Genomic DNA, 57,671 nt, shown 5'->3' with positions numbered 1-57,671 from the left:
GCTGGCGGCGCAAATCGGCCTGTGCCTTGGTCAGGGCCGCCTTGTCGAGGGCTTTGGCCGGCTGGCCCGGTTCGACGTGCTGGTAGACCAGCTTCCAGAGCCGTTTCAAAAAGCGGAAGGCGCCTTCGACGCCGCTGTCGGACCATTCGAGCGACTGTTCGGGCGGCGCCGCGAACATGATGAACAGGCGAACCGTGTCGGCGCCGTATTGGTCGATCAGCGCCTGCGGATCGACCGTATTGCCTTTCGATTTGGACATCTTGCTGCCGTCTTTCAGCACCATGCCCTGGGTCAACAGGTTTTTGAACGGTTCGTCGGGGGCCAGCAGGCCTTCGTCGCGCAGCAGCTTGTTATAGAAGCGCGCGTAGAGCAGGTGCAGGATCGCGTGTTCGATCCCGCCGATGTAATGGTCGACCGGTAGCCAGTAGTTCGCGCGGGCATCGAGCATCGTCTCCGCATCCTTGCAGGTGAATTTTGCGAAGTACCAGGACGACTCCATGAACGTATCGAACGTGTCGGTCTCGCGCCTGGCCGGCTTGCCGCAGCTTGGGCAGGTCGTCTTGGAGAAAGTCGGATGCGCGACCAACGGCGATTGCGAACCGTCCAGCACCACGTCGCGCGGCAGTTCGACCGGCAGGTCTTTTTCGGGCACCGGCACGGTGCCGCAATCGCCGCAATAGATCACCGGAATCGGCGCGCCCCAGTAACGCTGGCGCGAAACGCCCCAGTCGCGGAGGCGGAAGCGCATCTGCTTGTCGCCGAGGGCTTTTGCTTTCAGATCGGCGGCGATCGCCTCGACCGCCTGTTTGTGCGTCAGTCCGTCGTATTTGCCGCTGTTGACCAGCCGCATCGAGTCTTCCTTCGACTCATACCAATCCTGCCAGCCGGCCGTAGAGAACGGCTTATCGTCTTTGCCGGGTGCCGTGTTCTCCAGCACCTGGATGATTGGCAGATTGTATTTCTGGGCGAAATGGAAATCGCGCTCGTCGTGCGCCGGCACCGCCATGACGGCGCCTTCGCCGTAGCTCATCAACACATAGTTGCCGACCCAGACCGGCACCTGGGCGCCGGTCAGAGGATGCGAGACCTTGATTCCGGTCGGCATGCCCTTCTTTTCCATCGTCGCCAAATCGGCCTCGGCGGTACCGGTCTGTTCGCATTCGTGGATGAAGGCGGCCAGTTCGGGATTTGTTTGCGCAGCGTGCGCAGCTAAAGGATGTTCGGGGGCGACGGCGCAGAAGGTGACGCCCATGATCGTGTCGGCGCGGGTCGTATAAACCCACAACAGATCCTGCTTGCCGTTCAGCTCGTAAGGGAAGGCGAAACGGACGCCGTAGCTCTTGCCGATCCAGTTCGCCTGCATCGTTTTGACCTGCTCCGGCCAGCCGTCGAGTGTCTCGAGCGCGGCCAGGAGTTCATCCGCATAATCGGTGATCTTCAGAAACCACTGCGCGATTTCCTTGCGCTCGACCTGGATATCGCAGCGCCAGCAGCAGCCGTCGATGACCTGCTCGTTTGCGAGCACGGTCATGTCGTTCGGACACCAGTTGACCGGCGCAGTCTTCTTGTAGACCAGGCCTTTTTCGAGCAGCTTCAGGAAGAACCATTGCTCCCAGCGGTAGTAGGACGGATCGCAGGTCGCAATCTCGCGGTTCCAGTCGTAGCCGAAGCCGAGCCGCTGCAGCTGGCCCTTCATGTAGGCGATGTTCTCGTAGGTCCAGTCGGCAGGATGCACGCCGTGCTGCATCGCGGCGTTCTCGGCCGGTAGGCCGAACGCGTCCCAGCCCATCGGCTGCAGCACGTTTTTGCCGAGCATGCGCTGGTAGCGGCTGATCACGTCGCCGATGGTATAGTTGCGGACATGCCCCATGTGTAATTTACCGCTGGGATAGGGGAACATCGACAGGCAATAATACTTTTCTCCCTGGGAGGTTTCGGAAGCGCCGAATACGCCTTTTTCTTCCCAGATTTGCTGCACTTCTTGCTCTATAACCAACGGCTTGTAATTTTCTTGCATCCTTCTCGTCTTTTGTCGGCCAAAAGCGTTAGAATACCACAGTTGCTCGAATCAAAGAGTGTCATTTTCAGGAGATGTAACGATGAATAAAAACAAATGGGTCGCTGCGTACAACGACATTGTCAAGCACCTTTACGAAACGATGGACGACGCCCTGCACACGCTCGGCGAGGCGCTCGAGATCTCGACCGAAAAAGCCGGTAAAACCAGCGATTTGAGTAAGGAAGAGCTGGACAAGGTATCGGGGTACGTGAAGCGCGACATCGAAAGCGCGGCCCGCGATTTGAGTGCCGAGCAGGATGATAAGGAACTGGGCGAATGGTTCAAATTCGACATCGAGCTGATCGAGAATTTTGCGCTCGACGCGTTCTTGAGCGTCGCGGACAAAACCCGCATCCAGCTGGCCGAAATCGAAGAACGCGCCAAGGTGCACAAATACCAGAGCGGGGAAATCACGATTCCTGGCACTTTTATATGCGACGAGTGCGGCAAGGAAATCGCGTTCAAAACGACCAGCGAAATCCCGGTTTGCCCGGTTTGCCATGCGACCACATTCGTGCGCATGTAGGCAACAAAAGCCCCGCCTAATGTATTATAATAATGCTTTCAGCCAGCGGATTTCGAGGTACGAGTAAAATAATGCGCAGAGTCATTTTCAATCAAAAGGGCGGGGTCGGCAAATCCACGATTACCTGCAATCTGGCCGCGATCAGCGCTGTCGAAGGCAAGCGGACTCTGGTAATCGATCTGGACGTCCAGGGCAACTCCACGCAATACCTGATGGGTCAAAAGGTTTCCGAAAGCGGAAAGACGCTCGCGCAGTTTTTCAAGGACACGCTGAGCCTGTCGCTGTTCGGAGGGAGCACGGGTTCCGGGCTGGAAAATTTTATTCATGAGACTCCGTTTCCGAATCTGTATGTAGTTCCGTCGCATCCTGAACTGGAGTCTCTGCAAAGCAAACTCGAGTCGCGTTTCAAGATCTTCAAGCTGAAGGAGGCGCTGGACAGTCTGCAAGGCTTCGACCAGGTTTACATGGATACGCCGCCGGTGCTGAATTTTTTCAGTCAGTCGGCGCTGATCGCAGCAGACAAATGCCTGATACCGTTCGACTGCGATACTTTTTCGCGCGATTCGTTGCTGACTTTGATGAATACGATCCGCGAAGTGAAGGCCGACCACAATCAAAACCTCGAGATCGAGGGAATCGTGGTCAATCAGTTCCAGAAACAGGCGAACCTGCCGCGCCAATTGGTCGATCAGTTGGTTGCCGAAGGCCTGCCGGTGCTTGCTGCAATGATTTCGCCTTCGGTCAAGGTGCGGGAATCGCACAGTCAGGCGCAGCCGCTGGTACATTACGTGCCGGGCCATAAACTGACCGAAGAGTTCAAGGCGTTACACTCCGAGATTCACGGCCAATCGTAATGCCGGGGTCATCGGCTGCAGGCGGTCTTATAGCCCGCCTGCGCCGCCGTACAGCAATCCGTAGAGTCCGCCCGTTCTTACGTTGGCGTCGGCGTTCCGGATCCACCCGTTCCGCTCGAATTCGCCGACGATCGTCTTCAGAACCGGCGCCGCTTCCTGAAGATTCATGCCGGACTTGATGCGCGGATCGTAGAGCATTTTCAACAGCAGATAATCCAGCCCCGACAGCAAGGTATTGACCGATTTGTCGTTGAAGATCGAAGGGAAGACCTTGTCCGAATCGTTCGGCAATCCCAAAACCTGGGTAATTTCTTCGACGATGCAGTCGACCAGCTTGGCGTGGGCGTTGGCGCGGTCGACCGGAATGAGTACGACCCCCCGGACAATAGAGCCGTCTTTTGCCGGGGTGAAATGCCCGAGACAGACGCTGTCGCGGAACAATGCTTCCCTTTGCGGTTTGGAACGGATGCCGAAATCCTGCAGCAGTTCGTTCCGCAGCTGCATCTCGGTCGAAAAAATGACCAGCAGATTGGCCGATGCCGGCGTTTTGGCCGGCTCCATCGCCAGGCCGGTAATTTTGGCGAGCTGCTCGATATGCATTCGGGCCAATCTCTCGTGCAGAGCCTGATCGCCGACCCGGTGCACAAAATAATAGCCGACCGGCCTCGTCCACTTGCGGACGCCCATCGGTTGTGCCGAATATTCGTTGAACATCGCGATTTCGATAAAGCTTTTCAGCAGATACCCCGGCGATTGCCAGGAATCGAGCGGGGCAGTCGGCGCTGCTGTGGCGGCCTTAGGGCCGAGCAGGCATAAACTCAGCAGCAACGAGGTGATAATCCGGTAAATTTTATTCTGCATCTGTTGTCCTGGAAGGTGTTGCCGTTAAGGGCTTCCGGCACCAGTCAAGAAATCATCACGCCGCACGGGGTAAATATCCGGTAAAATACCGGCGCCCCGAAGCCGGCCCGAAATATTCCGCCAATCCTATGAAAAACTTTACTGCCGCGCGCCATACGCCTTGGCTGTTGCCCGTATTATCCGGCATTCTGATCGGTACCAGCTACATTCCGTTTCCTCCCTGGGCCGCTTTATTTTGTTTCGTGCCGTTATGGCGCTTCTGGAGCCGCCAGACCTCCCTCAAGCCGGTGCTTCTTGGCGGCCTGTTAACCGCCTTTGTCTTCACGCTGATCGGTTTCAACTGGGTCGCCTATCTATTGCACGAGTTCGCGCATTTGCCCTGGCCTTTGGCGGTTGCCGGAATGCTATTGTATGCCTTGCTTGCGCATTTGTTCGTGCCGTTGGCGGGAGGCCTCTGGTTTTGGGGCAGAAGCCGTTTCGATTGGGGCGAACGGCTTTCGCTCGCGCTGATGGCGATGATCACAATACTGTGCGAAGCCTACTCGCTGACGCTGTTCGACTGGAATTTCGGGTATTCGTGGTACGGTGCGGGCGTACCGGTTTTTCAGTGGGCCGAGATCATCGGTTTCAAGGGGCTCAGCGCGCTGACGCTGCTCGCGAATCTGCCTTTGTATTGGGCCTGGGTTGACCGTCATGCCATTCGGGGCAAAATCCTGCTGGCCTCGGTCGGCGCGGTGTTCGTCCTGCTCAATTTCGGCGGACTGTGGTTGAAAAATCGCCTGCCTGAACCCGACGCGTCGATCAACGCACTGCTGGTTCAGGCCAGTATCGAAAACTCGGAAAAGCTGGCCGCCGAGCTCGGCAAGGGCTTCCGGGAGGAAATTTTCAGGCGCTACATACGGCTGACCGATCAGGCGCTAGAAAAGTATCAGGATCAAAAAATCGATGTCGCTTTGTGGCCGGAAACCGCATTTCCGGCGATTCTCGGTCCGGAATTCATTACGCAGGAATATCCTTCCGTGCTGCGCGAATACCTGCGCGAGAGGCAATTGCCGCTGATTACCGGTGCTTACGGTTATGACCTGGAGCAGCGGCTGCCGACCAACTCGTTGTTCGTACTGGACAAGGACGGCGAACTCCAGGCCGCGCATTACAGCAAGACGATCCTGCTCGCATTCGGCGAATACGTGCCGGGTGAACGGCTCTTTCCCCAAATTCGACAGTGGCTGCCCGAAACCGGTCAGTTCGCCCGCGGCAAGGGGCCGAACGAGCTGTTGACCTGGAACGGCTTCAAGATCGGTGCGCAAATCTGTTACGAAAGCCTGTTTCCCGAGTTTTCGCGCGAGCTGGCCGGACGGGGAGCCGAATTTATCGTGAATGCAACGAATGATTCCTGGTATGGGAGTTGGCAGGAGCCGTACCAGCATATGTACATGACGCTGGCGCGCGGCGTCGAATTCCGGATTCCGGTGCTCCGGGTCACCAATACCGGCATTTCGACCGTTGCGCTGGCGTCGGGCGAAATTCTGGAGCGTTCTCCGCTCTATCGGCCCTGGAGCGGCTTGTATGAGGTCCGCTACCGGAAAAATCCCGAGCCGACTTTTTACCAAGGGTGGTTCCATCTGGTGCCGGCGCTGCTCTGGTCGGGGCTCTTGATATTGCTGATATTCGGCCGGTATCTTCGGTCTCGGCAGCATAGCTAAACCGGCAGGGCGGATTGGATGCGCGGAAGGATTTGTTGAAGCGGAAAGGACGCGGGGATTGCGCATCCGGCCCACCTTGCGAAACGCGTAGCAGCAAATCCTCGAATTTTAGATGATATCGAAGGACTGGTAGCTGAATTCCGGTTCGAGATCGGTCACTTCGATCGTGTCCACGCGGGCGGTGACGGGGCCTTTGTTGCACCATTTGATGAATTTCTCGATCATTAACGGATCGGCTTCCGCATAAATCTCGACCCGGCCGTCCGGCAGGTTCTGTACCGTGCCGGTAATCGCCAGATGTTTGGCTTTGTTCTGAGTAAAAAGTCTGAAATAAACGCCCTGAACGCGGCCGGACACCACGATTTTCACTCTGCGCATGTTTTTTGTATCCTCCAGCAGTAATGGATTTTCGGATTGCGGGCGAAATCTTCCGGGACGGTCGCCGCGCTGATGTCTTGAATATGCAGATCGGGCAGCGCTTCATGATCCATTTTGAAACGCCGGAAATTGGTCGAAAAATATAATACGCCCTTTGCATCCAGAAGTGTTGCGGCCTGAGCAATCAACTGCACATGATCTTTCTGGATGTCGAACACGGTTTCCATGCGTTTGGAATTGGAAAAAGTCGGCGGATCGAGAAAAATCAGATCGTATTGGCGGCAATAGGGCTGCGCGGCTTCTTGGGCCAGCCATTCCAAGCAGTCGGCCTGAATAAATTCATGCGCGCCTTCGAGCCCATTTAGCGCCATGTTCCGTTTCGCCCAAGTGACATAGGTGTTCGACATGTCGACCGTGGTCGTTGCGATCGCGCCGCTTTTCGCTGCGTGCACGGTTGCGCTGCCGGTATAGGCGAACAGGTTCAAGAAGCGTTTGCCCTTGGCCTCCTTTTGAATTCGGAGACGGATCGGCCGGTGATCGAGGAACAGCCCGGTATCCAGATAGTCTTCGAAATTGACCCAAAACTTGCAGCCGCCTTCCTCGACGATATGAAACCGGCCGGCTTCGCCGTGTTTTTCGTACTGGTCGGTATTTTTCTGTTTACGGCGGATTTTCAGGAATACGTTTTCCCGCTGCACACCGAGCACTTTCGGAATTTCGGCCAGTACGCCGGCGAGCCGGCGGTCGGCCTTGAACGGATCGACGCTTTTCGGCGGTTCGTATTCCTGCACGTTGACCCAGGTTTCTTCGCCCTGGTAAAGATCGACCGCGACCGCAAATTCGGGCAGGTCCGCATCATAGACACGGTAGCAGGTGACCTGATTCTGCTTTGCCCATTTTGCGAGCTTTTTCAAATTCTTCTGCAGGCGGTTCGCGAACATTTCGGCGCCGGCCGTATCGTCGGTCTGCTGTTGACTGCCCTCGACGGCTCGGCTGATACGTTCCTCAGCCGTTTTTGCCTTCGGAATGAAAAACGTCTCGGGTTCGATGTTCATCCGCAGCAGCTTGCATTCCAAGGCACCGTTGTACAGGGTGACCGGCTTTTGCGAGCGGATACCGAGACGGAAGCCCAGTTCCGGATCGCTGATGATCAAAGCCGCCTTCCAGCCAGTGAAACGGGCTTTTAAAGTCTCGCCGAAGCGCTGATACAGATCGGCGGTTTCCTGCGTATCGCCGAGGCGTTCGCCGTAAGGCGGATTGCAGATCACCAGTCCGGGCTGCCAGCCCGCAGCCGGTCCGGCATCGCCGATATCGCGGCGTTCGACGTGGATTTTGTGCTGCAGGCCGGCATTCGCGATATGGGTCAGTGCTGCATTCACCGAAGCGCGGTCGCGGTCGAAGCCGACGATCGCCGGAAGTTTGTCGATACCCGCCAGTTTACGCTGCCTGGCTTCCTCGCGAAGTGCCTGCCAGCATTCGGGATCATGCTTTTTCCAGCCGAGAAAACCGTAATAGTCACGAAGCAAGCCCGGCGCAAAATCGCCCGCGATCATCGCGGCTTCGATCAGCAAGGTCCCGGAGCCGCACATTGGATCGACCAGCGTACCGCCGGCTTTTGCAATCTCCGGCCAGCCGCTTTTCAACAGCATCGCGGCCGCCAGGTTTTCCTTGATCGGCGCCTGAATCGTGATATCGCGGTAGCCGCGGCGATGAAGGCTCTCGCCGGACAGGTCGAGGCTCAGCTGGGCGCTCTGGCCTTGCAGATGGACATTGATCCGGATGTCCGGCCGGTCGGTCGCGATATTCGGCCGCTTGTGGAATTTCGCGCGCATCTGGTCGACGATCGCATCCTTGACCTTCAGGGCTCCGAAGTGCGAATGGGTAATCACCTCGGAGTTTTTCACGCTGAACGAGACCGCAAAGCTGTTTTCCGGCCGCATGTGCTCGAACCAATTGATTTTTTTGACGCCGTAATAAAGGTCGTCCTGGCTTTTGACCTCGAAAGTGCCGAGCAGCAGCAGAATGCGGTTGGCGGTTCTGGACCATAGACAGGCGCGGTAAGCGGTCGCGAGATCGCCTTCGAAAGCGACGCCGGCCAGTGCCGGTTTGATATTGGCTGCGCCTAACTGTTTCAGTTCTTCGCAGAGAACGGCTTCCATCGCCTTCGGCGTCGTGGCGAAAAACGGGTAGTGCGGCATGTTGAATAGGGCAGGGTAAGAAGAAAGGCGAAAACGCCTATTTTATCCGGATTTGGCCGGGTCAGCCTAGCGAAACCCGGTCTGGGGGGAGAATGCAGAGATACGGCTTTGTTCAATAAAGCCGTATCCCAAGTCCATGCTGCTTACGGAATTATTGGATTTTGATCAGCTCGACGTCGAAGATCAGCGCTTCGTTCGGGCCGATCGGGCCGGCGCCGCGTTCGCCGTAAGCCAATTCGGAGGGGATATAAAGGCGGAATTTGTCGCCTTCCTTCATCAATTGGACGCCTTCGGTCCAGCCTGCGATTACGCCATTCAAAGGAAAGGTGATCGGCTCGCCGCGGCTGTAGGAACTGTCAAACTCTTTGCCGTCGATGGTTGTGCCCTTGTAATGCACGGTTACGTTATCGGTTGCGGAAGGTGAAACTGTGCCGGTGCCCTTTGTTAAAACTTCATACTGTAAACCGCTTTTGGTGGTTATGATATTGGGTTTTTTGCCGTTCTGAGCCAGAAAAGCGGCGCTTTCCGCTTTTTTCTCTTCCGGATTTGTTGCATTTGCCAAGGATACAATCGTTAAACCAACAAGCACCAATGTCACAAGTGAAATGATTTGAGTTTGAAGTTTACCCACGGTATCTCCTTATTAATTATTATCGGAAGTAATAGTGTAACAAAAAAAGATACTGATAGGTCGAGTGTGGGTTTCTCCTGCGGCAATTTGTCTCACCTCGGCCGAGGCTGTGTAAAAACATAAAAAACGAAAAGCCGATGGAATTTTATCCGCCAGATGACAAATAAAATTACAGTCACTGTGGAACCAATTATTGAGAATTAACTTATCTCAAGCTGAGCAGTGGGATAATTTTTATCTTCGACGGGTTCAACTATGAGTTTTTACACAGTCTGGGCCAACTCCAGACGATTATTTTGCCTTTTGGCGCCTCTGGTAAAATAAGCTTATTTTCAACCTCGTTATTTTTTCCATGTCGTTTCCCCTTATAGCAACCGTCGGCCTGCTTCTGTGCAGTAATATTTTCATGACCTTCGCCTGGTATGCGCACTTGAAGCATCTCGGCAACAAACCCTGGATTGTCGCAGCGCTGCTCAGTTGGGGCGTTGCGCTGTTCGAATATTTATTGCAGGTTCCCGCCAATCGGATCGGGTATAGGCAGTTTTCGGTGGGCCAGTTGAAAATCATTCAGGAAGTCGTGACCTTATCTATCTTTGTGCCCTTTTCGTTGCTTTACATGAAAGAGCCGCTCAAACTGGATTATCTATGGGCCGGGCTGTGCCTGGTCGGTGCGGTGTATTTCATGTTCCGGGGAAATATGACCTGAAAGCAAACTTTTGGTTTGACGGCGGATGATTTCGAGAAGATGCGGCGGGCCTCGTGAAGCAAAAAAATAAGTCGCCGTACGTTTGATTCTCTGGGGATCAGTCCGGCATTTTCGCCGTCCGGACCGGATTTTACGCGGTCCGGACGACAACCGGTTCATTCGACCAGAAAATCGCGCATCATGCCCATATCTTCGTGTTCGAGATTGTGGCAGTGGTACATGAACAAGCCCTTGAAATCCTGAAACGGCTTAATGATCCGGACTGTTTCGCCCGGCATTACCAGGACAGTATCCTTTAAGCCGCTTTCGATGAAGCCGTGGCGCACGGTTTCATAGTCATCCTTGTTGCCCGCGGCAAGGCTCCGGCTGACGATCTGGAACGACTGTCCGTGTAAATGGATCGGATGCGCCATGCTCATCATCATGCCCATGCCGCCGCCCATCCCCATCATTCCGCCCTGCTCAGCACCGCCGTGCATGCCTTCCATTCGACCCATGCCCCCGCGATGCCCCATGCCCATCATACCGCCTTCCTCGTCTCCGCCATGCATGCCCATACCGCCCATCATGCCCATGCCGTGGCCGTGCCGGGCGCCCATGCCACCCATCATGCCGCCGCCTTCCTGTGAGGCGCCATGCCCGCCGCCTTCGCCATGCGCATGAAAGATTTCCATTAATTGCACCGTGTTCAGCGGGATTCTTTCGTTCGGCTGCACGTCGTCAAATGCATAAGGGCGGCTATTCAGAAGCATCGCCATATGGCCTTCGGAGATGGCGATCGGTACCGGTTTGCCGGCGTTGGCGGTATCGTCGATACTATACCGGCGGATGTTCGACAGTTGCTTCGGCAGTGTCGGGCTATTGCTGACTTTGCGTTTGATCCGTACGGTAAAAATCGGGTAATCGCTGCCGACGGGAAGTGCCAATTCGTGCATCATCCCGCCCATCATGCCCATCTGATGGCCGCCATCGCCGCCCATCCGGTCCTGCATCCGCTCCATCATTTTCGGCAATACCCCGGAAAAAGGAAGGCTGCGCATCACCAACTGCGAGCCGACCGGACGTCCGCTGAAATCGGCCCAGACATCCAGGCGTTCGCCGGGCGCAAGCATTACGTAAGGCTTGCTCTCCGGTGTTTCCAGCAACCCTCCGTCGACGCCGAGAACAGTCAGGGGAGTACCGTCGTCCCAGCCGAGCTTGTAAATCCGCGCGGTCGATCCGTTCAAAAACCGCAGGCGATACGCGCGGCTGTCCACATCGACCGTATAGTCGGGTAAGCCGTTGACCAGAATTCGGTCGCCGTAGTAACCCATCATCCGGTCGTGCATCCCATGCATCCCGCTGACATAGACCAGTTGATTCTGGTCGTCGAAGCGGCGATCCTGGATTACGATCGGAATTTCGTATTCGCCGGACGGCAGTTCCAGCGCGGCTTCTTCCCCGTCATGCACGAACAGCGCCCCGGCCAGTCCGTGATAGACCTGTTTGGCGGTGATTTCATGCGGGTGCGGATGGTAGATGTTCATGGAAGCCCGATTCAGTACTTCGAATTCGTAAACGAACGTTTCGCCGGGATCGATCGTGTAACGCGGATGGCCATCCATTTCGGCCGGCACATGCAGACCGTGCCAGTGCGTGATGGAAGGTTCGGCCAATTTATTGTGCAGATGAATCCGGACCTTCTGGCCTTTCTGCAGATGGATAAGGGGGCCCAGATAGGAGTTCGGAATGTCGACCAGGGTTCCTGCGGGGCCTTTGATCAAATTGCCGGTATATTGCTGAACCAAGGTGGATTTGCCCGGCAGAATCGGCAACGAAGCGGAACGGCAGTAAAGTTCGAATTCGACGTCCGGTTTGAAATTCGCCGAAGCTTTGAGTGGCGGAATTTTCGGCATGGCCTGCATGCCTTCCATTGCGCGAAGCATCCGCGGCATACCGGCAAAGGCCAGCAGACCCAGGCTCGAGTGCGCCAAGAAACGACGGCGGCTGTAATGAGTGCTCTTCGGCATAATTCCTCCTCAGGACTTGCTTTATAAGGCCCCGATCAAGATCAGGGAGATAATATCGAGTTTATATTAGGGTTTGGTAATATTCAAGCATAAAATCTATGCCGGACGACCTGCGCCCATTATACGTCCATGCTGCGGGAATTCGATCGGAAAAGGCAATGCACTCGTTCCTGTATGAGCGAGAAAAGTTTATTGAACGGATCATGCCTATAAATGTTCTTTTGGAGTGTGTTCTGGAGGCTTCTATTGTTCACCCTGCATAAAAATGCTATTTTTTAAAATTCTATTCGTTACCCATTTCAAATATGTTGATCGGATTACCTAAAGAGATAAAAAACAACGAATACAGAGTAGGTTTGACGCCCGGCTCGGTTAGCGCCTTAATCCGTCAAGGCCATCAGGTCAAGGTTCAAAGCGGAGCCGGTATCGGCAGCTCGTTTACCGATACCGAATATCTGTCCGTCGGTGCGGAAATTGTGATGAATGCGGAAGAGGCGTGGAAAGCGGATCTGGTCGTCAAAGTCAAGGAGCCGATCGAGGAAGAATACCGCTATTTGAAGCCGGACGTGATTCTTTTCACTTACCTTCATTTAGCCTCCAGCAAAGTCCTGACCGAGGCGCTTCTGCAAAGCGGTATCACCAGCATTGCTTATGAAACTGTACAAACGCCCGACGGCAGGCTGCCTTTGTTGATGCCGATGAGTGAGGTGGCGGGCCGTATGGCGGCCCAAGCGGGGGCGACCTATCTGCAAAAAAATCACGGCGGCCGCGGCATCCTGATATCGGGTATTCCGGGCGTTCCGCCGGCTAACGTCGTTATCCTCGGCGCCGGTATCGCCGGTTCCAACGCGGCCCGTGTCGCGGTGGGTTTCGGGGCCCTCACCACCGTACTCGATGTCAATTACGAAAGACTGAAAGCATTGGATGATCTCTATCGCGGCCAATTGCAGACCCGTATCAGCAATAACTATACGATCGAAGAAGCGGTTTACGAGGCCGACTTGGTGATCGGTGCGGTACTGATACCGGGTGCGAAAGCACCGTGGCTGATTCGGGCCGATATGCTGAAAAAAATGCGCAAAGGCGCGGTGATTGTCGACGTTTCGATCGATCAAGGAGGCTGCGTCGAAACCGCGCGTCCGACTACTCACAGCGACCCGACCTATGAAGTCGACGGCATCGTTCATTATTGTGTTGCCAATATGCCCGGCGCCGTCCCGCGCACCAGTACCCTGGCGCTGAACAACGCCACCTTGCCTTACGTGCTGCGTCTCGCGAACGAAGGCCTCGATGCGCTTCGCCACGATCATCCTTTGCAATTGGGCCTGACGACCCATCAAGGCCGCTTAACAAATGCAGCCGTAGCCCAATCTTTGGATTTTGGCTATACCAACGCATCAGCTTGTCTCATGACGAGTCATAGGGCTTCCATTTAGGGTCAATTACTAATATAATACTCAGATAATTCGCTTCGAGATCATTACTGCATTTCGATAAAGTGAAAAATATTTGCAAAAAGTTAAAAATAGTTATAAAATTTTAAGTCTTTGTTGGGTCGTTAGCTCAGTCGGTAGAGCATCGCACTTTTAATGCGGTTGTCATTGGTTCGAATCCAATACGACCCACCAACTATACCCATTTAAATCAACCAGTTAGCTTGCCACGGCGACTGGTTTTTTTATGCCTGCCATTTTCATTTCCGATTTTTTGACGATTAGGCTGCTCGGATCAGCGTAAGCTCAGGTTGCTGCCTATCGCTGCAAAGCAGTTCCACACACTCAATCAGTCGAGCTATTTCCGCCTTACTGTAATGCGAAGTGATATGCCCCGCATGATGCCCTAACAAGTCTTGACGGTCTTCAAAACTCACCCCGGCAGCGCGTAAGCGCATGCCAAACGTGTGCCTTAAATCATGTACCCGTACCTCAGCCAGATTAGCTGCTTCACGGGCTTTTCGCCAAGCCCTGTTGTTCATCCTTTCCAAGCGATTGCCTTTCCGGTGAAAGACAAAGTCCGATTGGCCCCGATAACGCTCCACAATCGATCGCGCTACTGTATTCAGTGGCACGATACGTTCATGACCGTTTTTTGCCCGCTCTTCCGTGACGATGAACACTGTCTCCTGACTGCCGGTAATCTTGGCTTCATGCTCCCATTTCAAACCACATATTTCCTGATCTCTCAGACCGGTCTGTAGTGCAAATAGAGTCATATCCGCCAAGTATTGCGGCATTCCTCGAATCAGCCTTTCTTGCTCCGCAACTGAGATGGGTCGAGGCTTACGTTTTGCCCCTTGCACGGTCGGCAACAGTGGCGCCGTATCGAGCCAAGGCCTGCCTTGCTCGTCACGCCACATAGCCACGCAAAGCTTCATCACTCTGCGAATGACCGCCATGTCCCGATTCAAGGTTCCGGCGGAAATCTCATCCGCTTTTCTGTCTCGAATGTATTGGTCCAGAGATGCCGAATGTATTTTCTGTAATGCAAGATCACCGATGTAAGGCATAACCGCCTTCAGCGTATCAATATCACGATCCAGAGACCGTTTGTGTCCATATTCTTCAATGAAGCGAGCGGCCGCCTCATCGAAGGTTCGCTCTCGACTTTCCCCGTACACTACTACTTTTCGGATCTCTTGGATTCGCTTGGCTAAATAGCGTTCAGCGGCTTCGAGCTCCGTTTCGCCAGTGCTTTCGCGAAGCTTGACACCCGCGACGGTTTTGTCGATGTGCCAGATGTTGCCTTTTTTTCGAAGGCCGGGGGTTGATTTTGCCATTTTGTTTCCTCTAGTGGTTTGCCCGGCTTTCCGTTCGCGGCTTTGAATGTATCAGCCCAGGCGTCCAAGTCAAGTCGATCGTACAAAACAGATCGGCCCAACCGAATTTCTGTCAGGTAGGGTCGAACCAATTTATTAAAGATCGGTTCGCTCATTCCCACATAAGAGGGGGCGTCCCGTTGCTTGATAAGTTTTGGTAAAATCATAAAAACATCATGGTTGGTGTAATGATGAAAGAATTTTATAAACTCTTTGGGTTTCTTTTCTCGACGAGGTTTTCCACAGGCCTTGGTAACTATTGTAAGTTATTGTTTATGAATAATATTATTCTGCGGTGTAACAGCGCTACAGTTTGGTCATCAAGAACACGCTGTCGTTGCATGGAGTTCATACAAGAATGATCAATCTGCCGAACTATCTTGCCTGCTTTAAGAAATTTGTGTGTTATCTGGGATTGGAGTACTCAGAGACGCAACGGGAAACGGGCAAATTCAGGAAGGGAGCGCTCAGAGACTTCATCAAACTAGGAGAAAGTTATACCGATGACTATCTTCCCCAAATCCTCTCGCTGTTCGCTGGAGAAGACCCAGAAAAGCGGAATGCAATCAAAGTATGCCTCATAATTTCCGAAAATCTTGCTAGGTTTATAACCAGCAAAAATTATTACACGATAGCCAGTAATAAAAGAGCAATCTGGGCATTGCTTATCTTTTATTACATTCCACATCTGGCCTGTCTATTAAGCAATTACATGAAGGATTTTGAGATATCAGAATATCTGATTAAACATGATTTCATGTTGCCACACTTAGAGGAAGGTAAATTTATATCGCCTACTGCGAAACTGCGAGAGTACCTAATTCCCATTAAAGACTCTATCAAGGGCATACGCGATAATGAAACAAATGTTTTGGCCGTTTATCTTTATAAACTTGATCCCGAGGTAACGCCAAGTTATAAAACCAAACAAAAAATCATCAATCAGTTAAAGACCCTGCCGGAATTGAAAGAGGAAGTAGATGAAATTGAAACAATTTTTCATGTCGCTATAGTAGTCTCACGAATTTGCCATGATTTAGAAGAACTGTTCGGGAATAAAGTATGCATGTTAAGCTTGGTGGATTATTTCAAGAAATGCCTAGCAACAAGTAACCGACTGATCCAAGGCGATGAAAGCTATAGCTTATTTAAAGATTTTATAGGGCCTTACGTTGACTTTTATCGGAATGAATTTGTATTGACTGCGACAGAATTGAACAATTTATTTCCAGTTAAATTGAATGAGGCCGAATATGATGCTGTTAGTTATGAGGATCGGTTAGAAATCAGAGATGACTACAGGGATCAAATATGCATTGCATTTGAGTCCTTTCTTTACACGACAACCAGTGCGACACAGGATCAGTTAGATGAGATTGATACAGAAAATTTCACTAAAGGAATTCTTCGTTTCAGCAGACTTACAGAAGCAGAATCAATTGACGATGTTCACGAGGAGATTGTCGAAAGATTAACAGAACTTGAATATATTTTTTCGTCACCCGAAAAACCGCTACAGGAAAGCAGAATTATTGAAATATTGAGTAGCATAAAGCGCCATAAATATCATTCAATCTATGAACATGAATTCCTCTATTACTCAAGCTTGAGCGCTCTAGCAAAGAATGATTTTTTAGAAGCGTTGGAAAAGTTAAATTTGGCTAGTCAAAGATGTAAACTAGTTACAGCAGGTGAAACCCAGGACAAAATAGCGAAGCTATTGATAATTTTGAGACTGATAATGGATGATAGCCTAAGTTATGATCATTTGAACGCGGAAATAAGAATGATCATTGAGAGTGAAGACCAAAATTTGGAACTTACACCATATCCTGAACAATATCATGGCGCTGATAATATTGAAAAAAACCTGCGGCGATACACTTCTAAAGAAAATTATTTAGCCAAGATCATGGATGAAATAACCTGCTTCAATACTAAAGGCTATTGTAAGTATGAAGGGGTTAACCCTATAAAATATAATCCTTTTGAAAAAGTTGATGACTTAATATATGACATATACGATTGCTATACAAAAATGGACCAGACTAAGGATTCAAAAAGCCTTAGGATGCAGCGAGTAATTAACAAGTTAATGAGGTCAAGCAAGCCAGACTATTCAATCAACAAAAACCTTGTCACCTTACATCAATACAAAGCCGCTGAGGTTTTCGATGAAATAACGTTCTCATCCATCGCCTTCTTCTGCGCAATGTCAAACATTAATGCTCCAAATATAATAAAACTTGCATACGATCGAGAAACCCTCACTTTAATTTCAAAAGCTATCAATACCCCAGGACGATCCCGTTCTTAAAAAATCTCAATCACATATACCGTATTCGAGCGCAGCCTTCGGGTTTCGCTTTGACAATGAGCTTTCGCTAAAGCTTCCTCTCTTTTTTCGTCCTGATCATGGATGCGGCCAATCTTTGGCTGATCCGTATCTCCATCTTCTCTTTTTCCTCTCTTTTTCTTTACCAGACGGACTTATTTGTCTTTTTTCATAGGAGATTCTGCATGGGTATTCAATGTCCGGTATGCCATTCCCAGCGGGTGGTGGCCCGCGAGATCGGTAAAAAGGCCGGCAGCCTCATCGGGTTGACCGGTGGCGCGGCAGGCGGTGCGGTCAGCACCCTGGAAGGCGCCGAAGTCGGCGCGACGGTCGGGGTGGCTGTGGCCGGTCCCCCCGGCATGATGCTGGGCAGTTTAGCCGGCGCTATGATTGGGGCATTGATCGGCAGCATTGCCGGTGCCCAGCTCGGTACCCTGGTCGATGACAAGATCCTCGACAATTACCGCTGCCTCGCCTGCGGGGTGACCTTTAACCAGCCTCACCCCTGAGCCCTGCCTCTCTGTGGTGCTCGGTTTTGCCGCCTTTGGGGCTTTCATCCCCTATTGCGCGGATCGACCGTTTATTCCTCTTCCCATCCTGACCCCAGCCCGGTACTGCCTTGGCAGACCGGGCTTTTTTGTTTGTGTCTGCCCCCTTCCTTGGGGTGCAAGTAGCTTGCGCCTACGGACCGAGGGCTCCGGGTTGGGCTGATCTTACTTTCTCATGCGTTTTTAGGAGTTCCTGATGACTGATTCGACCTTAGGGCGCCTGGCTGCGCCTTTTTCATGTGTTATCTCCCTAGCCGCCGTCCCGCTCACCTGGCAGGCCGGCTTGCGTATGGGAGGATTTGTATGACGCTTCACTGTCCGCTCTGCGGGGCTTATCCCCGTCATGTACTGAACCGTGCCCTCAAGGAGGACGGGAGGTCAGGGGCCGCCTCCGGAACGGCGATTGCGGCACTCGTTATGCCGCGCGTACGGCCTCGGTTCGATCCCCGGCTGCCAACGCGGGTCGAAGGCCGGTGGCCGGCAAGCCGCGTTGAGGCTCCCCTTCAAAGCGTAGGAAGCGGTAACGTATTGGCTCAAAAGGAAGGTAGCAGGCGAGCTATACCAAACCTAGCTCCTCAAAGAAGCCTTGGAAAAATAGGCTTGACGCCCACTCGCCCAGGCCTGCGGGCGTCGAATAGGGGTCAGGCTAAACCCGGCCGACTTCGCCTTGGGCATGCGATTGCGGGCAAAAACCCGACAGGCTACCGCCATGGCCGCCAACGCGCCGTCAATAACCTCTTGCTTGCTGAAGGATTGATGCGTCTGGCCAACCGTCAGACGCATTGGGGGATGAGCACTTGTTACCTCTATATACGCCATGTCCAAGGCTTTCGCTGGAGTTACCCGCGGGTTTGTCGGATCTACCAAGCCTTGGCGCTCCACTTGCGCCGAATCTAGCTGCCACCCCACCGGGCACCTGAAGCGCCGCCCAAGGCAGTTCACCCGGTGGGGCTGGTAAGTGAAGCAAGCAGTTGAGAGAGGGACAGGCACTCGAACAAAACCGGTGTCACAAGGGCAGCGCTAGCCGGCTTAGACTCCGAGTGTCAGGAAGAAACCGTAGCGTGTACAGGAGCTGGGCTAGTTTAAGAAAGGTTTGAAAGGCTGGTTGATTACGGACCAAGGCGCCAAACTAGGGGCACAGCAGGGAGAGGATTTACCGTCCGGCATCAGAACCCAGTCATGTAGATCGCTTGATCATCGAGAAACTCAAACGGCTTTGGCGTTGATCGACATCCGTGGAGTTATAACTGAATCTGGTGTTTGAGGTATTGAAAAATAGCGGTGTATCTGGTTGATTCGTTGTTGCCAGACAATGAAACCAACCGAGAGAGATACACCGCTATGAATAAGAATAACGTTATAGAGTTATCAGGTCGGGATCAGTTTACCGATGCATTGACTGAATTGTTAAGAACCGGTGCCCGGCATCTGATCGAGCAGGCCGTTGAAGCTGAATTGGCTGAGTTTATGAAGCAGTACGCCGATCAGTTTCTGGACAATGGACGGGCTACCGTCGTTCGTCATGGCTACCAACCGGAGCGCGAGATCCAGACCGGCATTGAGCCGGTTGCGGTCAAGATACCGAAGGTACGGGCCAAAAACGGGGAAGCGGTAACCTTCCGTTCGGCTTTGGTCCCGCCTTATGTGCGCAAGACGCGTTCTTTGGAAGCGGCATTGCCCTGGCTTTATTTGAAAGGGATTTCGACGGGAGAAATGGCCAGTGCTCTGGAAGTTCTGGTGGGTGCGGAAGCGAAAGGGTTATCACCCAGCACGGTCGCAAGGCTGAAACAACAGTGGGGCGATGAATACCGACGCTGGCGGAATACTCAACTGGACAAGGAGGCATGGGTTTATATTTGGGCGGACGGGGTCTACAGCGGCCTGAGATCGGAGGATGCCAAACTCTGCGCCCTAGTCATTATCGGTGTCAATGCACGTGGCGAGAAACATTTTCTGGCGATAGAAGACGGAGTGCTGGAGTCGACCCCGAGCTGGCGGGAAGTGCTGTTGATGCTCAAAGCCCGGGGCATGAACACGCCTAAGTTAGCGATCGGTGACGGGGCGATGGGCTTTCGGGCGGCCTTGGAGGAAATTTATCCCGAGACCCGACATCAGCGTTGCTGGCTGCATAAAACCCTGAACGTGCTCAATGCGGTGCCTCAATCGATTCAGCCCAAGGTCAAACACGCCTTGCACGAAATCTGGCAGGCCGAGACCCAGGAGCAGGCACACCGTGCCTTCGATCTGACCTTGCAAACCGGCATTATCAGTGCAGCGATTGTGCTGAACGAAATGCGACGACTGACCGAAGTAACCGTTCACGCCCCCGAAGCCGGAGGCAAGCAAGCCAAAGCCGGGAATGGCAAGCGGAAGGAGACACGCTCCGCCATCGTAACCGTTCACGCCCTTGCCAAGCCGCTGTCGACTGTTAGAAAATGAGGCCATGTCAAAGCTTGTCCTAGACCTTACACAATCAGCCCCGAAAGTGCAGAGCCTCGAAGAAGCGCAGCAGCTCATTGAGAGGCTGTGGCAGTTGTTGGCCGACTTATCGCAACGGCAGGCAGAGTTGGAAGAGCGGCTGTCCACCTCGTCTGAAAACTCCTCCCAGCCGCCGTCGCAAGACAGCCCCAAACAACGCGCGGAGCGTCCCGCGAAAAAGCCGACCGGGCGGGCAAAAGGGGCACAAGCCGGTCATGAAAAACACGAGCGGGCTTTGTTGGCTGAGTCGGAGGTGGATCGCATCGAGCGTTATTATCCGCTCAGCCATTGCGCCTGTGGTGGAGAGATTGTGATGGACGGTTACCGGCGGCATCAAGTGTTCGATCTCCCGGAAGTGCGCTTCCACGTGGTCGAACACCGCTGTTTTCAAGGGCGTTGTGCGGCGTGCAAGGCGCGCGTGAGTGCGGCCTTGCCAGACGACGTGCCGAGCGGGCAAATGGGGCCGGGGTTGATCGCCTGGATCAGTCTGCTGAACAGCCAATACCATTTGAGTCTGCGTCAACTTGAAAGTCTGTTGACGGAGCAGTGGCAACTGACGTTCAGTCTGGGCGCCATCAGTGAAGCCCAAGCACCGGTGGTCGACTGGCTATTGCCGGTCTACCAACAAATTGGCGACCAAGTACGCGGTGCAGTCCTGGCCCACGCCGATGAAACCAGCCATTTCCGCGGGAAAAGCCGTTACTGGTTGTGGTCGTTAAGTACGCCGCAGGCGGCGTATTTCATGGTGCATTATTCGCGCGGCAAACAGGCGGCCCAGGCCCTGTTGGGCGATTTCGGCGGTATTCTGGTCACCGATCGGCACGGCGCTTACAACGAGTATGACGTCGACCGGCATCAATACTGCTGGGCGCACATCATCCGCAACCTGGAGAAAATTGCCCAACGCGTGGGACAAGCCGGGGAGGACGGTGCTTATCTGTTGCGCCTGGCCCGCCTGGTGGTGCACTGCGGCAAGCGCTGGCAACACAGCGGTTGCCAATCCTTGCTGTACCGAAGGCGCTTGCAGCGCTTACGCCAGCATTTTCAAGTCACCTTGGAACGTGCCGCCACGACGCATGGCGATACGCGTACCGGCCACGCCTGTCGCAAGCTATTACGCGACAGCCCCAGGCTGTGGACGTTCTTGAAATATCAAGGCGTGCCGATGACCAACAATGCCGCGGAGCAAAGCCTGCGCCCGTATGTCATTTGGCGGAAAATCAGCTTCTTCACGCAATCGCATCGGGGCAATCAGTTTCGGCCCATGATGTTGTCCCTGATTGAGACCTGCAAGCGGCTCAAGGTCAATGTCTATCAAGCCCTGCGGACGATTTGTCGGCAAGGGGGGATGGCGGAGCGTGTCTCCTTCCGCTTGCCATTCCCGGCTTTGGCTTGCTTGCCTCCGGCTTCGGGGGCGTGAACGGTTACCTGACCGAAGCGACTCGACCCACGGTGCTGACAGAAACGGGGACGAAGACGCCGGCACTGACCGTTGAACCGATGGCCGACTGCAGCCGCTACGACAGTTTACGGAGCATGAACCCTATCCATTGATCGTGCTGCACAACTGAAAACCCTACACTTGTTCGGCATATCCACAGGGCACAAGTGGCTGCCGCCTGGAGCGCATGGCTGGCTGAGTACGGCAGTCAGCAGAAGCCGGTCATGCCGGAAGTCTGGCAGGATCGATTGATTGTGGCTGAACGAGCGGATCGGCAAGCGCGAAGCCTGAACTACCAACTGAAGGCCGCTCGCTTTCCGATCCATCGTGACCTGACGCATTTCGATTGGCAGGAAACCCCTATTGCCCAGTATCGCATCGAACAACTGGCTACGGGACACTTCATGGAGCAAGCCTACAATCTGATTTTGATTGGCGGCACCGGTACCGGCAAAACACATCTGGCGACGGCTATTGGCATGGGGGCCATTCATCAAGGCAAACGCGTGCGTTTCTACAATGCGGTCGATCTGTTCAATCAACTCGACAAGGAAAAGCAGCAAGGCAAAGCCGGCAATCTCGCCAAGCAACTCCAACATAGGGATGCGGTCATTCTGGATGAGCTGGGCTATTTGCCGTTCCCGGCGTCAGGCGGTGCTGTTGTTCCATCTGATCAGTCAGCTGTATGAAAAAACCTCGCTGATTATCACCACCAACCTGAGTTTTGACGAATGGGTGCAGGTTTTTGGCGATGCCAAGATGATCACGGCGCGGCTTTATCGCGTCACTCATCATTGTGACATTCTGGAAACCGGCAATGACTCGTACCGGTTTAAGCAGCGGAAAAAAGCCACTGAAAACCAATAACCCTACATCTTGACTGGAAACTTTTCGACGCCCATCAGTGGAACATTTTCAATGCCGGTTGACAATGTCATGTTCATGAAGCCCCCAATACCAACGACGATCAGGCTGCGACCGATAGCATCACCGAACGCTATCTGACGCAGTTCCAGGTCAAATTCTATCTATGAATGATTAGATAAATGTCTGCGTCATCTTCGATTAAAGGTAGAAATAAAGATTGAGTTACTTTGCCAAAAAAAGCACTGCCATTCTCGTTGCAACCTATTGTTTTAATAGATCAAATAGTCACTTAAGCTCTTAATAAAAAATCGTCTGGTGTTTAGAATGTAAAGATTTATGAAGCCAGCCAAGGAAGGAAATGCGAGTTGTGCGCGTTGAACTGACCCAAACCGAACGAGAGTTGTTACAAAACCTGATCAAGAAAGGTAGCGACTGGCGAGAATGAGAGCGGGCAGAAACGATTTTACTGCTGGCCGAAGGGCAGACGACGTTCGAAGTAGCGGAAAAGCAAGGGGTGTTGCCGGAGACGATCCGAGAATGGCGGCGCAAATGGTTCAAAGCCGGTTTCGCTATCCTGCCCGATCAACCGCGCAGCGGCGCACCGAGCAAGTTGAATGATGAACACCGGGCGCGGTTAAAGGCATGGATCGAGGCCGAACCGTTAACCTGCCGAGTGTTGGTCGATCGCCTGGAAACCGAATGCGGCCTTCGCCTCAGCGCCAATACCTTGCGTAACGAGTTGAAACGCATGGGGTGTGTCTGGAAAAGGACGCGCTACAGTTTAAAAAAAAGCGCGACGCCGAGTGCTTCGCACAAGCCCAGCGCGACTTAGCCGAGCTTATCGTCCAAGCGCAAGCCGGCGCGATCGAACTGGCTTATGCTGACGAAGCCGGGTTTGCCCCGCAACCGCCCAACCGTTCCGCCTGGACAAAAAAGGGCGAAACCCATGCTGTTACGGCGAAACGGGGTCGGCGGCTGAATGTGATGGGGGCCATGCTGTCATCGGGAAAACTGGTGATGGCAAAACTGTGGCAGAGCATCAATGGGTTGTGGTTCTTTGCCTTCTTGATGGCCATGCTGGAACGGGTGGGCAAGCCTTTGGTGGTGATCCTGGACAATGCGTCCATCCATACCGCCAAAAAACTGAAGCCTTACTGGGACTTATTGGAAGAAAAAGGCATGCGCTTTTATTTTCTGCCGCCTTACAGCCCCGAATTGAACCGGATTGAATTGCTTTGGCGCAAGATGAAATACGAATGGCTTAAATTCAAACTGTATACGCCGGATGAACTGGAACGGGCCATCGATGAAATTGGGGAAGGGTTCAGCTGCTTATACAAGCTGACTTTTTGAGAGGCGCTTACCTTGTGATAAGAAAAGCGAGTAAATGCTGAACTTTATTCATTTTTTTACATGTGATAACATACAGTTACATAGATTTTATTGAAAATTATTTTTCAAATAACTGTATAAAAAATGATTTCATTTATTGAGAATAAATGTTGAAAAATAAGACGTTAATCATTACAAACTGCACGAACAGAAAACGAATGGACGCGCTTCCCGAGTGTAGTATTGGTCATTATCATTCTGGTAATGCAGATGAACTTTCAGATCGATGGTTTGCGCAATTATCCAAAGCTAATCAGAAAATTTCAGCTGAAAACCTTTATTCAGGAAGAGTGTTCAAAGAGGTAAAAAGTGCTGTTTCGTTGTTAAATGCGAACCTGCTTATTGCTTCAGCAGGGCTTGGGTTAATAGCGGGTTCAAAAGAGGTCCCGCCCTATAACTTAACGATTTCACGAGGGAATCCAGACTGTGTACTTTATAAACTAAACCAAGGAAATGCTTCGGACTGGTGGGAAGCTTTAAATCGTAAAAGCCCTTTTTCAGTTACTTTCGATACCAGTTCATACGACTTAATATTAATTGCAATGTCGCTTCCTTACTATAGATTGTTCGAGCCTCAACTTATCGATCTAAACAACTCCGAAAAATCGAAACTCCGGTTATTTATAAGAGCGAACGGTCGCAACATTTCAAGCTGCCTTTTACCCTATTTGATGCCGTACGATGAGCGATTTGATAGTCAAAAAGGGCCAAATCGGGGAACATTGAATGACTTTCCTCAGCGGGCATTACGGCATTTTGTCGAATCTATTCTTCCAAATTCAACTAATAACTCTTCTGAAAATCACTATGCCTCAGTTGAGGAGGTTTTGAAGCAACTACAACCGCACAAAGTTGATACTGGTGCCAGATTTTCAGACCAGGACATTAGTAACCTTATTAAAGAGCAATGGTCTGAAAACTTTACGTCACCAACAAAAATGTTAAGGTTTTTTAGAGCCTCCTTAGGCGTCGCTTGTGAGCAAAAAAGATTTCAAAGACTCTTCTATGGCGTAGCGAAGTTAATGGAGGTCCGCTAATGCCTAAAGCAATGGAACACATAGTTGTTCGAGCGTTACATAGTACCCAAGGTAATAATGTCGATGTTTATTCTTTTTTTGTTTTTGGCTCTGATATAACAAAGATCGCTGATATTTCACGCGTTTGTAGGGAAGAGGGTGAAATGCGGGGGTTCCAACGTAAAGAAATTCGTAGTCACGTTAATGCTATTGTTGAGTTCTTAGATAGTGGGCCAGTTTTATTTCCTAATGCCATTATATTAGCTCTCTCGAACGAAATTGAATTTAAACAAACTCGAGGTCCATCCCCTATAAACTTTATAGACGTTGCTCAGGCAGGAACACTATCTATTCCTATTTATCCTGAAGGCAAGCGTATAGCTTGGATTGTAGATGGACAACAGCGCTCATTGGCTTTGGCTAAAGCAAAGAACAATGAAATCGCAATTCCAGTTGTAGGCTTCGTTTGTCCAGATATCGAAATTCAGCGAGAGCAGTTCATATTGGTTAACAAAGCGAAACCGCTTCCAACTCGATTGATCAACGAACTACTTCCAGAGGTAAATATGGCTTTGCCTAAAGATTTAGCTGTAAGAAAACTTCCGAGCGAATTATGTAACCTTCTTAATAAAGATCCCAACTCCCCATTTTACCGCTTGATCCGAAGAGAATCTGATTCTGAAAGCACCAATGCCATCGTAGTCGATTCTGCATTAATTGAAGCCTTTCGCCGAAATTTAAAATCTCCATTGGGAGCTCTTAGTCAATTCAAGATTTCTAACGTCACCGATACGGAAGGCATGTATAGGACTCTAATTACCTACTGGTCTGCCGCGCGTGACGTTTTTCAAAACGCTTGGGGTAAGCCTCCCACTGAAAGTCGATTGATGCATTCAGCTGGGATTCGAGCATTGGGAGCATTAATGGATCAAATTATGTTGAGGGCGGATGGCTTCCCTAACCCAGAAGTTGAAGTACATAATTCCTTGCAAAGACTCGCCCCTCATTGTGCGTGGACAGAAGGAACTTGGCCAGACCTTGGTTGGCGTTGGAATGAAGTTCAAAATACTGGGCAACATATTATAAGATTAAGTGAATTTCTTATTAGACTGGATAGGGAATTATCAAGGCGGGATCGATGAAGTTTATCTTTGCCGACAGCATGGATATGGTTGATCCCGAGTATGACTTTTTAAACGATCGATCGAAACCTAGCCGGAAAGTATATTGGGACGATTGTTACCCACATGAAATGTTTATCTCAGCACCCTATGATGGCATCTTAGTATCAAGAGCAACTGTAGATGGCATATATACAGACTCACAAGCAATGCGATTCCGTAGAATTGGAGCACGAGAATTTCTGAGACTCAATCATCCCAAATTTAGTCACCTAGATATCTTTGGCGATTGTGGCGCATTCTCATATGTTAAAGAAGACGTGCCACCATTCTCACCAGAAAATATGCTGGAGTTTTACCATGATGGTCAGTTTTCTCATGGGTGCTCAGTTGACCACATTATTTTCGACTTTGATCCTACAGTAAAAGGTCTGGAAGGAGGGAGTGAAGAAGCACTGCGACGTTTTGATATAACGTTAGAAAATGCTGATGTTTTTTTAAAAGAAAGCCGAGCCTTAGGAAAAGGATTCACCCCTCTCGGAGTGGTTCAAGGTTGGTCTCCAGAGAGCATGGCCGAAGCAGCACGACGCCTGGTTTCTATGGGATATACATATCTGGCTGTAGGAGGGATGGTCCCACTAAAAGCAGCGCAAATTAAAATGTGCCTTAAGTGTATCCGATCAAGCATTCCCGCATCTACCCGGTTACATATCTTGGGTTTCGCAAAAGCTGATGAGATTTCGACTTTTACACCTTATAACATCACTAGCTTTGATACCACATCTCCTTTAATTCGGGCATTTAAAGATAATAAACAGAACTATTACGTCCGCACAGGCGAAGTTTCTTTACGCTATTTCACAGCAATTCGTGTACCCCAAGCAATTGAGAACCAACGATTGCTAAGACTAATTAAGCGGGGCGTCTTTCGTTCGGAAGATTTAGTCAAGCTGGAAAAAAATGCACTTCTTTATCTAAGAGCATATGACGAAGGACTTGCTGAATTAGAAGAAACCCTTGAAGCCGTCATGTTGTACAGCTCTCCTCTTATGCTGGAGAAACCTTATGACGAAGTAAAGCACACCAATAAAATTACTACGTTAAAGGCGCAATACCTCGAAACTCTCACTGAAAAACCTTGGAAAAAGTGTCCGTGTCCAATTTGCCAGCAGAGCTCTATAGAGGTAATGATTTTTCGTGCTAGCAATAGGAATAGGCGACGTGGAATGCATAATCTCCAAGTATATAAAGGGATAATTGATACCCTAAACAAACAAGGCTCACTAAATGGATAAAATATCGTTCTTAGCAATTCGCGCTCAACAAAGTCCTAACCACACAGTTGTTTCTTTTGCTGCAAGTGCCGAAGATCTTTTACGCTTTGCATCTATCGAAAGAATTGGCCGAGATTCAGAGGGCCATCTCAGTGGGTTTCAACGCCCACAAATTGCTTCACATATTAGAGAAATTCGCGATTATCTTGAAAAAGCTGAAGCAGTTCTACCCAACCCCATTGTAGTTGCTTTTACTGATGGCATTACGATCGAACCGTTGAATGGAAACGTCTGCCGAATATTGATAGAAACTTCAGATATTCCACCAGGACTTGTTGTAGATGGTCAACAAAGATTGAGCGCACTAAGCCAAATTGAAAATAAGGATTTTCAGGTTTTCGTTTCGGCGTTGATCTGTAAAGACGATGCAGAACTAAGACGACAATTTGTATTGATTAACAATACAAAACCACTTCCAAAATCACTTATTTACGAGTTGTTGCCCACCGTAAATGGACTTCCCCACAGACTAGACGGACGCACTTTTGCGGCCGATTTAACAGTCCGCCTTAATTATGACCCTAACTCGTCACTGAAAGGATTAATTCGTCAGCAAACTAATCCAAATGGCTTTATTGCAGACACCTCAATTCAACGAGTGGTTATGAATTCCGTTAACGATGGAATGATGCGCGAATTTATAAAAGAAAATGATGGTGCCGAGCGCTGTTTTAGTCTTATTAGCGAATTTTATCGAGCAGTCCAAAAAGTATTTGCAAATGAATGGAATGGGCATACGCCAAAGACATCGCGATTAGTTCACGGTGCAGGGATTGTTTCATTGGGCTACGTTATGGAAATACTGGCATTGCTTGACGGAGCAAGAAATTGGGAAGATTTCGCAAAGGGCATGGGATGTTTATCTGGACGTACCGCATGGACGCACGGCGAGTGGAAATTGGCGGAAAATGATATTCGCCACTGGAAAGCCATTCAAAACATTAATAAAGATATCGTCTCTCTCACTCATTATCTTACCTCCATTGTCAGATCTGATCTACGCTCAAGACGTACCGATAGGGTTATGTCTTGAAACTATTGGTAATGGCACCGCCAAACTCAACGGCCTTGATCCCTCTGCTTGGCTAAAAGAGATATTGAAAAAGCTCCCCGCCTGGCCCAACATCCGCATCGACGAATTGCTGCCTTGGATTACATCATAACGGTAACGACCTGGCGATGTGGAATGACTGGCCGCTTACGATACCCCAAGTTGATCGAATTGATCTTTATGAGAGTCCGGGTTGTGGGGTGATTTTATCTTGGGGTGATCAAGATCCAGCCTTACCTGAGTGATTCTTTATGCCCTATAGTATCAGAAATTATTAACTATAAACCAATAGGATTCGATAAGTTATGGCAATTGACAATAACAATCTTTCAGTAAAAGAAATTGATGATTTAATTTTTTCACTAAAGGAGCGTCAAAATGAGCTAAGACTTCGTGGAATTCAACAGATTAAACAATTGGCTGAAAGCATCAATATACATGTTGAGATTTTTGTGCCAGGCGATATTGAAAGGTTTTCAAATAAAGTCCGTCCTTCTATTAAGTATAGAGATCCCAACAACCATAAAAACACTTGGACGGGAAAAGGGCGCATCCCTAGATGGTTAAGTGCATATATAAATCAAGGTCAATCTATTGATATATTTAAAACATAACTCTCAACCATTCCGCTCGAGTTGTCCCAGTACGCAGTCAAGAATGCTGGCGCTTCCTTTACCCAGAGGGAGAAGGGTTTGCTTGGATCCCCGAGCGTCCTTCACCGCAAAATAGGCTTGGTGCTTGCTGCTCTTCCATGCAAAAACGAAGATGTCGGCATTGGTCGCCAGATGCTTGAGCTTGTCAGTCGCAACGTGGTCAGCATTCACTTCTACCTTGGCCTGCGGCAATAACTTGCGAAGGAATTGCTGGGCCCTTTGCCCTGCCGGTTCCGTCAGGGTATAGATACCTATCAGGCCGGCGAAGTCGGTCCGCAGTGTCAGTTCTTCAGAAGCGCCTTGTAGGGTTGGAAAAGCCTCCAATAAACCAGAGCAGCCATAATCCTTGGCCAACAAAGACAGTATTTCATACTGGACCGGTCGGAGGCGGTGCGCGCACGCGCGGGCCATCTCGACAACTGCCATAAAGAACCGTAACCGCGACTCGCCGTTATCCGGAGAGGCATGCAGTGCCAGCATTTCGGCCGCGTTGAGGGCCCAATCGACGTTACTCGGAGCGTTGTTCGCGCCTAGTATCTCTGCGTAGGCATCGACAGCCTCCACATAATCCTGCCTCGATGGTGCGAGACTGACCAACGCCTGCACAAGCGCAGAAGCCAACTCGAGTTCGTTTGCGGAGACCATGCCGTTCCAGGCAACGATACGGATCAGCATCGCGTAGAGGGGGCCGAAGCCACGGACCGGAAGGGCCGGCCGGTCTACGAAGAACTCGACCAGGGGAACGAACGCGTCGCGGAGTATCTGTTCCGCGGCACCGCCAGCATTCCCGATCCTTTCCGCCAATTCACGGCACAAAGGTGGATCCGAGGCATAAGATTCGACGCTCCAGCGGGGCAAGGCATCTTCCAAGACCTGCAGCGGCGGACGGTCGTGTCTCCCAGATTCGACATAGCTGACCCACGATAGCCAATCCGCTTCCGGACGGGGTGTACGGTTTGCCATCACAATGGTTTCCTCGGACTTTCCGGAGAACTCGGCGCGCAATTGCTGGAGCCTGGCCAGATCCCTCTTCGTCCAGTTCAGGCGCTCGGCATCGGGCGCCGCTTCCACCGCCGCGAGAACCCTGAGCGCGACTTCCTCGTCCTCCATCTCCGCCGCGCAACGGAGCATCGCACCATACGTCCACAATGCTGGAAAGGCATCGAATGAGAGATGGAGTGCCAACCCATAGTCCTCGTCTGCCAATGCTTGGCGTGCGGACTCGAAAAGATCGGTCCGGGGCAAGGCATTCGCGGCCAAGCGTCCGGCCCAACGCTCGACCAGGGCGCGTCCGTCATCCTCCGGGTAGATGGAGACAATAGCTTGGCAGCGTTCCCTGTTAGGTTCGGCCTGTACGAGTTCGTAGAGCATGAAGGCTTTGAGCACACTTGGGTGCATGACGCCTTTCCGTTCGAGGAACAGCGGACCGAAGTTGTCCGCGATCTCCTTCCGGAACGTGGTCAGGAGCGCATCGTCATTACCGCTGTCTTCTAGTTCAGTGATATAGGTCGTATAGAGGGCTCCGACCAAGTCGGCAATGGTTTGAGCGGGAAGCGATAGGCCAAGAACCGACTTCACGAGGGGATAATCATGCGCCAATTGATACTGGCGGCCCAAGCCAGCCAGCATCCGGATGTCCAGGTACTTTTGCTGCTCTGCGTCCAACCGTCCACTGCTGACCAATTCTTCGCGCAAACGCTGCGCGTCCGATTCGCTTCCGACCAGCAAGGCGCGGTCGAACTCGGCGCGTACTTTGCCGAACGGGCGCTGTGTCCGGTCAGGAATTTTGGGACGGCGCCGGAGCAAGCCCAAATACAACTGGAGGGAGTCAGCTATGACGGAGCAAGCCGCTCCGTTAACCGGGTCGAAGCGAAACACGAAACGGCCGAAGCGTTCAAGCAAGACCCTCTCGATTGCGTCGACTGGGTCCGGGCTGAGAAATTGTCCCCGAAAGTCACTAAAACTTGGACCGACAAACGCTGTCAATTCTTGGGACAACGCGTTTGCCCCCACCTCATCAGATGCCATGCCGTACCATTGGCAAGGCCCATTGGGTCCAAAAACAGGCAAGACGATGGGCGAACTAGCCCCCGAACTGGCAAGTGATGCGATCCACGGGAGGACTTGCTCCAACCATGCCGGAGGCGCACTACGCCCAATGACAGCTTCCCATTTCAATGCGTTACGGCCCGAGAAAAAGGCTTCGAGCCAGGATATGTCCCGCGGAAGTAAGGTGTCGATCATTGGCCTTCCCCGTAGCGCGCGAATTCGAGTCGCGTCCGACTGAGATCGATCGGGTCAAGAGAAAACTCCACCCATTCGTCGTTGATGGTCATGCCGTTGTAGGTCAGGTTCATCGATCCCATTAGCAGGCATCTCGTAAGCAGTATCCCCTTCGTGTGGAGTTGGTCATGGATGTATACCGTTAAGGAGTCCTCCAGGTCGTGTTCGCTGGCTAGGTCGGCAATCCTAGTACGGAACGAATCGTTACTGCTCTCGTTGCGCGTAACAACATGCGCCCTCGTGCCGTGGCTCATTAAAGTCACCAGTACGTCTGCAAGGCGGATCTCACGGCGCCCCCACTCTGGATTCAGAGCATCAAAGTTTCCGGATCGGTTGTCGATTAGCACGACGTTGCTAATCCAAGGAGAGACTATCCAAACATCATCGCCAGGTTGCAGCACCTCAGCCACGAACATCGTCTGCATCAGTTCCTGGATGGTAGCAACTCCGGTGGTTTGGGTCTTAAAAATGCGGCGGTATTGGACACTCATTGCACGGCCTCCACGAGTTCGATGTCGGCTTCGATCAGAGAACGGTTTTGGCGGATCCCCTGGAGACGAGCATATGCGCGCAGGTAGCCGGATTCGACCGGATTGGTTACCAACTCATTAAGAGCTGCTGCCAGATTGCCACGCCCTGTTTCCGGACAGGTAAGCGTAACTTGGCGACCCGCAGCCAACTGCTCGGCAACTTTTTCCAACCAATCTTTTTTTAGCACGGAAACGCACACGCGGTCGTCGCTAATGGACGCTGCGACCAGCAAGCGTTCGACCAAAGGTAATTCCATGAAAGGATTCCGCATGTGCAGAGCAGATCGACGTATCGCTTGCCCCCGGGGCCATAGGAGTCCGCTGATGGCTCCACTTCTCCAAGAAGTACGGTCGCCAACGGGTGGACCACCGACGTCAGAAATTACGCGGTCGATGGCCTCTGATTGGCTGAGGTAGTAGGTCATGACGCGGAGGTCAATCTCGATGCCGATTCGCTCTTCCTCGCCCTGCCACTGCTCAAGCACCCGTGACAGGTAAATGTCCGTTGCCGCGCCCGACCCTGGGCGAAGGATGCGGTTGCCGAGCGCGACCAGAAATCCGTGGAACGGAGAAAACCCCTCGAGAATGAGCGACCGACGCAGGGATTTGAACGAGCGTGCCATTTCTTCCTGGCTTCCAGCCACCCGGAATTTGCGTACCAACTCGACACTTTTCGAATCGCTGTTGCCATCATCATTGGCCAGTAAGGTCACGATTTGGCCTAATTGGTGGTCGATGAGCTCGAACTCGCCCATTCCGAGATTCGCGCGTACGGTAGCGAAGAAACGCCGGGGATCTTCCGCGAAGCTGCGCATGAACTCCTCGATCAGTCCGTTGCCGCCCGGGTTCCTCTCGGTAAACCAGGCTTCCACTGCATCCTGGTCCAGGCCGGTCGCCTGACCATCGGGCGCAGGGCCTCGGTCCAAGTCGACCGACAGGTCTTCCTGGTCTATCCCTGGGCAGAGATCGGTAATCGAACGGAGCAAGGCCGCTGCCAAGGTGGAATGGTAGACTCCTCGCAGCCATGGCTCCCAATCAGTTCCGATCGGTTCCCAAAGTATGGCCGCAAAATCATGTAATTCTTCGACCACCGAAGATTCCCGAAGGCAGGCATCCAATTCTTGGCGCAGCTTGTCGGTGTTTCCTAAGGCTTCTACATTGCCCTGTTCTTCTACCACGTGCGACTGGAACAACAGGCTTAGGACGTCCGACAGCGATATAGATGCCCGATCCTCCCGAATACGGGCACCGGCTTCTGCCAATCCGACTTGGCAGTGCATCGCCTCGTAGGTTAAAGCCGACAGGTAAATCTGAGCGAGCCATTCGCGCATGAACGGACTGGAAATGGTCTCTAACCGCTCGCCGCGCCAGGCGAGGTCGGCGAATCTAGCAGCGCGAAGGGCCCGCCATTTCTCACTTCCTCCTGCAAGGTGCAATCCAGAGGGAATGCGGATCTGAAACACCACTCCGTCTGCAGTAAACCGGGCTCCGAGGCCCGCCGGCTTGCCATTGGCCTGGAAGGCAGTATCGGCACGGACTTTCTCGGTGCCGAGGCCAATTTCTGCCGAAGCCCCAACGGCGAACCGTCGGATTTCGAGCGGAGCGTGGCGGGAGTGCGTAAAGAAACCGATACGGGGCACGATCACTGTCCAAAGGCTTCCCGCCGGGGGCGACAGCCACGCCGGTTCGACTGCGGCGACGATTTGGCTGTGCCACTTGAGGGAAGCGTTCGAGAAATCCGCCACCGCTTTCGGCGGAGATTCCGGCGCTAGACGGACCGGACGAAAGACCGGCAGCGATACGATTTCGCCGCCTACCTGAACCTGATAGTCGCCAAGGGGTTGGTGGCTCCCAATTGAATCGATATCGAGCGCGAACGGGCCGGATCCGCCCAAAAAATCCGGCGCTGGTGGAGTCCAATGCCGCTCGTTACGATGGCTCACGCCATAACGACGGCTAACTCGACCGGGCGCGAATTCCCGCAGTGCCGCAAAAACTGGCATCGCGGGAGCATTGAAAGAAACTGCGGGAACTGCTCGAGGTAAATCGATGGCTACCTCAGCCAAATTGAGATCTGCGAAAAGGGAGCCGGGGATAAAATCGGGCAGTGGGTTGTTGAACGACTGGTAATCCTGCTGCGACTTGCCTCCCGCGCCCCAATCGCTTGCCAAGCGCCTAAGTGCGGTAGGCAGGACGGTCGTCAGGAGGGGTCTAGGGAACTCCCACATGATCGCCGACAGGTCTTCCTCGGATATATCCAAAGCGCCCCTCAGGTAGTTGCCGAGACGCCTTGACCCGGCCTCCGTCTCGACGATATTGCGCAGTTCGCGTAGCAGTCGTTGGCGTCGCTGGACGCTAAACCTCTCGCCTCCGCTCAGGTCGTTCCAAACGCTTCCAGTTGGGGCGCCATCCAACTTCGAGCCCAAGTAATCGATCGTCGCGAATACCGCTTGCATCCGGGTTACGTACCGGTTTCCCAACGGCAAGGTACGGACCGGCAGTTCCGGATCGAACAACAAGTCGTAACTCTGGTAGGTAGCACGGTCGCGTCCGTAATCGGACAACACGACCACCGTCCATGGCCGCATGCCGCGCGTACGCCCACCACGACCCTTGCGCTGAAGGAACCCGGCCATGCCGCGCGGTGCCTTGTGCTGGATAACCGCACCGACGACCGGATCATCGAAACCCACTTCCAGTACGGCGGTTGCGACAACCACGTCCGCACCCGGATCTACCCCGCGGTCCTGGGAACTGACCCTTTTAACTACGAGGCGGTGTCTAAGGCCATTGTGCAAGTCCTCGCAGAAACGCCAATCCTGCCCATTGAAATAGCGCGCGTTCGACGTTCCACTCTCACGTAGTACTGCCAATCCGCCGTCGGGAGCATGGCGCATGTCAGGATCGCCATAACTGTTCCGCCCCTCGGCGCTAAGCAAATCGAAATATAGTCGATTTATTACGTCCAGATTATCCGTAAAAACGAATGATCGTTGACCAAACGCTCCATGGCTAACAGAATCTTCGGGTTTGATCGCCTTCGGATCGAGACTACGCTGCATTACCATGCATGTTTGGATAGTAGTGGATAGTAACGCCGCATGTGAGACCGGATCGCCTCGCAACGCGAGCATGTATTCAGCACCCTCCGACTCAATCTCGTCTGCGCGTGGTGACACTTCGTCCACTAAGTTGTTGCGGCAACCGGTTAACGCTGCGAAAAACTGCGATGCCTCGCGCAATGTGGCCGACAAACCAACGAAACGCAAACGCTGATCCAGCATTCGTTGCCAACGGCGCATGAGGTAAGCAACTTGCGCACCGTGCTTGCCCTCGTAAGTATGCACTTCGTCCATCAGCACCAACTCTGGGGCACGGAGGGCCTTTGGTCCGACGCCGAATAGATGCGCCATGGACATATCTGAGAGGCGCTGGTTGAGCATCTCTGTTGTAGTAAACAGGATATCTGGGACGCAATTCTTCATGGACTCCCGAGTTATCGGGAACACTCCACCGTCCAAAACCTCTGAGCACGACGCGCAAACCAGACGCTCGATGCCCTTGGCAAGGTCTTGTTTGAGCCAACGTAATTCGCCACCGCAGACCAGACAAACCAGGGTCGGGCAGACGCCATTCGACCAATCGCAGTATTGTGCGGAGTGAGGAGTATCACCATATAGTGCTCCGATGCGGATTTGGGCTGCTTCACCGTTAGGCAAATCTGCCCGGAGATTACGGATTCGCTGCAGGACCTCGCGCAACTGATCTTTGAGTAATTCAGTGCGGGGATAGAGTGCAACGACCTTAACCCAGTCGGAGTTCTTCCCGTCTACCAGCATGTGGCGGTATACCGATGCTAGTGCAGGCAGGTAGAAAGCTAGCGTCTTCCCGCTTCCGGTGCCAGCGCAAACGATGGTAGCCAACTCCTGTCCTGTCTCGATTGCACGAAGGATCCTTTGGGCCGCTCTTGCCTGGAAACCGGATAATCTGACGGAACGACCACCCGGTGCCAACAGCGCCTTGACCGCTGTCAGCAGTGCTGGGCTTTCTGCTGCATCCCCTATCATGGCTAGCGCCTGCTCAGCAGGGATATCGCGTGCAGGGTAGCGGCGCCTTCGGCGGAGGAAACGGAAGTCTGCGACCAACCCGGGAGCTCGTTGCCATCCAGAGTGCCCAGCATGTTTAGGGAATAACTGTCTCAGTCTCTGGATAAGACGAACCGTTTCCGCCATGCGTGATCGATAACCGGTGGAACCGCCAGCCATAAGGACTTCGGCTATCCACTTTCGCCGCAGCAACTCGGCAAGCACTTCTTCGGGTGATAAAAACTCCTCCAAGCCACCGTTGATGGCTTCATCTATCAGAGGATTGAGCAGGTCGCAAATCTCGTCGTGTCCGAATGCACCATCCACTATCCCCCAAGCAAGCAGTCTAGCTTCGCGCTCCTCGATACGATCTAATATAGATGCAAGAAAATTTTCTCGCGGTTCCAACATAGCCACCTCTGACTAACGCGCCCGAACGGCGTAGTTGTTAAGCATATTATTAGCACGGAGCCACGTGATCACTTCTTCAGTCAACAATTCCAGACTGGCTCCGTGAGTCGTAGCGGTGGCTGAGAAAAATGCCCGTACTGCAACAGGCACATCGTCGTTCTCCACAAACTCGCTATTAATTTCAGCCAGTTGCTCAGACCAAGTCTGAACGTTGATCAACTGCTCTTTAGAATTGGGTACTGCGCTTTTGTATTGGCTGACAAGCCGATACATATGCTCATAGCGTTCAAAAGCACTCTTATTCACCGGTAACGACAGCGTGAGGGTTTGTTTGCGCTGCTCTGGCGGTACTCCTCCAAACAACTTGCATGCGAAGTATTCCTTCCAATCCTGTTTCTGCTGTGTTTCTTCCTCGATCTTGAATGCCTTCAAGGCGTCCAACAAGTTAATCCATCCTCTATTGCGCACCAAGGTGTCGTTCTTGGGCGACTCAATAAAGCGGACAAGGATCTTGTCGCACAATTGTTTAGCCTTATCCACATCAGGCGCCCGCGACAATGGAACACCGCCTTGTTGAAGCCACTCCCGTCGCTCAGCTAAAGACTTGACCACTTTCACCAGTTCGCGAAGTTCGTATTTCTTATTAGCGAGTTCTCGAGCTTCTACTACGTTAAGTTTGGCCGCTTCGGCGCACATTAGGCGTTCGCGCGCAATTCTAGCTTCGTCGAGCATCATGACGCCTCTCCTTTCACCGCAAAGGAATCCAACTCGCAACTCAGATTCTGTAACACCGACTGAATTTCTGCTGCCTCCGCGTCAGGATTAACGCCTTCGAATTTCCTTTCTTCCGTACTGGCGTGACGTAATGCGACACGAACCACCGAGTGGGCCTTTTCCACGAAATTGCCTGCAACGATAAGCGGATTGACATTGAGTCGACCCATCCGACTCAGCAGCTGGGCATCACTTTGCTCTGTACCTTCCTCACCTGCAATCGAAAGCGTAGCAAGAGCTTCGCGCACCGCTACGCCTCGGAATTCTTTGCAACGGTTCTTGAAAGCAAGTTTGCCCATACCGATTTCTTGCTCCGACCAGGCACCGCATTCACCTAACTGGTCTGCCAGCGCCTCGAACTCATCAACAATCTCCTGTTTATCGAAGCTTTCCCCAAATTCAGCTATGAGAGTAGTTCGGATAGAGGTCGCCTCTTTGAGTACATTTTTAGCTTTTATCTTCACAACGGATTCGCGTAACTCATTTTGGAGTAATCCCACTGAATCAGCCGTAAAACCAAGATCACCAGGCCTTATTGATCCAACCTCAGACTGTAGTGAGTTCGAAAGTCTAATCATATCAATTGCATATGGAGTCTTGGTGCTGTCACCTTGGAAGCTTCCGCAGAAAGACACAACCTTTGGGATCAATTCAGGGCGGACACGGAGCGCTGCCCCCTTCAATGCGTACCAATCCTTGAAGGCTTGATTACAATCCAAAGGAAGACTCGTTGAGTTTTCAACGTCATCAAATAAAAAGGGCGCAAGACTAGCGGGGGTCCTACCACGAGCGATCAAGCCCAATATTTGGCTATTTGTCTGTAGAAGTCTTAGGGTTACACCAAGTCTCTGCTGCATTTCGGCGCGGATTAGGGATAGCGTTTGGGGCATGAGTCGGTCAACAAGGTTGCCCACCCAAATCATATCGTCATCGGCATCCGCATAAGAAACCTTGCCTGAATTTAATCCGTAGAGACGTGTTACCGCAGCCAATTCGGAGCGTAGCTGCCCATTAGGGTCAGTATGATCGTCCGCAACTATAATAGGGTTCTTATCGATCGTAGTTTCGCCCATTGCATTTGGAATCGAAATTTTTGATCTTTCCACGATCTTCTCTATCTTCGCACATCGCTCGGCATTCCAATCAATGCGGTCATTTAGCGCATCAGCGACTGAATTTCTGATTTGGTTGGCCACGCCTTGGGGCAAGCGCTCACCTTGAACCCATTTTTCAAGCGCTTCAATCAGGGAAGCATCCTCCGTTCTGGGTGGTGGAGGTGGTGGAGGTGCTGGCCCGTCCTTTACATTCGTCCCTGGGGATTTCGGCTCAGGTGGGTTCTGGAACACGATATTCGGGCGGTCTAACTTGAACGCATCGAACACTTCTTTAGGGATATAGCCTATTTCTGCCACCTTCCGCGGCGTATTACCCCAGATGGCTACGACACGCCGATAGCGCTCCCTGATTTCAACCGAAACGGGCAGCGACGCCAACCACTGATCAATCTCTGCTTCCATCCTCGGCGCATTGATGCTGACGGGTGGAAATTGCCCTCTCTCAAAGACTGGACGACCTTGCAAAAGAAGGGTTCGGAGAATGTTATCGATAATGAAACGCGGAGTGAACGTTAGTTTATCGTTACGAGTAAGTGCTATTCGGGCTAGTTGTTCAATGGCTTGTTCAGTGTATGGGAATAGCGGAATTCCGTCTTTGGAACCGAAGGCTTCCAGAAGATGAGTTTCATCGTCATCAGGATCGACGTAAGGGCCAATCCACGCGCTTTGGTCAACACCCGCATCACCTTTTGCTTCGAAGTGGCGCACCAATTCTTTGAACCCCCATCGAGCGGCGTTCAAATACGCTGCAACCAAGGTCTTGGTGCGACTAAAAACCTCCTCTGGACTGGATAACTCGCTTTCCACCCTCCACTCCCGTTTAGAGCGGGTCGCGATCGTATCCGCGCGATCTAGATACCCGTCTGTGACCGCGATAACCGATCGCATCGTGGCTAATTGTTGAACCCCGTCCCGAACACCTTCCTGGATCAGGACATTAAGCAATATGTCCTGAATCCCGGTAAGTGCCTTGAAATCTTCTACGAAAATCACCAACTCCCGGCCTTCTACAAGCAAGCGGCGACGAATCTCAAGTATGACATCCTGCAGGGTCATGCCACCCAATGCTTGGTGTAGGTTGAACAACTGACGGATGGCCTGATCAACAACCTTATTCTCGTTAAGCAGACGAGTGGCCACACGCATCCCTTCTCTGTCGCGAACCAGTAGGTTTCCGGTGTAGTAAAATTTAGTCGAATGGGCTGCCTTGGTAAGATCAAGATCATCTGGCAGAAGTAAATCGTCAGGAATGAAATCCTTCACGAATGCCTCGTTTTCGGCATCTAGACTTCCTGCGATAGCACGCCGGACGAACCGAGGAAACACTCTCTCGCAAAAATGGTCAACAAGGACCGGATCTGCCAAAAACTTAGGTAGTTCGCGCGCATGCCCCCATTGAGCCCTCAACTTGGAATCGCTCGGATTTTCCCGTGCCCGGATTTCCAATGCCTTGCTCAACTGACCCAATGCGACGTTCAACTCCCCTTGGAACCGTACGACCGCAGTTTCTACGTCGAGATCCTCAGTCAGCGCCTTTGCGAATTCCATCCTCACTTGGGCGTATTCATCTTCCGGAAGCTTTTCCAAAATCAGTTCTACAACTTTCCGCAGGCTTGCACTCTTCGGAATGCGGATCACTACATACTTGCGGTCACCATTCAAACTTTGCAAACGGGCATTCAGTATACGCACCATGTGCGACTTACCGACACCAGAAACTCCCGTGATGGGCACGACGTGGGCACCAGACGGCACGTCTTTGGAAATCAGATATTCGAATAGTTCCTCTTCGCTGGCATTGAATTTCTCACCGGAGGAAATCTGCTTGTAACTAAGTGGTGAAGGCCGGTGGGCAGCCAGCAATACGGCGTCGTGCGCCCCTTCAGCTTCGTGCTTTATACAATCGTTGATTTGGTCGGCGGTAGGCCAATACTTCAGTAGGCTCATGACAACTTCTCCTTCAGACTTACGTGGGTGAAGCTATCCCAAACCCGCCCCCCTTGTCTGGTCAACGTCAGTTTGGAGTTGGCGTCTGATAGGGTTCTCAAGTCGATAACATTCTGTTTCTGAAGCCGCCGCAAAGCGAATGACAGTGCAGTTGACAGAGATCCGGTAGGAGGTTCCGACCAGGCTTCGGGTCGAAGCGCCCGTTCCACCTCAACTCGATATGATCCGGTATCCAACACGGGTAAACGAAAAGCCAACTGCGAGGCGAACTCCTCCGCAGGAATCTGTACACCACATTTCATGAAACTGTCCAATTCCGACCGAACAGCAGTCGTGGGATCAAAGAAGATGCCCGCTCTGGTATCCACGGCAAACCCCAAGAATCGAGCCCAATCTGCCAATCCATTCCAACGGGTGTTATTCTGGATAATTGCACGTCCAGGCACTACCTGATATTTGATGAGATCATTGACCCCGCGATCCCAAGAAGTTGGGAGTGTATAAATGTCCTGACAAAGACACCATGCCAATCCACGACATAGGTCGGCGGTCACCCCCAAGTCTTCTTCAGTGACTTTGTCGCCCTCAGGCCATAATGGATTGCCATGTTCCGAACGAAAAGCAAGTTCACGGCATATTGCCGGAATTCGCACTAGATAGGACTCCACCGACTCGCCTTTTTTGGGATCGAAGGCAAGACTAACGTATTTTTCGTCTTCGACAAATAAACCGAGTGCGATCCAACGATTTAGCGTCCCTCGGAGACGGCTTAGCCGATCTTTCCCATCCTCTTGTGGTGGTATTCGCCCCCAAGTACTGATCAGATCATCTCGCGAAATTTCTTTTTCCCGAATAAGAGCAGTTACGAGTGTCAGAAGAATAGAATAGAGGCCGTCGCTTTCACGGTTAAGGATACTCATTGAATGATCTCTTGTATCAAGTCGTCTAGTCGTATTTTATTCGGACTCACATCGTACAAGCGGCGCTGTCTATTCCCAGGATCGGGCAGGGCGAGCGGAAGGAGTACCAAGTGAAAAGGTCGTTGCAGCATCTGAACTTTTTGGACGAGCTCCAAAGATGCGTCTGGATCCAGTAAAGTCATCCGGGCGAGAGGGGAATAGGGTTCCATATCGAACTCCATCAACGAACGATGCAGAACCACCTTGTCCCGCGCACGCTTGTAAAGTCCGTTCCACTCGGGAAGTTGTGCAAAGGAAGAGGCGGGATTGATGGAAATCTCGCGTACTCCGCAACACTGAACGAGCCATGCCGCGAACCGAATAAAATCCTGACGGATTGTCGACTCTGGCTGTGTCTCATCATAAAAGACGAACACAAAAGAGGGATCCAGCCATGGAAATCTCTCCAACCACGCCTCAGGCCTAGAGGTAACTACACGATTGACCGGTATTGCAACAGGCTCCGCATAATGGCCATGCTCAATTGGTTCGAAGCGATCACTAGGACAGCCACCGCATGCATGGCTCACATACACAGGCCATTGCGGAGACGTGATGCGGTATAACTGGCAAAGCGTTTCCCCTACCTCCTTCCCTACCTGAGCCTCCTTCCTGGACGAACCAGGAAGGAGTTGATGCATCATCTGCAAGTTGCGGCCTGCAGCCTGTAGCGTAGCAGAACGCGAAGCACTGATTGCCTCTTCCCAGCGTTCTGTAAGGTGTCCGTAATCAAGGATTCGCACTCTCATATTGGCAATGGCTGCCAACAGCGAAGATGCGTCCTCACCCGGTTCTTCGAGCGTTTCATCAGGATTGTTCTCGAGTTCGAGCGCTATCAGTCTGGCCCTTGCCATTAGGATTAAGGTTCGCATGTTCCAATTGACGTTTTCCTCGCTCCCGCCAAGCAGTCCAGTTCGAACGGCATCTATATCGATTTCCCATAAGTTCTCCTCACTAGTCGCGCGGCGAGATCGATACATTGCATTCCAACGACTAAAGCCTAATTCGTCTGAAATAATCCTTGGTTTCGCGAGGCGCTTGGGCAAGTTCCAATCGGCATCTTCAAAGACCATCAGGCTCACGGACGGCTTGCCGTCACGACCGCCGCGCCCAACCTCCTGGTAATACCGATCCAGCGTCTCGGGGATTGTAGCGTGTATGACGGTCCGAACATCATCCTTGTCGAGACCGACACCGAAAGCAGATGTAGCAACAATGCCATCGAGACGGTTTGCGGCCCATTCGCGAATGATCCTCAGTCGCTCAGAGGGAGGGGTCTTGCCGTCGAATGTGGCGATTCTGGAAAGTCCTCCGGATTGGCGAAGGATTGAATTCCATTGCCTTACTTCGTCCCTTTTTGTGACATAAAGGATGAAAGGTCGTGGCGCATGTCGCAATGCTTCCAAGACGCGTTCCTGCTTTTCCTCAATACTCCTCGCGCCGGAAAACCAATATTGCGGCTCAGGTCGCAGATGTACGGCTGACACCATTTGCACTCGCTCCCGAGGACCAAAAAGGCTAGCCAATGTATCTACCGTCTCCTCCGTAAAAGTTGCACTCATGAGCAAGGTTCGAAAACCCCTTGGTGCCCGCTTTAGCATGCTGCTGCGCAAACCAGACAATGCTTGGAAGGTGGGACGAAACTCATCCCCCCATTGAGTAATCAGGTGTGCTTCGTCAATCACCAGGTAGTGAATCATCCCTGCAGTTGCTGCTTCCAGAACTGCACGTAGCAACGAAGTCGTAAGCGCCTCGGGCGAGGTGATCAAGATGCGCTGCGTGCCATTGCGTAAGCGTTGCCGAATTTCCGTGCGATATTCCTGAGACAAACCGCCGGACCAAGCAAGCGGCCAATCAGCACGGGAAGGATCTTGGCGCTGAAACAACGCACGCATCGCGCGTTCCTGATCCAGAGCCAATGCAACCGTGGGAACCACAAAAAGTGTAAGGTGGCCGGCTTCCTTATGGACTAGGGCGGACGCCTGTCCAACCAAGCTCTTTCCGGATCCGGTAGGCAAATTTACCAGTAGGGTATCCCCCTCCGGCATCAGGAATGCGGCCCGTACCGCTTCCCTTTGCCCAGGACATGAATACATTTCGAACCCGGTTGCATCCCTCACGAAAGGGTCAGCAGGGCAGAAGCTTTTTTTTCGGACCTCTCTATCGGAGAAAGCATCCGAGAAAACCCCTCCCTCACCACTACCGAGCCAATCTGGATGCCACTCCTGCGCCGTCAGCAGAAAGGCGGAAGGTCCAACTTCCAAAACTTCGATGCCGTGCTTGGCCCAACTCTGCGCATCCGGCCAGCCATTGTCAGAGGGCACTCTTAAATTGATTGTCGTTCTGGCAGTCTTGCTTGCGCGCAGCAGTGCGTGCCGAACTAACGGTTGTAAGTCACCGTGCCACTGACCAGGTCTTCGACTGCCATGAGCAACCCAAAGCACCTGGCAAATTCGGTCTAGGAGACTGTCCTCAACCTTGTCGGGCCAATAAGCCACCGAAGGCCAGTTTGCAAGAACGGCCTGCAGGTCGTTGAGGTCGAAACTCATCGATCTTCCTCTAGGTATCCCTCTATAAGAGATACGGGTTCGCTCGTTAGAAAAACAACCCCGGCGACGTCAACCTTGATCGAAGGGGAAGATATGCCTCGGTGAAGCGCTTCGTTGAGGGTTTGTTCGAGTACCAGTTGCTCCGCTTCGGCAGTCGCCTCCCTGCCATCAAGCGACTGGATACGAGTCTGTAACTGGGCGTAGCGGATTTCATCTTCCGCTAACGCCCTTCCAAGCGAATCTTTCTGTCGATTTAATAGTTCCGACCTGGATTCCACGATAACTTTTGCCTTGTCGCGCATGCGTTCGCACCGCTCGTTCCAATTCTTGAAGATATCCGGTGAGCATCTCTTAAAAGCATTCAAATATGATATGTCCAGATTTTTGTCGATGTATCCATTACTACCTTCCTTTGCATACCGTGCAGCCAGATACCGTTCGATAAATTCCTGTGGCAATTCATCGCCTTCTTCATCCAGCCAAACCTGGATAACGACTGGACGGAACAACGCGTCGCCTCGCCGGGCGATAGACGACTGCGCCGATTCGTTCGCGGAACACCCTTCTTTCGCAAGTATAGCCAGGGCTTCGTCTAAATACGTTTCGACCAGGAAATCGAAGCGAAAGCAGGAGCGGATTTCCATTGACTGGAATTGGCCGAATATCTGTCTCCACATGGCGTAACTTCGACCACGAACATCCAACTCCGAAAACGACCTGATCGACTCCACGAACTCGGCGCCGTAACGCAACGGACGCACGCCGCGCTTGACCGCCGAAGGTCTGTGGGCGACATAGGGATAAGATTGCGGCCGGGTCGACCGGTTGCCCGGTGCGTCAAAGTCGATGGCGCCCAGAAAATCGTCGATGAACTCGGATAATGGAATTAGGGTCGATTGACCAGTCCCGTTGTCGGGAGAGCAATAATGGAAACGGAAAGGATCATCGACTGAAGGCTTTCCATTTGGGCGAGGTAATTTCACCTTCTCGAACAGAAGTGTTTTCTCGATCCAATAAGTCATTACGTCGCTGATTTCCCTCCAATCCGCATCCGCATCGAATAACTCTTCCAATTCCAGTTCGGGAACCGGGGATAACTGATCTAAGGCATCCTGCTGATCAATGAGACGTAACTCTCTAGCTACAGCACCGGTTGGTCCTGCCAAGCGCTCACGCAGGGCGTCGAATCCTTCAGATCCCTCGTGGATCAATGTACAGTCCAAGGATGCAATTTCATCCTCAACTAGGTATTGCAGACTGGAGATTGAACGGTCGAACACGCTCAAACCATCGTCAAGGATACGGAACCACGCCATTTGGAGCGGAGTTCCCCCGTCGAGAAGCACGTAGGAAGGTACCGGATTACCAGAGCCGTAGCGATCAACACGCCCCATGCGCTGCTCAACTCGGTTGGGTTGAAGAGGCAGGTCGAAATGGACGATGACCTTGTTCCCCCCTTGTAGGTTTATCCCCTCTTCTGCACGGTGGTCACAAACGGTGGCACGAATCGCCGGATTGGTCAGGAACTCTTGCCAAGAACACCCCTCCGTGCGTTCGGACTCTTCGTCAACGCCGTGCCGGACCACATTGCCCCGTCGATCATTCAGATACTGGAAGATTTGGTCGGCGCTCCTTTCGTTGGCACAAAAAATTACGGCTTTGGACGCTTCTGGAAGCGACTCCAATCCCCGGTACAACCTCTCGAGACGATTGGCCATCCAATACTCGACGTCAATGGTCCCGATTATGGAGTTGAGTAGCGACTGTTCGCCATCGAATGGCACCAAGGTACCGCTGTCGATCGCATTCAACCGTTGGACACAGACCCGCAGGAACCCAGGAAGGCCTTCGAAGATAGAGCGGACAGCTTCCAAGTAAAATTCCTCGAGTTCATAAGCCCTGTCCGTACCCATCGCACCTGCCGCCGGGGATGCATCTACTCGCCAATTCTCTAGAGCGGACTCGATCCGTTCCATCGATGAATCTTCCACTTGCCAAAGTTCGGCTCCTTTACGCTCCGGCGTCAATCCCTTGATTTGCGTCCTGCGGTTTCGCAAGATGCGCCGGTTGAGTCGGTAGGTTTCGGAAATATGGGCTCTCAACTGCCTCACGGCAGCGCAAAACTCCGGATCGGTCTCTTCCGGTATGTCGAGTAATTTTTCCTTTAGCTTCCGCGTTAACTCGGCTAATCGGGGGTCGTTCGGAAGTCGACTCAACAGGTCGTCAAGAGCCGAATCCATGAAAAACGAATTGTTGGGATCGAGAGCGGCGACAGTTTCGGCCAATGCTTGCCTGTTGGAGACCTTCGAACGGAAGCCGTCTAGGTCATCAAGTGGGTAAACCACTGGGTCCAAAAGGTTCAGCATGCGGAGGAATCCACCTTCATTACGCAGAATCGGTGTCGCCGATAACAACAGCAGGCGTTCTGCTCGTTGTGCCATCTCCCTCACTAGGCAGTACACGCGTTGCACGGACTCCGCCGCATTGGGTGCAGTTAAGTGGTGTGCTTCATCGATAACCAGCAAGGAAAGGTTACTGAAAGCCTCCCTCAATTTCTCGCTGTCTTCCTGGGGAAGCACAAACACCGATTCGTCGAGGAAATCTAAAAGCCCAAAGCGTACGATCAGTTCTTCACGCCATTGGCTTACCAATTCGGGAGGAACTAGGACAAGTATCCGATGACTGCGCATGTCGTCGAGCACGGTTTGGCGTATGACGATTCCGGCTTCGATCGTTTTTCCCAATCCGACTTCATCAGCGAGCAAATAACGCTGGGTATGGTCGGTCAAGACGCGCCGGACCACCTCGACTTGGTGCGATTCGAGTTCGATCGACGAGGATAGTAAGGCTGAAATTCCGAATGCTGCGCCCCTTTGAAATACATAATTTCTCATAAATCCAGAGCGAGCCTCGGCATACTGGGGTGTTTCGGTAACGAAATTTCCCAGGAAGTCAACGGGATCCTCGATTGGGCGCTTCCATCGAACAAAAACCCGTTCATAGGGCATATAGAAATCCTGCTTGTGTGCCAAACGGACTTCGATCCCTTCGCCGTCGTCATGTCGAACCCTACCGATACGCCACTGGTTCGATATTTCGTCGAAGATGAACACGCGTGTATTGCATCCTAATCGTTTCGGTGTAATTGACGTTTGTGGAACTTTCACCCGGGGATGCTTTTCAATGGCCGGCGAATCAAAATACTCGACGACAACCCACTGACCCTCAATGTGAATGATTTTTCCAAATCCGTCTTTTTCTGCATTATGTACGGTACAAAACAAAATTTACCTTTCCTCGATCAATCGGATACTTTCAGTAGTTTCGTATTTGGGGATTGGACCATATTGTACAGCATCTAAAAATTGATTGGCGAATGATGTTCGATGTTGTGTCGGATGTTTTATAAGATCACCGATGTCTCTCACGCAATGTTATGAGTGTCAACCCAGCAATCAGTAAACCGTTCAACACAGCACGAATTAGATTGTTATTGGCTAATACGTCGATTAGCACGCTAACTTATACTTTCATTAGTCTCGATTAGCATTTAGATAGTATTGAAAAACACAGTTGTTCTCGTTCGATTTCGCTCAATGCTCAATCGGTATTACGCTCATACCATCGCATTCTCGGCATTTAACATCTCGCTATTTTAATGCATGGCGATTTATTGCTAAGCGCTTAATCGTTACCTCTAAAGATGCATCCTGAAGTGCAAGTTTCCTTGATTTCTATGCGTCCCAGTTCAGGTAAATTCGGCTTGAGTTTGTTCCAAATCCATTTTGCTATGTTTTCACTGGTAGGATTTTCTAGGCCTTCCATTTCGTTCTGGTAATAATGGTCAAGTTGATTAATGATTGGCTTAACAATTGATTTAATTAATGTCTGCAAAGTCCATGACCCAGACACTTGTTTCGCCAACATTACCGGTTACAACGATACGCACATGGAAAGAATGTCCGTGCAGTCTGACACATGTAAGAAATCTCAGGGTTGTTTACAGAGAGGTTGATTGAAGTAAGCAGTGAGTATTTCATAAGGGGTGGCGTTATTCAAACTCTTATGAGGCTTCACCGTGTTGTAGAAATTAATGAAGCGGTTAAGCTCGATATGGCGATGAGCTAAATCTTTGAAGATCTGCTGGTGATGCCACATCTCCATGAGTGTGCGAATGACCCGTTCGGCTTTGCCGTTGGTTTGAGGGCGATTGACGCGGGTAAATTTCTGGCCGATGCCGTGCTGCCTACAGGTTTTGACGAAGACATGGTCGGGTGTGCCTTTGAATTCTTTGCCGTTGTCCGAGTAAGTGTAGTCGATCTGATACGGACACTGAGCGATCACATGGGCTAGGAAAGTGGCAGCGCTGTCCTGGGTTATCGGGCAGGATCTCGGCATAGAGCTCCCGGGAGAAGTCATCGATAGCGACAAACAGGTACTCGCGAGGCTCACTGGCGGACTGTCCTTTCAGCAAGGGAAGCCGCTTGGTATCAAAGTGGACCAGTTCGCCTGGATAGGCCTTGTTGTAGCGCTTCGCTGCCTGTTTTAGGCGATCCTGGATCGCGTGTTCGACCTTGGCTAAGCACTTAAGGCCATACTGCAGAGTTTTGAAGCGATGGTTGGTACTGTTACGCGGGGCAAATGCCTGCAGCCGGGCGCGTTTCAGCACAGCATAAATTGTCGGTCGACTGACGCGGAAGCGTTCCGCCAGCTGTGTGACTTTCCAGCGCCGGGTTTGATAAAGCTGCCAGATTTCCTGGCGGTCCAGTAAGGTTAAGCGGGTGCGTTTGTGAATGTTCATCTACAGTATTTTCCAAAATACTGTAAACAACGCTAGAAATTCTTACACTTATAGATTTCCATTAACTAAAGAATTTAAGTGTTTTTAGATTGGTATTGATGTGAATGACGATTATGCGATATCGATCAATTTATGAGTCTGCAAATTCAATCGCCATTTCGGATGGTCTAGGCAGTATTGAATTGTTTGTTGCGTATGAGGGTCCTGTGCAAGATTGCCAGGCTTCTTTGAGTTCGGAACGGACATTGGTGTCAAATAAAAATAATCGGCTTTTATGTAATCGAATTGCTCAGGCATTGCATTGTCTTGGGGGAAAACCAGTTTCAGCTCATTACAATCGGTCACAACTATTTTAGATTGCCCCTTAGGACTTACACAGACCCAGTCAATCCCTTGCGGTATGGGTAAGGTGCCGTTGGTTTCGACTGCCACTTCGAAACCTTGTTGATGAAAAGCGTCAATTAAAGGCCTATCCATCTGAAGCAAAGGTTCTCCGCCCGTGCAAACAACAAAAGGTCTTTCGCTACTCTGTTTTGGCCAAAGTTTGTAAACTTTCTTGGCTAAATCTAGGGGTATTTCATAAAGACCACCATTCACTCCGTCAGTGCCGATGAAATCGGTATCACAAAACGTACAGATTGCTTCAGCACGATTTTCTTCTTTGCCGCTCCACAAATTACATTTGCTGAATCGACAAAAGACCGCAGGTCGACCAGTGTGGGCACCTTCGCCTTGTAAAGTATAAAAAATTTCCTTGATTTTATAAGGACTGGGCATCTTCGTAGACTATTGGATCGATTGCACCATTGTTAGCAAAAGCTTCGAGACGTTCGACACAAGCGCCGCATTTCCCACATGCTTTGTCGCGACCGTTGTAGCATGTCCAGGTCTGACTATAGTCCAAACCCATTTTCAGGCCATCAGCTAAAATTTGCCCCTTGTCTAGGTTCAAATAAGGCGTGGTAATTTCAACGGGTTGATAATTCGCGATTTTTGCAACCGCATTCATTTTTTCAACAAATTCGGGTCGGCAATCAGGGTAAATCGCATGATCACCAGAATGAGCGCCAAAATAGACTTTATTTGCTCCTTTTGAAACGGCATAACCAATGGCCAGAGATAGCATAATCATATTGCGGTTCGGAACAACCGTTGCTTTCATACTGTCTTGGACATAATGTCCTTCTGGTACATCTATATCAGAAGTCAGAGCAGAGCCTTGCAATAGATGGTTAATTGCCGAAATATCAACTATTTCATGTGCAAGGTTTAATCTATTACAAACCGCATCAGCAAACACTATTTCTTTAACATGGCGTTGACCATAATTAAAGGTTAACGGAAAAACTTCCAGGCCGTCTTGCAACGCTTTGTTGAGCACAGTGAATGAATCCATGCCTCCAGAATAGATGACGACAACCTTGTTGTTTTGCATAGACATCACTTGATTTGTTGTTTGACCTGTAATTTCTGGCCGAAATAGAACGTGAAAAAAGCTATCAAGAAGTCGATCCCTGCTTGCCCCAACATTCCGATGATCGTTTGTAGCGACGCGTATTTCTCTGTATAAACATACAAACTTATATTGGCTAAGCCAAAGGCGACCCAGGCCATGGCGCTTACCCCGTCGGCCGATTGTTCACGTAGTATTTTTACTAACTGTGCGAGGCAGGCTAACGGAAATACGACGGCAGGAACCCAGCCTGAAAATTGTATGAGTGAAGAAGTCATGCTTATGTCCGATTAGCTTTCTTATAGCGTTATTTTACATTGGGTGATTAAACTAACCTCAGTTTTTTGCCCATGACATCATCATTTTGAGCCAAAACCAAACGACAATTTCAAAATGGAGCCCGATTAAGACGCGTCGTTTAGGCGACGTGTATCCGGACTTTCAGTCCGTTATTTAAACCCACCTGCTTTAGCAGGTGGTTGTTTAGTTTCTGGCTATCCAACATTCCCCAAATAATCTTTTTTGCCGATCTTTAATCCATTATGCCGCAAAATGGCATCGGAGAAAGGACAAAGCATCCGCTTCATACCCATTCTTTGGGCTAAGCTGCCAAATCAAATCCGTTCAGTTAGGCGGTGATGATTTAAGCTTTACTCACCACCGCCCGTTACTATGTCAGTTACTGCATTCCAAATTTAGGTTTTTTGAATCTCGAGTTGAAAGCGATTAAATCGCTCACCCGGTTGTTTACCAAAATACCGGATTAGAACCAAGTCCTCCTCTGCGGCTTGTTGACGCTCCATGCCTTGCTGTAAGTAGCCAGTTAAAAAAGCCGAAACCAACTCATCCGAGTCCGCAAGGCGCACTATTACGGTATGCTGATCACCGTACACGGGATGCGTAAAGCTCTTGAACCCTTTTATGGTTCCCAGGATGTCGCCATCTTTTTCAAAGCTCCAAAATCTAACGTCATCACTGGTGTTATCAGACGTTTGACCTGATTGCAGGGCTCTTAATCTTGCAAATTTATCACGGTTGTCTTGATACATGTTCGTTCTCTTAGCTAAGGGTTTTGGAAATACACGCCCGCCTGTTGATAGTGTTCTCCAGACGTACGGTAAGAATCGGGGTGTACATTCCCCATAGTATTAGGGGTTTTGTTGACAACGAGGATGTGTTGATCCTGTTGCTGGATACTGATGTTTAAATCAATGTCGTTGGCATCCATGAATCAAGCAAGTGGATGCCAACGACAATTTGCACTGAACGAAACGTATTAGGCGGCTCTTGGTCTACCAACTGTTCCTGTTCTGGGAGGTAGTATCTCACCACGACCGAAGGTTCTACCGTTATCCGGTGTCAGCATACGCACGTAGTGATCGACTTTCACCAGATACGCAGCCGCTCGTTTCAGGCAGTTGATCTTTTCAACATCACTGTGATGGATTATGCCGATACCAAGATGAGGGTATTTCTTCTTTTCAGCGTTGCAGTTCCAGTAGGAACCACGTCCGTCCGTAACAACCCCTTTCCAGTATTCGCCTATCTGCCAAGCAAGGTAGACATCGTCTATGACCTGAGAGCTGTCAAAGAAGAAGACAAAGTGATAATGGTATCCCCGCTCTGGTCCATATTCCAAGGACCAAATGTAACCCACCATCGCATCGAATAAACAGTTCATTTTGGCGTTGTTTAGTAGACGTTTAAAGTGGTATTTCGCTTGCCAGTATTTCTTTTCGATATCACTTTGACTCATGATGGGACTATCCTCATACAAATCTAGCCTAATGACGACCAATCGAGAGTAATGCTCGAACAAGGAATCGATATAGCGCATCATCCCTTCATGGTTTTTATTTGCGGTGCGATTTGCCTTATCGATCAATTTCTTGAACTCGAAGCTCCCGGTAATTTCCAGTATCTTCATAACAAAGGTCTTCATTCTGAAGATGAGATCTAATATTACGTCATAGTCGCCACCCAACTGATACAAGTCGTTTGTTTTTTTCAACGAGCGTTGAAGTTCTATCGCTGATCGTAGATTACAGTCCAAAGCGTTGTTAACAAATATGCTTACATAGGGATGAAAACCATGAATTTGAAACCCTTCCATGATCTCGTACAGATAATGTTCCACAGTGTACTCGATGGATTTCGCTAACTTCGTGGTTTTAACTTTCAATACGCCATTTCCTTGATCGATGACTACGTATAACGGGTCATTCGGTTGATTAGTGATGACTTGAGTCAATTGTCCGATGTGGGAAAGTTGTTCGCTGAATGATAATGTGTTCATAAAAACCCTTCGCTTGAAGTTGATAAAAAGTGTTTTTTGAACCTGCACTGCCTTGATATTTTATTGATGAATTGTTTTGTGCAATTCATCTTCCTCTTATAACTAATAATCCTATGCGAGACTGATTCGTTCTCTCAATTCTGTATATATATTAATTATTAAAAGGGCTGATCTTTTCAGGGTTTAAAGATTGAGAAAGATATGTTAATAATGAATGCTGGAGTGCTTTACTATTAATAACATAAAAACCAAAATTCATGCCTGATAAAAATGCCTTTAAATGCTTTATAGCGATAGTAGTTGAATGCTTGATCGCTAGTAAAAGTGAAATCCGTTTTTTATACCTAGTTAGTGCATGTCCATACTATATGCATAACTATAAATATTTACCGCTATCCTGAAGGCATCTTCAATTGTTGCCTGCATGGAAAACAATCGGTCCCTTAAGAAACCATGAAAATTTGAATAAGATTTTCTGATTAAAATGCACCAAACAAGCCATCTGCCGATTGAAAACCACTACAGGTTCCAATCATCAAAGATCGGTGATCGATTAAAATCGCAAAACTGTCATCGAATCCGATATGATTACGCCAGTCCAGCAATATTCATCGCCGTGAAGCGGTTAGTCGTGTATTGGCCAGCAGCGTCTGTGGTGGTTTTAGATTGAAAAGCTAGGCGTTTTTGAAGTTGGACTTGCTGCAGAATTTCCTAGGAATAGGCATTCAAAAACAACAGATCGATCTTTATGCCCTCGAATGATGCTTTCGAATCGTAATTTTTCGACATTCCTGATTTCTGAAAAAAACCATGGATGCTCCCAAAATTTCCTGCTAAATCCGCTAAATTAGCGGTATTAGCAGGTGAATCCAGTGGGACTTAATTAAAAATGTGGTCAGTGCTGCAAATGGTGTCTCAACTTGCGACACTTCCGGATTGTTCATTGAGGAGTTTCCGGATGAAATTAAGAATTTGTTCCCGTTGATGCTCATTAACCCCGGCAACATTCAAATGAACTGTCCAGTACTTTTCTGTCTGGTTTACTCGTCCAAGCTGACTGCCATTTTCATTCAGAAGTACGTTTTCAGTGGCAGTTTGATTTAGCTCATAGACTTCCTGGAGTTTCTTTTCAATAAATCGAGTTATTTGGGTTTGTTGAAGTTCCCCCTCTTTGAGTAAAGTCCACGCAGTTTCTAAAAATGAAACTACTGAGTCGGAATTTTTATGCTGGCCTAACATCTTTTTAATCTGCTCTGCCGCAGTACGTGATAGTAATGTCGGCGCTCCATTGAGGTCGTTCAAGATAAACTCGGGCAGGCTGTCAAAAGCCAAATAACGGTACATATCGGTACGATTAATACCGATCGCCGCTGCGAGGTTTTTTTTGTTTGGAAATTCATCCTCGATGCTTCGAATTGCCTTACCAATTTCGTAATCGCTCAAATCTTCCCGGACTATATTTTCTGCCAAGGCATAAATTGCTTGGTTTTGGTCGTCAACTGTCCTGACTATCGCTTCGATTTGTGGCTTATTCAGAATCAGATGAGCTCGCCATCGCCGTTCGCCAGCGATGAGTTGATAGCCAGTTTCTGTTTTTTGAACAATGATAGGCTGAAGTAAGCCGTTTTCTCGAATTGAGTGTACGAGATTGTCTAATGATTCTTTGGAATAATGGGTACGTGGTTGGTGGGGATTAGGTTTTATCTGGTCCACATTGATTAAACAATGTTTGCCCACTGGTAGAGTCTGAGGAGAACTAGCAAGTATTCCTAAATTTAAGGTTGCATTTATCATATTTTTAGAAGCTAATGGAGTTTGAATTTAATAGGCCATAAATTGGCAGCATTAAGAGCTTGTCCGGCCTATATTGCATAAAATCTGTTAGGGGCTTTAAACGAATTAACTCGTCAAATCGTGTACGTAATTATTTTTAATCACATAACGGATCCATAGGTATAAAAAGACCGCCGGCCTAAATTGGCTCGGCGGTTTTATTATCGCTGGAATTTAAAGAGTTAATAAGATTGATACTGCAGAAGTGCAACGTTCACTGGGAAATATTGGGGGTTTAATCTAATCCAGCTTTTTTTGCCATGAAACTCCAACCAAATCTTGCCTTGCATAGCCAGTTGATCGAGGGCATATGCTCTACGTCCTTTACCAGAAGCCCCGCGCAAGCGATTAGGGCCATATTGGCTGACCAGAGACCTTAGGATATATGAATGACCTTGATGCCGAGAGCACCAATCCCATAAGAATCGTTCCATTTCATAGGTATCCGCAACTTCTTGTGGAATTTCTGGCAATGATGAAAACAAACTCTTGAACTGGTGAATAAACCAATTGCACAAAGCCCCAGCACGGCTTATCGTCTCCAGTGAGATATCGCCTTCGTGTCCTTCGAAATGATGAAACAACGCCGCGATCCGCGCTAGATTCGTTGTGATCTTCGATGCAAAATCATCAATGTCTGATAAATATCGTCCTGGTATTAGGTCCAATTCGATACTATTTTTAAAATCGAACCAATATTTTTTCGCATCTAACGAAAATATGAGAACTTTCCTTTCTTTTCTTCCATTGTCCATCTCCAGCTTGTCATGTTCCAAAATAGCAGTTATACGCTGTTGATAAGCCGTTAAATGTTCAGTGAATTGAGGCCGATCATCCAATATCCTCGTTCCTTTTGTAGAAACTGGGCAAGCCACAAGGTAGCGAGCCAGAGCGCCAATACTCCGAAAATCTGTCGCCCGGTCGTTTAAAAAATCTCTTAGCACACCACTTTGAACGGCTAAAGAGATGGAAAGTCGAGCATCTTTTACCTGAAAACTCGGCGCACTAATTCGGTCAACAGTCAGCGTGGCTCCATCCCACAGCTGATTAATCATCCCTCTATCAGCCATAGCACGACTTCGAAAAATGCTCCCGGCTTCATCCGAGTTCAGGTAAGCGGATAGCCAAACTTCGTGCAAATCTGACAACATCTTGGCTGGCGTCGTGTCGTTGTGAAAAATTTTAACTCGTCGTGCCCGCTTTGGTTCATTGGCAAGGTGATCTTCTAATGATTGTTGAAGCTGTTCAAATTCCTTGTCGAGTAAATCATTTTCCTCGGGATCATTTTGTCTTAAGGCATTTTTCCGGTTTATTTTTATCGCTCTTAAAATTTCTCGCCGTTGAATTTCCCAAGACTCCCTCTGCGCCTTCAGTTTAGGGATTACTGCCTGGAGTTTCTTCGCCTCGTTTTCTTCAAAGTCTCGAAGTGATTTAGCAAAGAGTCGGTCGACTGGAGTCTTACCTTCGCCGGATTCAGCAATGATCAACAGGAATAGCGACGTAGGTGATACGCTCCCGATGGGTAGTTCAACGTCAATTAAATTTTGGCAGGCAGCGGCAACAGGCCCAAGGGCCGACACCGCGATCAATGGAATCGGAAAACCAGCATTGGTTTGTACCTCCAGAATAGCGTTTTTCATAATTAATGGGAAATTATCAATTGGAAATGGATTCGGATTTGGAATACGCATAAATTTCTCCTTGTTATAGAGTCAATAATAAAGATTGCCTTCTGTCACCACATCAACACGGGATGGTTTGGTGCCAAAAGAGCGATACCATGCTATTCGACAAAAGGACTCCAATCTTCCGGAGATCTTCCGGAGGGGTTGGTAACAAAGTGCTGATTGAAAAAAAGAGAACTTGTTTAAAAAATTAGAGAAGACCTAAAGACGCGGGAAGGCTTGGTAAGAGTTATTGGACAGTTTTATAACGACTCGCTGACCAAAATCAGGCGAAGGGGAAGGATGCGCTAAACCAAAGATCAGTAACGATGGCTGGCGATTTTTTGACGATTTTAATGTAGGCTCAGTTAGGCTTTATTAGGTTTGCGAACGAAAAGCCAAACTTTATGTTATTGATAAATAATGGAATAAAAATCAGCGAAGGCACTTTTAATGCGGTTGTCATTGGTTCGAATCCAATACGACCCACCAACTTAAACCTTTGATACTAAAGGGCTTTTAAGGATAAAAAGCCTCAGTAGCTGTGTACTAAAAACCATCGACTACAGTGATTTTAATGGTAGTCTTGTTTTTAACCTCAATCGCGAGGAAACACAGATGCTTAATTTCCACATTATCAAGGTTACTCTCAAAAACGGCGAAACTCGTTACCGCACCATCCTTACCCGATCCGGGAAAGGCATCAAGACCAAAACTTTCCGCCGCAAACAGGATGCCCGCACTTGGGGCACTCGTTCTGTACTTGAATATCAGGAATACGAAGCCAAAGGCGTTCGGCCTTGCACCATTCCCTTTGACCGTCTGGCCGATGAGTACATGACTTGGTGGACCGGCAAGGACCATGACCGTGCCCGGTTAGTCAAATGGTGGGGCGATCAATTCGGTAAAACCGTGTTGTCCGACATCACACCCGATGAAATTCGCGCCAAACTCAAACTCCATCGTTCGAAAGCTGCGGCAACCTATAACCGTTACTTGGCCGTTTTGTCCTCAATCCTCGATTTTGCGACCCGCCAGCAAGAGGACGACTTGGTTAGCGAACAGTACATCGACGAAAACCCTTGCAAGAAAGTCCGATCTCAACCCCTGAATAACAAAATAGTCCGTTATTTATCTGACGAGGAAAAGCCGCGTTTGATTCGCGCCGGGCAAGCGATTGGCGGCAAATTTTACCTGAAAGTACTGATGGCCTTGACCACTGGCATGCGGAAAGGCGAATTGGATCAATTGCGCTGGTGCGATATCGATTTCGATAAAGGACTGGCACTTTTAGCCGACACCAAAAACGGTCAGCCTCGCCATACCCCTATCCCCACAGTCATAATGGATGAACTGAAAAAACATCGGGAAATCGGGAACGGATTGTTGTTTCCTTCTAGCACGGACCCAAACAAACCCTTTGACTATCGGAAACAATGGTTCAGATGCTTGAAGGAAGCCAACATACATCAGTTCCGCTGGCATGATTTACGCCATGATACCGCCTCAACTTTGGCTCGGGACGGACGAACATTGAAAGAAATTGCTGAAATTCTCGGCCACAAGAGCTTGGCCAGTACCGATCGTTATACGCATTTATCAACGGCACATAAATCTCAAGTATTGAATGATACGATGAGCAAATCAATTAGCTTATAGCCCGGTTTTAGCCAGTCTATGATGTGTACGTCAAAGGAAAAATCCATTATCTGCCAGACTGGCTAGCCTTTCTGCTTGAGGCATTGTAGTGAGAATTTTCAATTAAGCAGAGCGCTCAGTTACCCCAATAACATATGAAATAGCCAATGTTTCCTTCAAAAAAAGAGTTTCAAGAGTTGATTGATCTATGTAATGTGGATCGGTTTATAGAGCCTGAAATTGACATTAATGATGCTAATCATTATGTGGCTAATTCTTTTTCACCTTTAATGAGTTGTAGGGGCTTTGTTGCATAAATTCCCCAGCGGCCCCAAATCAGGGGGATGAAAAAAGAGA

39 protein-coding genes, 1 tRNA gene and 4 pseudogenes (1 of these 44 running past the window's edge) are annotated in these 57,671 nt (G+C 50.4%); 20 read left to right on the top strand and 24 right to left on the bottom strand.

Annotated features, from left to right (window positions below):
- Window positions 1-2,017: the 5' portion of a leucine--tRNA ligase gene (leuS, locus tag JJL52_RS17865; protein WP_202053852.1), read on the bottom strand. 467 nt of this gene lie to the left of the window's left edge; 2,017 of the gene's 2,484 nt are visible here — the first part of the coding sequence; the start codon lies at window positions 2,015-2,017; the stop codon falls past the left edge of the window.
- 82 nt (window positions 2,018-2,099) lie between these two features.
- Between leuS and JJL52_RS17860 the strand changes: the two genes are divergently transcribed.
- A complete protein-coding gene (locus JJL52_RS17860) occupies window positions 2,100-2,585 on the top strand; it encodes a zinc ribbon-containing protein (RefSeq protein ID WP_202053851.1) in 486 nt (161 codons plus the stop codon).
- Window positions 2,586-2,656: 71 nt separating this feature from the next.
- Window positions 2,657-3,439 carry a ParA family protein gene (locus JJL52_RS17855; protein WP_202053850.1) on the top strand — a complete coding sequence of 261 codons (783 nt, stop codon included), beginning with the start codon at window positions 2,657-2,659 and terminating at the stop codon, window positions 3,437-3,439.
- 27 nt (window positions 3,440-3,466) lie between these two features.
- Here JJL52_RS17855 and JJL52_RS17850 read toward each other — a convergent pair whose 3' ends face one another.
- Complete coding sequence (locus tag JJL52_RS17850; protein ID WP_202053849.1) at window positions 3,467-4,300, bottom strand: DUF2927 domain-containing protein; 834 nt, start codon at window positions 4,298-4,300, stop codon at window positions 3,467-3,469.
- A 128-nt stretch (window positions 4,301-4,428) separates the two neighbouring features.
- Between JJL52_RS17850 and lnt the strand changes: the two genes are divergently transcribed.
- Complete coding sequence (gene lnt, locus JJL52_RS17845) at window positions 4,429-6,003, top strand: apolipoprotein N-acyltransferase (RefSeq protein ID WP_202053848.1); 1,575 nt, start codon at window positions 4,429-4,431, stop codon at window positions 6,001-6,003.
- Between the two features lie 108 nt (window positions 6,004-6,111).
- Here lnt and JJL52_RS17840 read toward each other — a convergent pair whose 3' ends face one another.
- The 3 genes from JJL52_RS17840 to bamJ all read right to left on the bottom strand — a co-directional run bounded on the left by JJL52_RS17840 (window position 6,112) and on the right by bamJ (window position 9,210).
- Window positions 6,112-6,381 carry an acylphosphatase gene (locus JJL52_RS17840; protein ID WP_202053847.1) on the bottom strand — a complete coding sequence of 90 codons (270 nt, stop codon included), beginning with the start codon at window positions 6,379-6,381 and terminating at the stop codon, window positions 6,112-6,114.
- Window positions 6,369-8,579, bottom strand: a complete 2,211-nt coding sequence (gene rlmKL / locus JJL52_RS17835) for a bifunctional 23S rRNA (guanine(2069)-N(7))-methyltransferase RlmK/23S rRNA (guanine(2445)-N(2))-methyltransferase RlmL (RefSeq protein WP_202053846.1) — start codon at window positions 8,577-8,579, stop codon at window positions 6,369-6,371. Before rlmKL ends, JJL52_RS17840 begins: the two co-directional genes overlap by 13 nt.
- A gap of 151 nt (window positions 8,580-8,730) precedes the next feature.
- Complete coding sequence (gene bamJ, locus JJL52_RS17830) at window positions 8,731-9,210, bottom strand: BamJ family beta-barrel-assembly machinery protein (protein ID WP_202053845.1); 480 nt, start codon at window positions 9,208-9,210, stop codon at window positions 8,731-8,733.
- A gap of 352 nt (window positions 9,211-9,562) precedes the next feature.
- Between bamJ and JJL52_RS17825 the strand changes: the two genes are divergently transcribed.
- On the top strand, window positions 9,563-9,916 hold the full coding sequence (locus JJL52_RS17825; RefSeq protein ID WP_202053844.1) for a DMT family protein: 354 nt from the start codon (window positions 9,563-9,565) through the stop codon (window positions 9,914-9,916).
- A gap of 155 nt (window positions 9,917-10,071) precedes the next feature.
- Here the strand turns inward: JJL52_RS17825 and JJL52_RS17820 are convergent, their stop codons facing one another.
- Window positions 10,072-11,925: a multicopper oxidase family protein gene (locus JJL52_RS17820; RefSeq protein WP_202053843.1), complete on the bottom strand. Its 1,854-nt coding sequence runs from the start codon at window positions 11,923-11,925 to the stop codon at window positions 10,072-10,074.
- A 305-nt stretch (window positions 11,926-12,230) separates the two neighbouring features.
- On the opposite strand from JJL52_RS17820, the gene ald reads away from it, so the two are divergent.
- Complete coding sequence (gene ald, locus JJL52_RS17815; protein ID WP_202053842.1) at window positions 12,231-13,361, top strand: alanine dehydrogenase; 1,131 nt, start codon at window positions 12,231-12,233, stop codon at window positions 13,359-13,361.
- Between the two features lie 116 nt (window positions 13,362-13,477).
- Window positions 13,478-13,553, top strand: a tRNA-Lys gene (locus JJL52_RS17810).
- Between the two features lie 86 nt (window positions 13,554-13,639).
- Here the strand turns inward: JJL52_RS17810 and JJL52_RS17805 are convergent.
- A complete protein-coding gene (locus JJL52_RS17805; RefSeq protein ID WP_202053841.1) occupies window positions 13,640-14,701 on the bottom strand; it encodes a tyrosine-type recombinase/integrase in 1,062 nt (353 codons plus the stop codon).
- 397 nt (window positions 14,702-15,098) lie between these two features.
- On the opposite strand from JJL52_RS17805, the gene JJL52_RS17800 reads away from it, so the two are divergent.
- The 13 genes and pseudogenes from JJL52_RS17800 (at window position 15,099) to JJL52_RS17740 (ending at window position 28,937) form a co-directional block, all read left to right on the top strand.
- On the top strand, window positions 15,099-17,057 hold the full coding sequence (locus JJL52_RS17800; protein ID WP_202053840.1) for a hypothetical protein: 1,959 nt from the start codon (window positions 15,099-15,101) through the stop codon (window positions 17,055-17,057).
- 203 nt (window positions 17,058-17,260) lie between these two features.
- Window positions 17,261-17,584, top strand: coding sequence for a hypothetical protein (locus JJL52_RS17795; protein WP_202053839.1), 324 nt, complete (start codon window positions 17,261-17,263; stop codon window positions 17,582-17,584).
- Between the two features lie 1,380 nt (window positions 17,585-18,964).
- Window positions 18,965-19,882, top strand: a pseudogene (locus tag JJL52_RS17790) (IS256 family transposase); the annotation flags it as partial.
- 184 nt (window positions 19,883-20,066) lie between these two features.
- Complete coding sequence (gene tnpC / locus JJL52_RS17785; RefSeq protein WP_272901759.1) at window positions 20,067-21,521, top strand: IS66 family transposase; 1,455 nt, start codon at window positions 20,067-20,069, stop codon at window positions 21,519-21,521.
- A gap of 245 nt (window positions 21,522-21,766) precedes the next feature.
- Window positions 21,767-22,379: pseudogene (istB, locus tag JJL52_RS17780) on the top strand (IS21-like element helper ATPase IstB); the annotation flags it as partial.
- A gap of 487 nt (window positions 22,380-22,866) precedes the next feature.
- Window positions 22,867-23,241 (top strand): annotated as a pseudogene (locus tag JJL52_RS17775) (helix-turn-helix domain-containing protein); the annotation flags it as partial.
- Window positions 23,163-23,762 (top strand): IS630 family transposase, encoded by a 600-nt coding sequence (locus JJL52_RS17770; protein ID WP_202053837.1) that lies wholly within the window; start codon window positions 23,163-23,165, stop codon window positions 23,760-23,762. The pseudogene JJL52_RS17775 and the gene JJL52_RS17770, both read left to right, overlap by 79 nt.
- Before the next feature lie 197 nt (window positions 23,763-23,959).
- Window positions 23,960-24,838: a hypothetical protein gene (locus tag JJL52_RS17765; RefSeq protein ID WP_202053836.1), complete on the top strand. Its 879-nt coding sequence runs from the start codon at window positions 23,960-23,962 to the stop codon at window positions 24,836-24,838.
- Entirely contained in the window at window positions 24,838-25,959 is a 1,122-nt protein-coding gene (gene dbpB, locus JJL52_RS17760; protein ID WP_202053835.1) for a DGQHR domain-containing protein DpdB, read from the top strand. Before JJL52_RS17765 ends, dbpB (JJL52_RS17760) begins: the two co-directional genes overlap by 1 nt.
- Window positions 25,956-27,233, top strand: a complete 1,278-nt coding sequence (gene dpdA, locus JJL52_RS17755; protein ID WP_202053834.1) for a tRNA-guanine transglycosylase DpdA — start codon at window positions 25,956-25,958, stop codon at window positions 27,231-27,233. The genes dbpB (JJL52_RS17760) and dpdA overlap by 4 nt, the downstream gene beginning before the upstream one ends.
- On the top strand, window positions 27,226-28,305 hold the full coding sequence (gene dbpB, locus JJL52_RS17750; RefSeq protein WP_202053833.1) for a DGQHR domain-containing protein DpdB: 1,080 nt from the start codon (window positions 27,226-27,228) through the stop codon (window positions 28,303-28,305). The genes dpdA and dbpB (JJL52_RS17750) overlap by 8 nt, the downstream gene beginning before the upstream one ends.
- Before the next feature lie 16 nt (window positions 28,306-28,321).
- Window positions 28,322-28,435, top strand: a pseudogene (locus JJL52_RS17745) (transposase domain-containing protein); the annotation flags it as partial.
- Between the two features lie 193 nt (window positions 28,436-28,628).
- Complete coding sequence (locus JJL52_RS17740) at window positions 28,629-28,937, top strand: H-NS histone family protein (protein WP_202053832.1); 309 nt, start codon at window positions 28,629-28,631, stop codon at window positions 28,935-28,937.
- 3 nt (window positions 28,938-28,940) lie between these two features.
- Here JJL52_RS17740 and dpdD read toward each other — a convergent pair whose 3' ends face one another.
- The 17 genes from dpdD to JJL52_RS17655 all read right to left on the bottom strand — a co-directional run bounded on the left by dpdD (window position 28,941) and on the right by JJL52_RS17655 (window position 55,703).
- Window positions 28,941-31,220: a protein DpdD gene (dpdD, locus tag JJL52_RS17735; protein WP_202053831.1), complete on the bottom strand. Its 2,280-nt coding sequence runs from the start codon at window positions 31,218-31,220 to the stop codon at window positions 28,941-28,943.
- The gene (gene dpdK / locus JJL52_RS17730) at window positions 31,217-31,750 is read right to left on the bottom strand and encodes a phospholipase D-like domain-containing protein DpdK (protein ID WP_202053830.1); all 534 of its coding nucleotides are present in this window, start codon (window positions 31,748-31,750) and stop codon (window positions 31,217-31,219) included. The genes dpdD and dpdK overlap by 4 nt, the downstream gene beginning before the upstream one ends.
- Window positions 31,747-36,285 (bottom strand): protein DpdJ, encoded by a 4,539-nt coding sequence (gene dpdJ, locus JJL52_RS17725; protein WP_202053829.1) that lies wholly within the window; start codon window positions 36,283-36,285, stop codon window positions 31,747-31,749. The genes dpdK and dpdJ overlap by 4 nt, the downstream gene beginning before the upstream one ends.
- Window positions 36,286-36,297: 12 nt before the next feature.
- On the bottom strand, window positions 36,298-37,020 hold the full coding sequence (locus JJL52_RS17720; protein WP_202053828.1) for a hypothetical protein: 723 nt from the start codon (window positions 37,018-37,020) through the stop codon (window positions 36,298-36,300).
- On the bottom strand, window positions 37,017-40,121 hold the full coding sequence (gene dpdH / locus JJL52_RS17715) for a protein DpdH (RefSeq protein ID WP_202053827.1): 3,105 nt from the start codon (window positions 40,119-40,121) through the stop codon (window positions 37,017-37,019). The genes JJL52_RS17720 and dpdH overlap by 4 nt, the downstream gene beginning before the upstream one ends.
- A complete protein-coding gene (gene dpdG, locus JJL52_RS17710; RefSeq protein WP_202053826.1) occupies window positions 40,118-41,041 on the bottom strand; it encodes a protein DpdG in 924 nt (307 codons plus the stop codon). The genes dpdH and dpdG overlap by 4 nt, the downstream gene beginning before the upstream one ends.
- Window positions 41,038-43,629 carry a protein DpdF gene (gene dpdF, locus JJL52_RS17705; RefSeq protein WP_202053825.1) on the bottom strand — a complete coding sequence of 864 codons (2,592 nt, stop codon included), beginning with the start codon at window positions 43,627-43,629 and terminating at the stop codon, window positions 41,038-41,040. The genes dpdG and dpdF overlap by 4 nt, the downstream gene beginning before the upstream one ends.
- The gene (gene dpdE / locus JJL52_RS17700; protein WP_202053824.1) at window positions 43,626-46,913 is read right to left on the bottom strand and encodes a protein DpdE; all 3,288 of its coding nucleotides are present in this window, start codon (window positions 46,911-46,913) and stop codon (window positions 43,626-43,628) included. Before dpdE ends, dpdF begins: the two co-directional genes overlap by 4 nt.
- A gap of 400 nt (window positions 46,914-47,313) precedes the next feature.
- Complete coding sequence (locus JJL52_RS17695) at window positions 47,314-47,556, bottom strand: 6-pyruvoyl trahydropterin synthase family protein (protein WP_236994340.1); 243 nt, start codon at window positions 47,554-47,556, stop codon at window positions 47,314-47,316.
- A gap of 63 nt (window positions 47,557-47,619) precedes the next feature.
- Window positions 47,620-48,027, bottom strand: coding sequence for an integrase core domain-containing protein (locus JJL52_RS17690; protein ID WP_202053823.1), 408 nt, complete (start codon window positions 48,025-48,027; stop codon window positions 47,620-47,622).
- Window positions 48,028-48,541: 514 nt separating this feature from the next.
- Window positions 48,542-49,207, bottom strand: coding sequence for a 7-carboxy-7-deazaguanine synthase (queE, locus tag JJL52_RS17685; RefSeq protein WP_202053822.1), 666 nt, complete (start codon window positions 49,205-49,207; stop codon window positions 48,542-48,544).
- Window positions 49,191-49,865 (bottom strand): 7-cyano-7-deazaguanine synthase QueC, encoded by a 675-nt coding sequence (gene queC, locus JJL52_RS17680; protein WP_202053821.1) that lies wholly within the window; start codon window positions 49,863-49,865, stop codon window positions 49,191-49,193. Before queC ends, queE begins: the two co-directional genes overlap by 17 nt.
- Before the next feature lie 5 nt (window positions 49,866-49,870).
- On the bottom strand, window positions 49,871-50,161 hold the full coding sequence (locus JJL52_RS17675; protein WP_202053820.1) for a hypothetical protein: 291 nt from the start codon (window positions 50,159-50,161) through the stop codon (window positions 49,871-49,873).
- 417 nt (window positions 50,162-50,578) lie between these two features.
- A complete protein-coding gene (locus tag JJL52_RS17670) occupies window positions 50,579-50,932 on the bottom strand; it encodes a hypothetical protein (protein ID WP_202053819.1) in 354 nt (117 codons plus the stop codon).
- 227 nt (window positions 50,933-51,159) lie between these two features.
- Complete coding sequence (locus JJL52_RS17665; RefSeq protein WP_202053818.1) at window positions 51,160-52,179, bottom strand: YagK/YfjJ domain-containing protein; 1,020 nt, start codon at window positions 52,177-52,179, stop codon at window positions 51,160-51,162.
- Window positions 52,180-53,094: 915 nt separating this feature from the next.
- Entirely contained in the window at window positions 53,095-53,973 is an 879-nt protein-coding gene (locus JJL52_RS17660) for a ParB/RepB/Spo0J family partition protein (RefSeq protein ID WP_202053817.1), read from the bottom strand.
- 221 nt (window positions 53,974-54,194) lie between these two features.
- A complete protein-coding gene (locus JJL52_RS17655; protein WP_202053816.1) occupies window positions 54,195-55,703 on the bottom strand; it encodes a YfjI family protein in 1,509 nt (502 codons plus the stop codon).
- Between the two features lie 591 nt (window positions 55,704-56,294).
- On the opposite strand from JJL52_RS17655, the gene JJL52_RS17650 reads away from it, so the two are divergent.
- A complete protein-coding gene (locus JJL52_RS17650) occupies window positions 56,295-57,335 on the top strand; it encodes a tyrosine-type recombinase/integrase (RefSeq protein ID WP_202053815.1) in 1,041 nt (346 codons plus the stop codon).
- The last annotated feature ends 336 nt before the right edge of the window (window positions 57,336-57,671 follow it).

Origin of the sequence: Candidatus Methylomicrobium oryzae, assembly GCF_016745425.1 — a bacterium.
Classification (GTDB): Bacteria; Pseudomonadota; Gammaproteobacteria; order Methylococcales; family Methylomonadaceae; genus Methylomicrobium; species Methylomicrobium oryzae.
The sequence above is the reverse complement of the archived record's forward strand: the minus strand, read 5'-3'. Positions and strand labels throughout refer to the sequence as shown.

Bases quoted from the DNA above. Each gene is read 5' to 3' on its own strand.
- JJL52_RS17860 (WP_202053851.1), top strand. From the start codon at position 2,100: ATGAATAAAAACAAATGGGTCGCTGCGTACAACGACATTGTCAAGCAC.
- JJL52_RS17855 (WP_202053850.1), top strand. From the start codon at position 2,657: ATGCGCAGAGTCATTTTCAATCAAAAGGGCGGGGTCGGCAAATCCACG.
- JJL52_RS17850 (WP_202053849.1), bottom strand. From the start codon at position 4,300: ATGCAGAATAAAATTTACCGGATTATCACCTCGTTGCTGCTGAGTTTA.
- lnt (WP_202053848.1), top strand. From the start codon at position 4,429: ATGAAAAACTTTACTGCCGCGCGCCATACGCCTTGGCTGTTGCCCGTA.
- JJL52_RS17840 (WP_202053847.1), bottom strand. From the start codon at position 6,381: ATGCGCAGAGTGAAAATCGTGGTGTCCGGCCGCGTTCAGGGCGTTTAT.
- rlmKL (WP_202053846.1), bottom strand. From the start codon at position 8,579: ATGCCGCACTACCCGTTTTTCGCCACGACGCCGAAGGCGATGGAAGCC.
- JJL52_RS17825 (WP_202053844.1), top strand. From the start codon at position 9,563: ATGTCGTTTCCCCTTATAGCAACCGTCGGCCTGCTTCTGTGCAGTAAT.
- JJL52_RS17820 (WP_202053843.1), bottom strand. From the start codon at position 11,925: ATGCCGAAGAGCACTCATTACAGCCGCCGTCGTTTCTTGGCGCACTCG.
- ald (WP_202053842.1), top strand. From the start codon at position 12,231: ATGTTGATCGGATTACCTAAAGAGATAAAAAACAACGAATACAGAGTA.
- JJL52_RS17805 (WP_202053841.1), bottom strand. From the start codon at position 14,701: ATGGCAAAATCAACCCCCGGCCTTCGAAAAAAAGGCAACATCTGGCAC.
- JJL52_RS17800 (WP_202053840.1), top strand. From the start codon at position 15,099: ATGATCAATCTGCCGAACTATCTTGCCTGCTTTAAGAAATTTGTGTGT.
- JJL52_RS17795 (WP_202053839.1), top strand. From the start codon at position 17,261: ATGGGTATTCAATGTCCGGTATGCCATTCCCAGCGGGTGGTGGCCCGC.
- tnpC (WP_272901759.1), top strand. From the start codon at position 20,067: ATGTCAAAGCTTGTCCTAGACCTTACACAATCAGCCCCGAAAGTGCAG.
- JJL52_RS17765 (WP_202053836.1), top strand. From the start codon at position 23,960: ATGGACGCGCTTCCCGAGTGTAGTATTGGTCATTATCATTCTGGTAAT.
- dbpB (WP_202053835.1), top strand. From the start codon at position 24,838: ATGCCTAAAGCAATGGAACACATAGTTGTTCGAGCGTTACATAGTACC.
- dpdA (WP_202053834.1), top strand. From the start codon at position 25,956: ATGAAGTTTATCTTTGCCGACAGCATGGATATGGTTGATCCCGAGTAT.
- dbpB (WP_202053833.1), top strand. From the start codon at position 27,226: ATGGATAAAATATCGTTCTTAGCAATTCGCGCTCAACAAAGTCCTAAC.
- JJL52_RS17740 (WP_202053832.1), top strand. From the start codon at position 28,629: ATGGCAATTGACAATAACAATCTTTCAGTAAAAGAAATTGATGATTTA.
- dpdD (WP_202053831.1), bottom strand. From the start codon at position 31,220: ATGATCGACACCTTACTTCCGCGGGACATATCCTGGCTCGAAGCCTTT.
- dpdK (WP_202053830.1), bottom strand. From the start codon at position 31,750: ATGAGTGTCCAATACCGCCGCATTTTTAAGACCCAAACCACCGGAGTT.
- dpdJ (WP_202053829.1), bottom strand. From the start codon at position 36,285: ATGTTGGAACCGCGAGAAAATTTTCTTGCATCTATATTAGATCGTATC.
- JJL52_RS17720 (WP_202053828.1), bottom strand. From the start codon at position 37,020: ATGATGCTCGACGAAGCTAGAATTGCGCGCGAACGCCTAATGTGCGCC.
- dpdH (WP_202053827.1), bottom strand. From the start codon at position 40,121: ATGAGCCTACTGAAGTATTGGCCTACCGCCGACCAAATCAACGATTGT.
- dpdG (WP_202053826.1), bottom strand. From the start codon at position 41,041: ATGAGTATCCTTAACCGTGAAAGCGACGGCCTCTATTCTATTCTTCTG.
- dpdF (WP_202053825.1), bottom strand. From the start codon at position 43,629: ATGAGTTTCGACCTCAACGACCTGCAGGCCGTTCTTGCAAACTGGCCT.
- JJL52_RS17695 (WP_236994340.1), bottom strand. From the start codon at position 47,556: ATGTTGGCGAAACAAGTGTCTGGGTCATGGACTTTGCAGACATTAATT.
- JJL52_RS17690 (WP_202053823.1), bottom strand. From the start codon at position 48,027: ATGCCGAGATCCTGCCCGATAACCCAGGACAGCGCTGCCACTTTCCTA.
- queE (WP_202053822.1), bottom strand. From the start codon at position 49,207: ATGCCCAGTCCTTATAAAATCAAGGAAATTTTTTATACTTTACAAGGC.
- queC (WP_202053821.1), bottom strand. From the start codon at position 49,865: ATGCAAAACAACAAGGTTGTCGTCATCTATTCTGGAGGCATGGATTCA.
- JJL52_RS17675 (WP_202053820.1), bottom strand. From the start codon at position 50,161: ATGACTTCTTCACTCATACAATTTTCAGGCTGGGTTCCTGCCGTCGTA.
- JJL52_RS17670 (WP_202053819.1), bottom strand. From the start codon at position 50,932: ATGTATCAAGACAACCGTGATAAATTTGCAAGATTAAGAGCCCTGCAA.
- JJL52_RS17665 (WP_202053818.1), bottom strand. From the start codon at position 52,179: ATGAACACATTATCATTCAGCGAACAACTTTCCCACATCGGACAATTG.
- JJL52_RS17660 (WP_202053817.1), bottom strand. From the start codon at position 53,973: ATGATAAATGCAACCTTAAATTTAGGAATACTTGCTAGTTCTCCTCAG.
- JJL52_RS17655 (WP_202053816.1), bottom strand. From the start codon at position 55,703: ATGCGTATTCCAAATCCGAATCCATTTCCAATTGATAATTTCCCATTA.
- JJL52_RS17650 (WP_202053815.1), top strand. From the start codon at position 56,295: ATGCTTAATTTCCACATTATCAAGGTTACTCTCAAAAACGGCGAAACT.